A 57,671-nucleotide genomic window follows, 5' to 3' on the forward strand; every position below is an offset into this window, starting at 1 on the left:
GGCGGAAATACTAAAATGCCAAGCACCTTGGATAGAAACCAATCCGGAATTACCTGTAGAATACTAACAGGCAAAACAAAAAGGAAAATATCCATCCAACGATCATGGTCCCACACTTGGGCAACAATAGGGAGAGAGATATTATAGACTAGGACCAGAAAAAACATTCTCCAACCGCTGGTCGCAGGGATCGGAAGTAATAGAACTATGATACATAGTATTGTGAAGGAGATATGAAAGAATATAGAATGCTTTTCTGTCGTTTTCATCGATGGATTTCTATCTTTATAGGTAGTCCAGGCAATCTTTTTTCCTCCTTTTCCCGCTTGATTTATTTCCCTATAACAAAAGGATTTCAGGAAAAATCTATAAGAGATAGGTATTATAAGAATCACATGTCCCAATCCTCCAAAATTTCGGCGATCCGCGCCCGCGAAATCATGGATTCCAGAGGCAATCCTACGGTTGAAGTAGATGTAAAACTGGAAGATGGCTCTTTCGGTAGAGCTGCAGTCCCTTCTGGAGCATCCACAGGAGAATACGAAGCAGTAGAACTTAGAGACGGAGACAAATCCCGTTATTTAGGCAAAGGTGTTCTGAAAGCTGTCGAGAATGTAAACGTAAAGATTAAAGACGTTCTAATCGGTGAAGATGCTTTAGACCAGAACCGAATTGATTCCCTGATGTTGGACAAGGACGGAACCAAAAACAAATCCAAATTAGGTGCAAACGCGATCCTTGGAACTTCCCTTGCAGTAGCAAAAGCGGCAGCTTCTCATACTAGACTTCCACTATACAGATATATTGGTGGAAACTTCGCAAAGGAACTTCCAGTTCCTATGATGAATATTATCAACGGCGGAGCTCACGCAGACAATAACGTAGACTTCCAAGAATTTATGATCCTACCTGTGGGAGTAAATAGCTTCCGCGAAGCTTTAAGAGTTGGGGCAGAAGTTTTCCATAGTCTCAAGTCGGTTCTTAAATCCAAAAAACTGAATACCGCAGTTGGAGATGAGGGTGGATTCGCACCTGACCTAGCAAGCAACCTGGAAGGATTAGAAGTTATTCTCCAAGCCATCGAAAAAGCGGGCTATAAGCCTGAAAAAGACGTATTATTGGGTCTGGACGCTGCTTCTTCCGAGTTTTTTGACAAAACCAAGAAGAAGTACGTTCTGGGCGGAGAAGGAAATAAAGAGTTCTCCAGCGCAGAATTAGTGGAATACTATTCAAATCTAGTCTCAAAGTATCCGATCATTACTATTGAAGACGGTCTGGATGAGAACGACTGGGAAGGTTGGAAACTTCTAAGCGAGAAATTGGGTAAGAAGATCCAACTCGTAGGTGATGATTTATTCGTTACCAATATAGAAAAACTTTCTCAGGGAATTTCCCAAAAGGTGGGCAATTCCATCCTGATCAAAGTGAACCAAATCGGAAGTTTATCCGAAACATTGGCGTCCATCGATATGGCTAAAAAAGCCAAATATACGAATGTGATTAGCCATAGATCTGGAGAAACCGAGGACGTAACTATTTCGCATATCGCAGTAGGTACGAACGCGGGCCAGATCAAAACTGGTTCCCTTTCCAGGACCGATAGGATCGCTAAATATAACGAACTTTTGAGAATCGAAGAAGAATTAGGTTCTTCTGCGGTTTACAAAGGGAGAAATACATTCTATAATCTTTAAACTTCTTATGGGTATGAATCTGGCGAACAAACTGTTTTTACTTCTGCTTTTCCTTTCCGGAATGTTTTACTTCACGGTGTTGGGAGAGTCAGGTTTGGTCGTACGTTCTACCCTAGAAACCAGTCTTTCCAGCCTTAGATTGGATGTGGAAAGACTGGAGTATGAAAATAGACAATTAGAAGAAAGGCAAAAACTTCTAAGAGATGATAAGGTTGCATTAGAGAAAGAAGCTAGAAAGTATTATCTTCTCTCCGAAAACGCACAAATTATTAAATTTAGGGAGCCAGAACCAAAAGCGGAGAATCGTCCGGTCCTCGCCTCCCGTCTAATTGCTTTAAGAGCGGACCGTGATATGCCGGTCCCTCCGATCCAGTTACTTCGCTTTTTTTACGTTTCCTTTGTAGCTTTCGTATTTATTGGAGTTTTCAGGAAATTACGGAGGAAGAAACTGGAAGAACGAACCGCTGCTTAAGGGAGCCAGAATGTCTGAGACTGAAAAAATATCCGAAGTAATCGAAGAATTAGCCGGTAGCAAAATTTCCAAAAAGTTCATCGACCATAGAAAGATTTTCTTATGGGGAGCGGTTACAGATGAATCCGCAAAAGACATCGTAGGCAAACTACTCTATCTAGAAATGGCTGATCCAGGAAAAGAAATTACATTCTATATCAATAGTCCCGGAGGAGTTGTTACTTCAGGACTTACCATCTTCGACACAATGAAGATGATCTCTTCTCCAGTTCATACTGTATGTATGGGACTTGCAGCGTCTATGGGATCCGTCTTACTCGCAGCTGGAGTCAAAGGAAAAAGATCCATCTGGCCTAATGGTAAAGTTATGATCCACCAACCTAGCATCGGTGGACAGATTGTAGCTCCAGCAACCGACCTACAGATCCACGCCGAAGAAATCCTAAAGACTAGAGCAAGATTGAACCAAATTCTTGCAGAAGCTTGCGGTCAACCTGTTGAAAAGCTGGAAGAAGATACAGACCGAGACTATTATATGGATGCAGAAGAAGCGATCAAATACGGGATCGTAGACACTCTCGCTACCAAAATCGAATTCCCTAAACTAAATTAAGGTTTTATAATTTTGTCTGGTCCCTCTTCCTTAGAAGAAACCGTTCGCTCCTTTCTGGAAACAATTCCGGAAGGAGCTCCTTCTTCCGAAAAAGAAATGCCTTCCCTTTTTCTGGAATTCTCTGAGCTATTATTTGAGAATCCGGAACATACTTCTGAGAAAATTTTAATCTCTGATCTTGGTGGTTTCGAATTAGATGAGTTTTTGAATTTCTATTTGGAAGATATGTTTCCCGATGATTCAAAGATCAGGGAGAAGGGAAAAGTATTTCTTAAAAAGTTCAGAAAGTTCTTAGATAAAAAATCAATTTTAAAAAAAGAACAAGAAGAAGAGTGGAAAGAGTTTTTTAAAGAAAACGAAATCCGTTGATTTATGGAAGCCTCTCATTTTCGACCTAAAAGATTCGTCTCGGGCAAACACGCTCAGACTATTTATAGCACTCTTTTCCCTCCTGAAAATCCACTTAGGACTTCTTATTACTGCGAAGACATTCTTTTAACTGTAAGCGGAGAATCAGGAGATAAACTTTGGTTAGAACATAATCCTCCAGTTTCTTCCTATCGAAAGAGTGCAATACCTTCAAATGGAACTTACATTTTAATGATCCATGGAATGGAAGGTGATTCAGAAAGTTCTTATTTAGTGTCTCTTGCAACCTCTGCTTTAGAAAGAGGATACGGCATCATCCGTATGAATCTACGAAATTGCGGAAGAGGAAGAGGTTTCGCAAAAAAATCGTATTACGCGGGACAATCGGAAGATGTTCAGGATGTTCTAGATTATATCCACGAGTATCTGAGTAAAAAGATCTTTGTGTCTGGATTTTCTCTCTCTGCAAATCTAGTTTTGAAATTTTTTGGAGAATCCAGAAATCATAAGTCTATCGCATTCTCCTCAGTTTCCCCTCCGCTGGACCTTGCAAAAAATTGTGATTTTATAGATTCACTTTCTGGAAGATTTTATAGAAGTCATTTTATTAGCAGTTTTAAAAAGAAGATCAAAGAAGGAATTATAGAACTAACTCCCCTTCAGTTGGAAAACTTAAAAAAGGTCAGAACGTTCTTCGACTTCGACGATATGATCACCGCTCCTTCTTTTGGATATCCTAGCGCGATGGAATATTACAAAAAGAACTCATGTATCAATTATATACAATCCATCACTCATCCAGGGATCTTAATCCATGCAGAAGATGATCCAGTAGTTCCTTTATTCGAATGGAATTCTATCGACTGGTCTAAACTTCCGAATTTAAAAACCATTCTGACAAAACAAGGTGGCCATGTGGGATTTGTAACTGATTCCAATCCTGACCTTCCAGATGGCCGTTGGCTTACTAAAATTCTGCTGGATTATTTCGATTCCAAATTATAATCTGCTGCCTGAAACCAGCTTAAACAAGTGAATTCCAAACAGATCTCTTCCAAACCCAAAAAACCTCTTCCCGCCTCCTTCTTCATAGTGGTTTCCTATGAAAATGAAGAGGCCTATTATCGTTTAAAAGAAAAAGCAGAAGATACATTTTCTCAGGCATTATACGAATCAAAACCTCTTCCCAAATGGACCCATCAATTTGAGAATTTTTTAGATTCTCCTATCGGGAGATTTACTCGTATTCTTTCTTTGAAGCGCAGGATATCCAGAGAAGAGCTTCCCAGCCTACAGAAAGAATGTACCAAATTCCAGACAACTCTCAGGAAATCGGATGAATCTATCCGTATCCTCCCAGGCTATCTCACTCCTTACAATTTAGTTTTAGCTTCCTTGGAAGAAGATCTCCATAGAATATACATGTTCCATGGTGTCTTTGCAGAGATTATTTATACTTACCAGGGACAAAAATGGATCCCTCAAAACTCTTCTTCTGATTTTTTTAAACACCCTGAAGTTCTATATTTTTTTACTAATTTACGAGAATCTTATGTTAGCTCTTTGGAAAAACGTTAAACTAATATCTTTATCTCTGATTGTATTCGCGGCCTGCGAACCTTCTGTTCTTTCCGTAAGCAATGTGGAACTTTGTGACTATTTCACAAGAGATGGAGTTTGCAGAGAACCTTCTCCTTTGAATAAAAAATATTCAGTCGATATTCCAAATGTCAAAAAGCCAAATACCTGGGAAGAATTAGGAAATTATCTCTATTTTCATGCTCGTGAAACTCCAGGATTCGTTCTTCGAATGAATCGCAAAATGAGTCCCGAAGAAAGAAAACAGATCCAAGAGACTTACTTTGCAATGTATGAATTTGCTGGTGTAAAGGGTAAAATGGAAGGTTTTGAGATTGGAGAAGATTGGATCGGTTCTTTTAATTATCTAGGTTCTATGGTCAAAGAAAAACAGAAAAAGGAAAACCGTTTAGGTCAATATCCTTACGAGACGTCCATCTTTCCTACTGATATGGAATTTACCTGGTCTGCAAAAGGGATAAAAGGTAGTACGAAGACAAGAATTGACTTTGTATATCACGTTCTTCCTGCAGAAAAAGCTCCTTGAACTTTTCCGTAAAAAGAGAATCCGATTTTCCTAATATGTTTCGAAGATCTGGGCTGGATTCAAGAAGATCTGGCCTATACTTAAATCCAAAGTAAAATACGCGAAAAATCCTAATACAATAGCCGACACTACCGGGATAAGTAGATTATCATCTACAATCCCATTCCAATAAGTTCCACTATAAAGTTCAGTTACTGCAGCTGCGATCACAGCAGGCAGCACTAAAATTATATTCTGCAAAAACTCTCCGGAAGAAAATTGGTAGATTCCAAGTTCTCTTGAACCCGATTGAATTACATAAATAAACCATAAACCTACAATTGTAGAAGATAGAATGAAAGCTAAAATTCCTTCTTTGGATTTTCCATTAGAAAATCTATTCTTCCCGAAATGAGTTCCAACCCAAGCGGCCATCGGATCTCCGATCACTAAAAATAATAAAGAAAGAATCGCAATATCAGGAGGAAAGAAGAAGACAACTAACGTGATAGAAAGAAAATACGGGAAGGTTCCGTTGATCCTGGACTTCTCCTCTTCTTTTAATAAAGGACCAGCGAACTTTACAAATACTGTTTGAACGATTGGAATATGGAACCTTGCCCATTCTAATAAAACCAAAAGTCCAAGGCATAGAACGAGTAAGATTGTTAGAATGGCACGGGTAGCATACACTAACAAAAATTGTCCGTGAAATACATCGAAATAATAGAAGGCAGGAATGATCAGTCCAAGCATATGCCAGGCTTTTCTAAAATAATTAAAAGAAGTTTTTTCAGATTTCATTTTCTATTTCCGAGAGTCCGTCTTAGATCCAAGAATATCAACGTTTAGAAGCCATTTTTAAGGCGGCCTCTTCGTCGTTTGCGATTAGGAAAAATCCACTCAAACCCGCCATTTTAAAAACATTGATCACTGCTTTAGAGATATTTACAAGGACGAGTTTATTTTTGCTGGCAAAACTGGATTGGCTTACTTCCTTTAAGGCCTGGACCCCTGTGGAGGATACCAAATGTACGTCTTCCATATCCATGATGACCGGTCCCTGGCGAACTGCCAAGGAAAGCACATCCTTAAATTTTTTCTCCGTAAAGGAGTTGATAGAACCCTGCAATTTCAGAACTTGAACGCTGTCTATCTTTTCCGTTGAGATGATAATCTCGTTCAGGATCATAACGGTTCGATTCGTCAAGATACCGTAATTTCATAATAGATACAAATGGTTTTTCTATTCTTCACCTCAGCTTATCTGTTTTTCAAAACCTATGGATTTCCATTCTCCGGTTCCTTGGTACTTTGTCTTACCATCGCATTTTCCCAGTTCCATTCTTCTAAAACGCTTAGGCCAAATCTCAGTTTTTTACTATTCCCAGCCTCTCTATGTGCACTTTCTTTTTGGGACGGAACGTCTGCAGAATTCATTTTGGATCTGGTGTCTTTAAGTCTTGCTGGATTGATTTCTTCAGGTGGTTTTTCTTTTTTAGGAAGTCGTTCTCCAGCCTTTAGGGAGACTTTAGGAGTCCTTATATTGGCCGGTTCCTGTATCCTTTCTTTTTCGAGAAGGGAACTTTCACCTTTTTTAATCCCGGCACTTTCCTTATTTCTAATTTTATCTATTCCGAAACGGATTCGTATTATTATTTTAGGACTTTGTGTTTTACTTTCAGGAATCTGGATTTTGTATGAGCCGGCTCATCCTGGCTTAGAACCTTCCCTATTCAAATCAGTATTGTTATTTTCTGGAATGATTTGGGTCATCTGGCAAGGAAAGAAGGACCTTCTTAGTAACGTCTTATTTTCCGCCTTCTTCCTTCTTATATGCCTATCCAAGCCGGGAGAAGAGTTGATGATCCTCACCTGCGGACTCTTTTTTTCCTACTTGCAAGAAGCGGCCTGGGGCCTAGACTCAGGAACTGAAGTTTAAAGTTCCAGGTCTTATTCCATGAAAATTAAAGTGGCACATCTTTTACGCAAAACGGAAGAAATAGATCGAGACCTGACCGAACTAGGCAAGATCAAGGATAGAATTGCAGCAGACCGAGATTATTCCGAATCTTTAAAAGTATCTATTGGAGCTGAGATGGATAAGCTCTCTTCTCAAAAACAAGAGATGCTTTCAATGAAGACAAAGGAAACTCCATCTGATTGGAATTCTTCCGGCAATCCTTCAGGCGCGAGGGCAGCCGAAGGACTTTACCAAGACAACGAAAAACGCCTAACTCGCGAAATATCCGTTGAAATCCAAGGTAAGAAGCAGCAACCTGCCCGAAAGACCATCCATAAATACTAGTCTTTTCGGAATTCGAAAAGAACGGGTTATATAAAACAACATGAACAAAAAAATAATCGTACTCTCCTTCCTGGCGGCATTACTCTTTCAGTGTAATTCAGATTCGGAAGCATTAGCCTCTTTCAAAGGTGGCACAGTAACCAGAAAAGAACTCAGGAACTTCTACCAATTAAATACAGGCGGACGCAAGCCAGAGCCGAATCATCCTACCAAAGAAGAACAAACTCAACTTCTCGAAACCTTAGGTCTTTTCAAATTGATCTCTTTGTACAATACAGAAAAGAAAATTGTATCTGAAGATGAATTAGCTGTTTTTCTAAAATATTCTAAACCTCAAATGGCTGCTTCTTTCCTGCAAAGAAATTTGGCAGAAAAGTTAGAACAAGTTGGTAAGTTAAAATTCGCTTTCGTTCGAGCAATTGCAGTTTTTTCTTTCGATCCTAAAGACGAAGCTGTTACTAGACAGAGAGCTCAAAATATTTTCGACGGGATCCAAAAACTTTCCGACAAAAAAGAAATCATTCAATATGTAGTGGATCATACCGACCAACCTGCATACAAAGCAGTGGGTGGATTATTAGAACCGCAATGTTTGAATTGTGGAAACGATCCGAACTTAGCTTTTTACCAAGAAGCTGCTGAGAATCAAGGAAAATGGATCTTAAAAGAGATCGACGACCAACTTCCTCCAGGAGCAGATCCTAAAACTCCAAGAAAGAAAAAATTCCTGATCTTAAGAGTAGAAAGAGTAGAAACAATCTACGCATCAAGAGTTGGAAAATTTTTCTCCAAAGAATTTGGAAAACTAAAAAATCTCGCTAAAAAATATCTTGAGACTCCAGATCTCCCTGACCAGATCAAAGCAGATATCAAACGCAATTATCTAGATCTGAAAGTAGATGAAATCGCTCCTCGTTACGAAGACTTTATGAAAAAAAGATTCTTGTTCAGCGCAGTTAGCGAGCAGGAAGAGCAATTAGTGAAAAATGCCGGTTTCGAAAAGGCAAATATCACTCAGGAAAACTTGAACACGTTCAATCATGATTCCGTTCTATTGACTAATACTAAAACAGGCGAAACTGTTAAGTTCAAAGATGTTTTGAGCGAGTTGGAACAATTAGCAAAACAAAGCGGCCTTGATTCTTCTAAACTAGACGATAAGGCGAATGTGCTCCAATTTTTCAGACAACAATATGTTTGGTATAAAATAGCTGATCATTCTACCGAATTGAAAGAAGCTTTAGAATCTAAAGATTTCCAAGATATGTTCAATGTAATGAAATTATACATTGTTCAACCTTTGGTATTCAAAAGAGAACTTCCAAATGATGTAACAGTTTCGGAAGCAGAAATGAGAGAGCAATATGAGGCTGCCAAAATGTTCTCTTATTCTAAGTCAAATCCGAACAATCCTCAAGACAGAATCCCTATGCCTTATGGGGAAGTTAGAGAAAGAATTAAAGAAGATTTAATCAGAGCTAAGAAACAAAACTTTGTTAGAGATCTTACTCAAAAGCTTAAAACAGATTATCAATTTATTCTGGATTCAAGCAGATTGAAAGAAGGTAAGATCTAATCGGTTATTCTAAGTTATATATAACTTAGATATCCCCGTTCAGTAGTCCGAAAAGGTTATAGACCTTTATACTTCGGACTACTGACCGTGTTCTATAATCTTCAATAAGTCTAACGGCCTTTTTTTATAGATTAAGACTTCAAATGCTTGATTCTTATTCTTATCTCTCTTACTATTAGCCCACTTTGGAAAAAATTTCTATACTTAGATGCCTCTTGGGCACTATGGAAATTTATTCTTGAGGCAAAGTAAGGTCGTTTTAAAACGGTTAAAAAGGGGAAAAGAATGAACAACCACATCTATATGCTCCGTAAAAAACGGGGAATCAAGCAATATGATATGGCAAGGGCTTTGGGTGTATCCCCTAGCTACCTTTCCAAAATTGAAACCGGAAGCCAAGCGCCTACTGAAAAATTCAGACAAGCTTGCGCTAAATATTTGAAAACGACATTAGATAAGCTATTTAACGAAAGTCCGGTCGAAGAGGTTTATCCTGAATTCAGCCAAGGACTTACCAATAAACTCTGGGCAAAGCGCAGAGAATTGGGAATCAAACAATATGATATGGCTAAAAAATTAAAGGTCTCTACTCCTTTCCTTTCTAAAGTGGAGTTAGGATTATTAGAGCCGCCTGAAGATTTCAAGAGCATGGCTTCTAAAGTTTTAAAAATGAAAAAAGAGGAATTATTTCTACATAAAGTAGAATTCTAAATCGAACACGGGAGGTTATACTCCCGTAAAGCAATACTGCACATTCTTTTCCCTTATTCAATGTGCTGTACTTAGTGAAACCCCAGGTTTGTAAAACCCGGGGTTTTTTATTTTCTTAGTTATTTTACGGACACCGTACCGCCAGAATAATCTAGAACGATACTTTGCCCTTCTTTGAATTCACCCTTCAGTATGAAGTTACTGAGAGCGTTCCCAATTTCTCTTTGGACGAGTCTTTTCAAAGGCCTTGCTCCGTATTCAGGATCAAAACCTGCCTGCACTATATATTTTTTCAATGCAGGTGTGAAGCTAACTTTAAGCCCATTCTCTGCTGCTTTCTTAGCCATGATCTGCAATTGAAGTTCGGCAATCTTAGCGATCATCGCTTCATCCACAGATTTGAATAAAATCACTTCATCCAATCGGTTTAAGAACTCAGGTTTGAAATGTTTTTTCAACCTTTGCTCCACCATTCTCTCTTTTTCCTCTTCCGAATACTCGCTGGAACCTAATACATCCGAGCCTAGATTGGAAGTGAGAATGATGACTGTATTCTTAAAGTCAACACTCCTCCCCTTGGAATCTGTGAGCCTACCCTCATCCAAGATCTGCAAGAAGATATTAAATACTTCCGGATGAGCTTTCTCGACTTCATCGAATAGGAGAACCGAATAAGGTCTTCGCCTTACCGCTTCTGTCAATTGTCCACCTTCATCATGTCCAATATATCCAGGAGGAGCACCGATTAGTCTGGATACTGAATGAGCTTCCATATATTCACTCATATCGATGCGAAGCATTGCATTCACATCATCGAATAAGAATTCGGATAATGCTTTAGCAGTCTCGGTTTTACCTACACCCGTAGGTCCCAAGAATAAGAATGTACCAATCGGACGATGCGGATCCGCAATCCCTGCCCTGGATCTTCGGATCGCTTCGGATAATAATTCCAAAGCATGGTCCTGACCGATTACCTTGATCTTAAGTGAATCCTCCATTTTGAGAAGTTTTGCCTTCTCACCTTGGAGCATTTTAGACACAGGGATTCCAGTCCAACGGGAGACTATGTTTGCAATATCTTCCTCATCTACTTCTTCTTTTAGAAGTCTTCCTGAGCCTGAGATTTTTTTAAGTTCCGCGTTTGCCTTTTCCATTTCTTTGGAAAGTTCTATTAGTTTTCCATAACGTATTTCCGCGACTCTATTGATCTCTCCCCTTCTTTCTGCTTCTGCTTCCAGGACCTTGTATTTATCTGTTTCTTCTTTGATTTCCTTAATTTTGGAAATTTTTGATTTTTCCAGATCCCAGCGTGCTTTCAGATTTCTGAAAAGCTCTTCTTGTTCAGAAAGTTCTTTTGCAATATTCTCCACCCTCTGTTTAGAAGCAGGATCGGTTTCCCTTTTTAAAGCCTCTTTTTCGATCTTCAAAGATTGGATTTTTTTACTTAGCTTGTCCAATTCTTCCGGCATAGAATCCATTTCTATCCTCATTTTGGAACTTGCCTCGTCTATTAGATCCACTGCCTTATCAGGAAGGAAACGATCAGCTATATAACGATTCGATAAACTAGCCGCGGCCACGATCGCGGAATCTAATATTTTAATTCCGTGATGTAATTCGTATCTATCTTTTAAGCCACGAAGAATTGTAACCGTTTCTTCTACACTTGGTTCTTTTACATGGACTGGTTGAAACCTTCTCTCTAATGCAGCATCTTTTTCGATGTATTTTTGGTATTCCTTTAAGGTTGTAGCACCTATACAACGAAGTTCTCCCCTGGCAAGCATAGGTTTTAACATATTAGAAGCGTCCATTGCTCCTTCTTGCGCACCTGCACCCACGAGAGTATGGATCTCATCTATGAATAGTATTATATTTCCATCGCTATGTTTTACTTCATCCAGAGTGGCTTTGAGTCTTTCTTCGAATTCTCCCCGATACTTTGCACCGGCGATCATTGCTCCTAGATCCAAGGCATAGATAGTCTTTGTCTTAATTCCTTCTGGAACTTCTCCTTGGATGATCTTACCTGCGAGTCCTTCTACAATGGCAGTTTTACCTACACCCGGTTCTCCAATTAAGACTGGATTATTCTTAGTCCTGCGAGAAAGTACTTGGATGGTCCTTCTGATCTCCTCATCCCTTCCAATGACAGGATCCAACTTTCCTAGCTTGGCCAACTCGTTTAAGTTTTTTGCATATTTTTTTAAGGCATCTGCCTTGTTTTCTGGAGTATCATCCATGATAGGTTGTCCTTTTCTAAGTTCTAATACTGCTTTTAATAATTTAGGATAATCTAGTCCTAATTGAATAAAGTCCTGGCGAAGTGAAGAAGTACCATTCTTCAAAAATGCCAAGAGAACATGGTCTGTAGAAAGATATTCATCTTTCAATTCCGCCCGTATCTTGTCAGAAGACTGCAAGAGTGAAACCGAGGCTCTGGAAAATCCTTTATCCTGCTGGCCTTCTACCCTTGGAAGTTTTGTGATCGATTCGTCCGTCTTGCGTAAGAACGCAGGCAAATTCAAACCCAGCTTCGAAAACAAAGGAGGGGCAAAGCCATCTCCTTGGCTCAAGATCTGAGCAATGATATGTTCTTCTTGTATTTCAGGGTTCTTATCATAAGAGCTTTGTGCGCCTGAAAGAGCCTCATTCAATTTTAATGTGATCTTATCTAGTTTCATTTTTATCCGAATCCATTCTGTATTCGAGTTGGTACTTAGACTGGACCAGCAGTCAAATTTATAAATTTTTCTGCCAGAAAGTCAGAGATGATTTTTGTCCTATTATGTCCCGTTTTTTTCCATTTCTAAATCCGAATTCGTTTTGACAAGGGGGACACTTTTACTGGGATTATAGCCATTCCCCTTTCGGACAGGTATTAAGTCCGAAATCCCTAAAAGCCGGAACAACCCTAGATGACTAAAGAACCGCCCAAGGAAAGTTGGAAATCCCGTACTGGACTCATATTAACCGTTGCCTCAGGAGCGATCGGACTTGGAAATTTCCTCCGATTTCCGGGACAGGCAGTGCAGAATGGAGGAGGAGCATTCCTTCTCCCCTATATCATCAGCTTCATCCTCGTTGGAATTCCAGTCTGTATCACCGAATGGGTGATGGGAAGAATGGGGGGTGAACAAGGCCATAGTTTTCCGAATCTATTCCGTGCCTACCTTTCCGGTGTTCCTCTTAGACTGCTTGGAGCGATAGGTGTTACAATTCCTTTATTGATATATGTCTATTACGTTTTTGTGGAAGCATGGTGTCTCGCTTATGCTTTCGATTTCATAACAGGTGGTATCAGTTTAAATTCAGGGAACGGAGACCTAAATTCTCTTATACAAAATTCTTCTAACCATTTCCATACATTGGTAGGCGCAAATGAAAATGGAAGTGCGGTCCAAGGTAAAATTTTTTACGCCACACTCGCCTGTTTTCTAATGAACTTTATTTTAGTTTATAGAGGGATTGCAAAAGGTCTGGAAGTATTCGCAAAGATTGCAGTTCCTTCTATGCTAATTTGTTCAGTGATAGTTCTTGTTCGAGTATTAACCTTAGATAATATAGAGTTAGGACTTGCTCAGATGTGGAATCCGAACTGGGCAGCACTAGGAGAAGCAAAAGTTTGGATCTCTGCGGCGGGCCAAATCTTCTTTACATTGTCTGCAGGTTTCGGGATTGCTCTGGTATTCTCTAGTTACTTAAAAAAGGAAAATGATGTAATCTTATCTTCCGTTTCCGCAGCTTCTTTAAATGAATTTGTGGAAGTTGCATTCGGCGGGATGATCACTATTCCAGTTGCCTTTTTGTTCTTAGGAGTGTCCGCTACTTCTTTCGGGACTTTCGGAATGGGATTTATCGCGTTACCTTCCGTCTTTGCCTTGATGCCCGGAGGCTCATTCTTTGGAGCAATCTGGTATTTTGTTCTATTCTTAGCCGCACTTACCTCTTCTGTAACAATGCTCCAACCAGTGATCGTATTTTTGGAAGAAGCGTTTCATCTCAGACGACGAACTTCCAGTTTTATACTTTTCCTTTTTACATTCGGACTTTCTTTTCCAATCTTATATTTTAACAAAAACTTTAATGCATTAGACCAAGCGGACTTTTGGGTAGGAACAGTTCTTATCTATATCTTGGCAACATTGCAAATCGTAATTTTTGGTTGGGTAATTGGAGCTAAAAAAGGTTTGGAAGAAGGTCATAAGGGCGCACATGCTCAGCTTCCTAAGTTTTTCTGGTGGGTGATCCAATATATTACGCCAGCATTTTTGCTGATCGTATTTGGAATGTTCCTATACCAAAACCTTGGATCTTATATCAATAAGATGGACGTAGACTGGATGATAGCTAATGCTTCTGCAGGAACGGATCCGCAAGAAGCAAAATTCCAAGCATTGATCTCTCGTTACGTATTTCTTGCAATTATCGCAGTATTCGGACTAGTCTATCTACTTGTGCACCTCAGTTTGAAAGGTAAGGAAGAATCTCAGGATAAATCCACAAACAAAGTGCTACCAATCTTTCTGGGAAGTTTTATACTGATCCTGGCGTTCTTTATGAATATCTTCCCATACAAAGAAACTAATTCCATCAAGAAGGCATTCGGCTCAGTATCTCCTGACTTAACTTTGGATGGAGCGCTAATCATGTGGGTTTCTTTAGGTTTAGTGACCCTTCTATCCTTATATTGTGTGATCAAACTTTTCCGAACCAGGGAAGCGTGATTGACTTGAGTAGAGTAGAAGAACAATTCAAAAAACTTTCCAAACTCTGGCCTGATTTCGAATCCAGATCGGGTCAGATCCAAATGGCGAATAGTGTAGAACAAGCATTTGCAAGTTCTGAACATTTAATCGTGGAAGCTGGAACTGGTGTTGGAAAATCCTTAGCCTATCTTATCCCTGCGGCGATCAGTGCTTTGGAAGATGAGGAAATCGTTGTCATCTCTACTGAAACAAAGGCGCTGCAGGACCAGCTTATCCGAAAAGATATCCCTTTAGTCTCTCAGATCTTAGGCCAAGAAGTGAAGGCCGAAATTGCAATGGGAGCTTCTAATTACGTTTGCAAAAGAAAATTAGGAAATGTTTTAACCCAAGGGACCTTTGGCCCAGAGATGATGGAACATTTGAATTCTTTTAAGGATTGGGTTTCCAATTCGGAATCAGGAAGAAGGCAAGAATACGATGGCTATGCTTCTCCAGATTTTTGGTCCAAAGTTACAAGAGAAGCAGATTCTTGTTTAGGAAGAAGTTGTCCTAACTTTTCCCATTCTTTTTATTTTTTAGAAAGAGCGAAATGGCAAAAGTCCAATCTTCTGATTGTAAATCATTCCCTACTCGCTGCACATATAGCATCCGATTTTAATATTCTTCCAGACTTCAAAAAGATCGTAGTGGATGAGGCCCATAATTTCCCTGAAGTTTTAGGAAATGCATTTAGAATTGAGTTATCATCTTTAGAGATCCAAAAACTTTTACAAGGCGTTTGGAATTCCCAGAAAAAATCTGGTTTGGGAGCAAGGCTCAATTCTCCTAAGATCAATGATCTTACAAATCTTGCGGGTGAAAAACTATTCCTTTGTTTCAATAAGGTAGTTGGAGAACTTCCTCTCAATTTCTATGGTTCTCAAAGAATTCGAAGACCATTAAAAATGGACGGAGGAGAATTAGAAGCAGCATTAGATTCTTTGCAAGAAGCGCTTCTGATAGAACTAAAAAAATATTCTAAAGATAGTGATGAGTTAGAAGAAAAAGAGATCGCACTCGAGATCGAAATGTCTTCCGGACGTATCGGACAAATCGCAGAAGGTTTACATCTTTTCCGTACAATGGATGAGGGAGAAAGGGTGTATTGGGCAGATCCGCCTAATACGAAAACGAAGGAGATGTTCCCAAAACTTCTGACCCAACCCTTAAAGTCTGAAATAATTCTCAGAGAAGTTTTAGAGCCCAGAACCGAAAGTATGGTATTTACTTCCGCTACACTTTCTACCAATAAGGGTGACCTGAATTATTTTGCGGACCGGATCGGAAGATTACCTTCTCGCTCTAAGATTGTAGCTTCTCCTTTTCCTTATGAGAAGAATGCACTTTTATTTTTGCCTAAGGATATAAAAGACGCAACAGAATCTGCAGAAAGAAATGCTGCGGATCTTTCCCGTTATATTTTAAAACTCATTGAGCTCACAAAAGGTGGAGCATTTGTTCTATTTACTTCAAACAAATCGTTAAATGAAATTATAGAAACAATCCGGCCTCTTACTGATCTACCCGTGATTTCACAATTGGAAATGGGACCGGAAGCAGCAAAGAATCGCTTCTTAGCAGAAAAGAACGCAGTTCTTTTTGGTGTATCATCTTTCTGGCAAGGTGTTGATATTAGAGGTGATAAACTCAGGTCAGTGATATTGACTAAACTTCCGTTCCAACCACCGAACGATCCGGTTTTAGAAGCAAGAAGTGAGAAATTAAAGGAGAAAGGTGGAAATCCTTTCAAAGATCTACAACTTCCCTATGCAACTACAGTTCTAAAACAAGGTTTTGGAAGATTAATCCGTTCAGAAAGAGATACCGGGATTGTAAGTTTATTGGATTCTCGAATTTGGACCAAGTCGTATGGTACAGATTTGATCAATTCTCTTCCTCCCGCAAAACGGGTCACCGAATGGAACCAACTAAAATTAGAATATTCTAAACTTCCCAATTATTCTTCCGGAGAAGCAGTATGAAACTTAAAAGCCTGGCATTCTTTTTGATCTCTGGAATTTCACTTTTTGCCTGGGAGTCCAAAGATAAAACAGAAACAATCGTAAACTGGAGAACCGGAGAGATCAGCAAAACTGTAGAAGTAAAGCTCCCTAAGATTACATTTCATCCGGATGATCCGGATTATAATAAAATCGGAACTGCCAAAAATATCACAGAAGCTAGGAACATCGCAAAAGAGACCGCAAAAGAGGAAATTAAGAAATACTTATATAGAAGTATGGAAAATTTGAAATTGGATTCCAACCTTCTTCTTCGCGAAAAAATAGCGCAGGATGAATCCTTTCGAGAAATTTTTCAAGAGATCTATGAAAAGGAACCCATCGAGATCCATAATCAGTTCAAAGGGAATCATCTAATCGCTACCGGTACTATTTCTTTAAAAGGAAAAAAGGGAATTTTATCTCATATCACTCTACCCTATTCTTCTGAAAATTTTCCAGAAGCTCATCCAATCCATAATCCAGCGGATTCTTATACAGGGCTTATAGTAGATGCAAGACATTTAGAAGTTGTGCCTGCTTTATTTTCAGAGATCAGGGATGAAGATGGTGTTGGGATCTATTCTCCACTATTCGTTAAAAAAAGTTCGATAGTGAATTACGGATATATTAGGTATTTTTCGAAAGTGCAGGACGCAATGAAGGAAGATATCGCCGGCTATAAACCACTTTTGACTACTGCGTTAGGCGTCTCAGGTAAGTTGGGAGCTGATCTTGTGATCTCCAACGAAGATGCGGAGAAAATCTTGGCCTCCCCTAAATCCAGGGAGGCTCTTTTGAAAGGTAGAGTTATCGTGATTCTAGGGAAACCAGAGAAGTAAAAACTTCTTCCGCTTTCTTATAAGACTCTGAGAATAAATATGCATATCCCAGGTCTAAAAGTTCCGTTCTAGAAAGTTCTTTTTTTCTAGCTTCGTATTTAGGAATATTTTTGATCCTATCAGAATACTCTGTTACCTTATCTTCATAAGAAGGGATCTCGCCTGCACCTGGAAGTTTTTCCAGGATATTACAAGCTTCTTCAAATCTTCCGATATGAACAAAACATAATCCTAATGAAGCCAGAACATCTCTGTCTTCTTTTAGGCTTTCAGAATTTTCTTTGAATACTTTAAGAGCTTCTTCGAATCTTCTTAAATGATAAAGGGAGAAGAATTCCAGTTTTGAAAAATAGCCGTCGGTCCAATAAGCCTTATATCTTTGGATTAGATCCGCACATGCTTTATGAGCCCCTACTTCTCCACAAGCTTTGATCCCTGTGGTTAAAATGGAATATGATACTGGGCTGGAAGATGCCTTGAAGTATTCGTGAAATAATACTGCGGCCTCTTTCGAGTTTCCTTTTGCTCTATGAAGATACGCACCAAGCAAAGGGGTAAGTACCGTTTTTCCTTCTAAAGGAAAATTATTGGCAGTATTCGTTTCCGTTTCGAATTCGCAAACAGCTCTTAAATGATTTAAGAACACGTTTTTCGGATTCTTCTCCGCTAGTTTGGATACTTCCTCGTATGCTCCCGTTTCAAAGAGTTCCCAAGCGGACTCTTCTAAGGAAAGCTGTGTGGAAAGGGCGGAACTTTTAGCCATACGATACCTCTATTTTTGGTATCGGTTGCTCTGGCTTTTTTTCTAGACTTTTTTTCTCACGCAGAGGCACAGAGACGCTGAGAGTTTTTAAATAGTACTAAAGGAATAAAAGTCCTTTCTTTGCGCCTTCGCGGCTCTGCGTGAGATCGTTTTAAGGATACAATCTTTCCATCATACGAGGATAAGGTATACATTCTCGAACATGTTGCAGTCCGCAGATCCAGGCAATCAGCCTTTCTGTTCCAAGGCCAAAACCCGAATGCGGAACAGAGCCGTATTTTCTAAGCTCTAAATACCATTCATAGGATTCTACAGGCAGGTTTTCTTCTTCTAGCCTTTTAGTGATATTTTCGTAACTTTCTTCTCTTTCTGAACCACCGATGATCTCCCCCACTCCGTCTGGAGCAATCAGATCCGCGTTAAGCACTGTTCTTGGATCCTCGGGATTGACCTTCATATAGAAAGCTTTTGCTTCTCTCGGATATTTTTGGATAAAAACAGGTCCGCCGAATTTTTGGCAAAGCATCTGTTCTCTTTCCGAATTGATATCATCTCCCCAGGTTATATCTTCCCCTTGGGATTGGAGGTATTCCAAAGCTTCTTTATAATCTATAAGCGCAAACGGTTTGGAGATATAATCCATTAGAGGTGTCGGATCTCTTTCTAAAACTTTTAGTTCAGGCAGACAGGAAGAAACAGTTTCTTTGATCACTGTTTTTACAAAATCTTCCTGTAATTTTAGATTTTCTGCATGTGATAAAAATGCGGTTTCTGCTTCTACCATCCAAAATTCGGTGAGGTGTCTTCTGGTTTTACTCTTCTCTGCTCTGAAGGTCGGACCGTAACAATACACTTTATTATGAGCAAATATCGCAGTTTCCAAATACAACTGTCCTGTTTGGGCAAGGTAGGCATTTCCAAGGTCGAAGTATTCTGTAGAGAATAATGTTCCCGCAGATTCCCCGATGGAACCTGTTAGAATGGGAGTATCGATCAGAGTAAATTGATTATTATGGAAATATTTTCGGATCTGGTAAGAAAGTTCACTTCTTACCTTTATAATTGCAAGCTGCTTACTGGAACGTAACCATAAATGTCTTTGGGAAAGTAAAAAGTCTATTCCGTGTTCTTTCGGAGTGATCGGATAATTTTCGGATTCTCCTACCTTCTTGAGAGAAGAAAGCACAAGTTCAAATCCTATCGGAGACTTTTCATTCTCTACTAATTTTCCAGTAACCTCTACAGAAGTTTCCTGTTTTAGGTGTTTGATCTCTGAGAATAGGTCTTCGCCCAAAATTTCCTTTTCAGCGAGCACCTGTAGGATCTTTCCTGAATTTCTCAGACTTAAAAATTGTCTGGCGTTAGATCCTCTCAAACCGTGGACCCAGCCTTGGATACGTACGGTCTGGTTTACATATTCCGGCAAACGATTTAGATCAATGGTGGAAACTTCGGACATGATCCTATTTTAAGCATTCTACCCGACTGAAAAGGATTATTTTCGGATGACATTGGGACCGGAAGCTAAATCCTGAACCCATGACTGCGATTTTACTCGATGGCAAAAAACTTTCCCAAAAGATAAAAGATTCGATCGCCGAAGAGATCAAAACTCTCACGGCATCCGGAAAAAAGCCCCCGAAACTCGCGACTATCCTGGTCGGAAGTGATCCAGCTTCTGCAACATACGTAAATATGAAAGTCAAGTCCTGCCATGCAGTGGGAATGATCTCAGAAAAAATCGAACTTCCTGAAACTACTACAACCCAGGAATTACTTGCAGTCATTGATAAGTTAAACGCGGATCCTGATACTCACGGAATTCTTCTGCAACATCCTACCCCTCCTCAGATAGATGAAAGAGCTGCTTTCGATCGGATCGATTTGAAGAAGGATGTGGACGGAGTTACTACATTATCGTTCGGAAAATTATCCATGGGAGTGGAAACCTATCTTCCTTGCACTCCTTACGGTATGGTGCTCCTTCTAAAAGAATACGGGATTGATCCTGCGGGAAAAAGAGCCGTAGTAGTAGGACGTTCTCCTATTTTGGGAAAACCTATGGCAATGCTTCTTACAGAAATGAACGCGACAGTTACCCTATGTCATTCCAGAACCCAAAATCTGCCTGAAATCGTTGCCCAAGCAGATATAATTGTGGGTGCTGTCGGAAAACCTGAATTTATAAAAGCGGATTGGATCAAACCGGGCGCAGTATTATTAGATGCCGGTTATAACGCTGGAAATGTAGGAGATATTGAAATTTCCAAGGCATGGGAAAAATCCTCTCATTATACTCCTGTTCCAGGAGGTGTAGGACCTATGACAATTTCAGTCCTTCTTCTTCAGACATTGTATTCCGCAAAAGATCACTTTACACCCCCGTTGAAATGAAAACGATGTATCTCTGATGGCTATCAGTTTCGACGAGTGCTTCCAGACTTATCCTCCCTTCTCACCTCCCGCGGATTTGGACGATTTTTGGGCGGAGTCGATCCGAGAACTCAAAGGTTTTCCGGTTAAAAACCAGACCAAGGCCCTGCTCAAAGGGACCATTCTAAAAGAAACCATCTACGATATTTCTTTCCAATCTTACGGAAATGCTACTCTAACAGGCAGCTTGGTGATCCCAAGAAAAAGAGGGGATCTTCCGGTTCTTGTATATTTCCACGATTACGCAAAGGACAGACCTCAAATCATTAAAGGCCTGACAGAAGCTGGAGTAGCACAACTCATCCTAGACCTTAGAGGTCATGGCACTCAGCTTATCCGTCCAGTTTTGAAAGAAGGAGAAATTCCTGATCCAGATTGGACCCCAGGATATTACAGAAAAGGATTGGAAGCCAAAGAATCCTTCTTCTTAAAAGCAAATTACTTGGACGTGATCCGCACGATCGAATTTTTAAGACTCACAGACGGAATTGATGGAGATAAGATCATCCTGGCCGGAAAAGGTATCGGAGCCTCCATGGCATTATTCGGTGCTGCAAATTCTCCAAGGGTCAAAGCTCTTATATTAGAAACTCCTAATTTTTGCTATGTAGATGATACCCAATTAAAATTAGGAACAAGCTGGTCCAAAGAAGTTTCGGAGCAGATTGCAAATGCAAAATCTAAGAAGGCTCAGGTAAAAAAGAATCTTTCTTATTTTGATAGTTTGAATTTTTCTAAGAAGATTAAGATACCAACTCTAGTTTCAGTCGGGATGGAAGATAAAGTTTCTCATCCTAAGTCTGTGTTCGCATTATTTAATCATTTAGTCTGCGATAAAAGGATGCAGGTATATCCTACAGAAGGTAACGAAGCAGGTATCGCAGGGGACAAACAAAATTTGGCCAATCTGGAATTCTCGAAAGAGATCCTGTTCCCTGAATGAAAGAAATTCGCTTTCATAATTCTCTTAGCGGGAACAAAGAAGTATTTCATCCGGAGTTTCCGGACAGAGTCAGAGTTTATTCCTGCGGACCTACAGTTTATAATTTCGCTCACTTAGGCAATCTGCGTGCTTTCTTATTCGTGGATCTTCTCAGAAGAGTTTTAGTCGCTTTCGGTTATAAACCGGATATGACAATGAATATTACGGATATTGATGATAAAATCATTCGCGAATCATTGGCCCAAGGCAAAGGGATCAGAGAATTTACTGAACCCTGGGTGAAAGCATTTCAAGAAGATTTAGAATCTCTGAATATTCAAAAATTAGAACATTATCCTAGAGCTACTGATTCTATTCCGTCTATGGTAGAGATCATAAAACATCTCCAAAGCCAAGGACTCGTCTACGAAAAAGACGGAAGTTTATATTATTCTATAGCAAAATTTAAAAATTACGGAAAACTTTCCAAAATAGATTTAAGCGGAATGAAAACAGGCACCCGCTACGATACCGACGAATACGACAAAGACGATGTAAGAGACTTTGTCCTTTGGAAATTCCCGAAACAGGACAACGAACCTTCTTGGGAAACGGAAATAGGTTCCGGAAGACCAGGCTGGCATTTAGAATGCTCCGCAATGGTGCGTGACGTGTATGGCTCAGGAGTTGATATACATACGGGAGGAGTGGATCTTACCTTCCCCCACCACGAAAATGAGATTGCTCAGAGTGAAGGCGCCTATCCTGGAGAATCCTTCGTAAAATATTGGCTACATTCCGAACATCTTCTCGTAAATGGAGAAAAAATGGCCAAGTCCAAGGGGAACTTTTTTACCCTAAGAGATTTGGTGCAAGAAGGCGCCGAACCCAAAAATATCCGATTCCTTCTACTCTCCGCACATTATAGAAGCAAATTAAACTTTACGAAAGAACGTCTGGAAGAAGCAGCCGGGTCCGTTTCTAAGATCCAAAATTGTATCGATCGTTTATTGGAAGAATTATCCAAGTCTGGAAAAACATTTCAATCTCAAGGTAATGTAGAATTTAAAACATGGGATGAATTTTTAGAAAGCCTTGCGGATGATCTGAATATTTCTAAATTTTTAGCATCCGTTTTTGAATTAGTAAAAGATTCGAATCAATATTTGGATCAAAATTCTCCGAATGAAACTGAGATCTTAAAAAGATTGGAATTATTTTATAAAATAGATTCTATCTTAGGAGTTTTAAGTTTCGAAAGAAAGGTCGAAGTTTTAGACTCTGAGATCGACGAGCTCGTAAGACAAAGACAAGAAGCACGTAAAAACAAAAACTTTGCGGAATCTGACAGACTCCGAGACAAATTGAACGAGTTAGGAATTATAATCGAAGACACCAAAGAAGGTCTTCGCTGGAAAAGAAAATGAGTCGCCAGGAGTATATCTACGGAAGAAGAAATATCCGAGAAATTCTGGAAAGACATCTCGAAAAAGGTTCCGAACTTTCTTTCCAAGAAATTTGGCTGACATCAGGGGCGAAAAAAGAATTAGAAGAAATCCTTTCCGAATTAGGAAACAAACTTCTGATTAAAGAAGCTTCTCCCAGTAAATTAGACAAAATGGCTCCGGGTGTAAATCATCAGGGCGTGCTTGCACTTAGAATACAACTCCATTCCGGAGATAAAAAATCATTCGATTCTCATTTGGACAATTGTAAGGGCCCAATCCTGGTCTTGGATCGTATACAAGACCCAGGCAATTTAGGAAATATTCTTAGAACGGCAGAATGTTTCGGAGTAGAAACAGTTCTCATCCCGGATAGGGATTCTTCAGGTATCACTCCTGCGGTTGAAAAAGTAGCCTCAGGTGCACTCGCCTATCTGAATGTTTTTAAAGTCGGCAACCTGGCGCAAATATTAGAAAAATTGCAAAAACGAAATTTCTGGGTAGTATCTACTTCCGACAAGGGAACAGAAGATTGGTCTAGCATTCCCGCTTGGGAAGAACTAGTGATCCTAATGGGAAACGAGGGAGAAGGTCTAAAAAGGATCTTAATGGAAAAATCTGATTTTACAGTTCGTATTCCACTTCACGGCCATATCTCTTCCTTAAATGTGACAGTCGCCACAGGAATTGTACTGGATCGTTTGAAAAACCGACCAAAGTAAATCTTACTCAAACATTTATTTCCTTTCTGTTACGATCGAAAGAAACGCCCCTTATCAAATTCTAGCTTGCGATTTTTTAGGAATAGTCCCAGACTTTATAGTATGAAAAGATTTTTATCTTTCCAAACTCTGTTTTTATTTTTTACACTTCTAACTTTCGGAAACTGCGAATATCTACAAGATAGACTAACTCCTTCCGAAGACAAATCATTAGCGGACCAAATTAAGGACTATATTATCTCAGCCTATTTTGCAGAACAAAACCATGCTTTGTATAAATTTTCCACCGTGATCCCTAATCTTCAGCCCCAAAATCTTTCTCCTTTATATTTCCAAAGTCCATACTTCCAGAGAAATAATTCTAAGGCTAAGATTGTTCTTATTCATGGGTGGGATTTTGCAGAAAGACAAACAGATCTACCGACCGATTTTAATCAAAAGGTAACAAACCTGCTCGGGACTTGGAACCAGGGACTCTCGTTTATTACAGACAATGCCACACCACCAAGCAGTTATACAGGAAGCGTATATGATGAATTTGAAATATACGTTTTCACTTACCGGACTTCCGACCATATTGAAATAAACGGAAGAAGATTTATAGATTCCTTAAATGCTGCATTCAACTCATCTGACAAGGTAGTTATAGTTGCCCACTCCATGGGGGGTTTAGTTTCTAGAGCTGCAATCCAACACCCAAACAATACTCAGAATGTTATAGATCATATAGTAAGTTTAGGAACTCCTTATTACGGATCTCCCTACTCTTCCCCACAGTATACCGGAGACTTAACTGCGATAGGAGCGATTATCAAATTTATGACAGATACTCCTGGGGGACAAGGACTTGCCTATACAAACGGGATCAGTCCAGGAGTTACGGGTATTCTTCCTACGATTGTGGACGGAACTAACCAAGCATTTAACTACACCTTGGAAAAGATGATCGCAAATACCTCAGAGGATCTGATCACTACCGTTTACGGTGGGGATATGGGTGCTGGGGATTGTGGGGCTGCTGATCATGCTGCCACCTACCAAGCAGCTTGCACGGTGATCACGAACGGAAATCCTATATTCCCAAGTTCAGACGGAATTGTTCCATTAGACTCAGCACTTTTGAATAATAGATTGGCAGGCGGGAATACACATACTGTTAACGCTATGGATCATTCCCAAATGTCATTTAGAAATGAAGGCGGAACCGGAGGAGGACTCACTAAAGTAAAAACACATTTTGATAATGTGTTCAATGAAGTCTTTACTATAGTTAGCGGACTGTAGATTTCGAATTCTGGTATGGACCGGCTATTATAGTCTGACCTTAATACCCATTTCCTTCATATTTTCTTTCGTTTCTCGGATAGTAAATTCACCAAAATGAAAAATAGATGCAGCAAGTACCGCATCTGCCTTTCCTCTTAGGATTGCTTCTACCATATGTTCAGGGTTCCCTGCACCACCGCTTGCAATAATAGGAATTTCTAAATTAGAAGAAAATAATTTTAAAAGTTGGATATCGAAACCTTTTTTAGTTCCGTCACGATCCATAGAAGTAAGTAGGATTTCTCCTGCACCTCTTTCCTGAGCTTCTTTTCCCCAGTCTAACGCATCTCTTCCAGTTTCAGTTCTTCCACCGTGGAGGAATACTTCGTATCTTTCTCGGTCTGGATGAAATTTTACATCTACTGCGCAGACAATACATTGTGAACCGTAAATTTCCGAGGAGGCGCGAAGGAGGTCCGGATTTTGAAAAGCAGCAGTATTTATGGAAACCTTATCCGCTCCCTTTTCCAAAACGGCTTTCACATCATCTAATGTGCGGATCCCACCACCGACAGTAAAAGGGATAAATATCCTTTCCGCAACAGCTTCCACCAAATGGATTAATATATCTCTTTTATCGCTGGATGCTGTGATATCCAAGAAGCATAACTCGTCCGCGAGATTTTTTTCATAAACAACCGCGGACTCTACAGGATCACCCGCATCCACAAGGTTTACGAAATTCACTCCTTTGACTACCCTGCCGTCTTTGATATCTAGGCAGGGAATAATTCTCGCGGTGAGCTCACTCATTTGATAGCTTCAGGCAACTGAACCTTAGAAGCCCATTCAGAGATCATTTTAGCAAAACCGAATATTTTATCTTCGTGTAAAGCAGGAGCTGTGATCTGCAGACCAATCGGAAGACCATTGGAATCTATCCCGATCGGAACAGACATTGCAGGAACTCCAGCCAAGTTTACCGAAGTAGTTAAAATATCTGCCTTATACATTTGGATAGGATCGGAAGTTTTTTCTCCCACCTTGAACGCGGTTGTTGGAGAAGTAGGCTGAAGGATTAGATCTACCTTAGAAAAATAGCCTTCGTATTCTTTTTTTATCAGAACTCGAGCCTTCTGTGCTCTTCCGTAATATGCATCATAATATCCGGCAGATAATGAGAATGTTCCGAGCAGAATCCTTCTCTGGACTTCTTTTCCGAAACCTTCACTTCTGCTTGTTACATATAGATCTTCCAGTTTGCCACTTGGATCTTTTCTTTGTCCGAAACGAATACCATCAAACCTAGAAAGATTCGAAGAACATTCCGCTGTAGCAATGATATAATAGATAGGGATAGAATTAGATAGAAGTGAAAAATCCAGGTCTACAAGTTGAGCACCTTTAGATTCTAACTCTGCCAAAAGAGATTCATATGCTTTTGCAATATCAGGCTCAATCTCGGAAGTGATCTTCATCTTTCCAATTTTCAACCCTTTCCAAGGGAGTTCTTTTACCTTAGAAGGATCGAATGCAGGAATATTTTTAGAAGTAGCATCCCGCTGATCTTTTCCTGAGATCACTGAATAAACATCTATGATACCGTCGATGTCCTTGGACAAAGGACCAATCTGATCCAAACTAGATGCATAAGCTACAAGCCCATATCTGGAAACAGTTCCATAAGTAGGTTTTAAACCATAAATCCCACAAAGAGAAGCAGGCTGTCTAACGGATCCTCCAGTATCGGAACCTAATGCAACTGGCACAAAAGAAGCAGCCACTGCGGCGGCGGATCCACCTGAGGACCCTCCAGGAATTCTTGCAGTATCAAATGGATTTTTTGTAACTTGGTAAGCAGAGTTCTCTGTAGAAGAACCCATTGCAAACTCATCCATATTCGCTCTTGGAATAAGTACAAAACCTTTTGCTAAAAGTTTTTCGATGGCGGTTGCGTGAAATGGAGATCGATAGTTTTCTAAAATTTTAGAAGCACAAGAAGTGATCGTATTCTCTATACAGATATTGTCTTTTACTCCGATCGGAATACCATCGAATTCAGAAAGAGGTTTTCCTGATTTTCTTCTTTCAGTACTTTCTGCAGCTGCCTTTAAGAAACTTTCTTTTTCCCAGGCAAGAAAAGCTTTAATTTTAGAATCTTCCGCTTCTATACGAGAAATCAGAGATTTAATCAGATCGGTAGGAGTAAATTCTCCAGAATTTAAACCTTTTTTAATATCTGAATATTTTAATTTCCAAAGTTCTTTCATGTTTCGATCACCTTTGGAACTACGAAATATCCATTTTGGAAACTAGGTGCAAAAGATTCGATTTGTGAACGGCTTAAACCTTCTTTTGCCTTATCTACACGAAGTGAATTTGCTTCGTTCGGATATAAGTCCTCGTCGGATACAGAACTCACATTTAATTCAGTGATAGTATCCACATAATTCAGTACCTTATTAAAATCCGTAAGGAAATTTTGAATATCCTTAGGATCTATTTTGAGCCTAGATAACTCTGCGATTTTTTGAAGGGATTCTTCGTTTAGGTTCACGGCCTTCGTTCTCCTTTTTTCCCTTAATAGGCGTTCTTATCCATTACACCTTTTAAAGGTGTAAGTAGGATGATTTTAATATCCAACCAAAGAGACCAGTTTTCTATATAGTAGATGTCCGCATCTATCCTATCATCGATAGAAGTGTCTCCTCTCAGACCCTTGACTTGAGCAAGACCGGTAATCCCAGCCTTGACCGCATGCCTTCTCATATAATGTCTATGATCCGTTTTGAATTTTTCGACAAAATGGGGTCTTTCGGGCCTTGGGCCCACCACGGACATATCTCCTAAAAGCACATTAAAAAACTGAGGTATTTCGTCAAGGGAGGTCTTACGCAAGATTTTACCAATCCCAGTTACCCTTGGATCATTTTGAACAGTCCAGGTAGTTTCAGACTGGGACTTGGTTTGGACAACCATACTTCTAAACTTAAGCATCTTAAAACTTTTATTATCCAGACCCACTCTTTCCTGATGATAGAATACAGGTCCTCTGGAAGTTAACTTGATCAGTAGAGCAATGATCAAAAATACGGGTGAAAAAAGAATAATGAAGAAAAGAGAAAATAGAATATCAAAACTTCGTTTGATTGCTCGATTATAACCAAGACGCACAGGAATGTTTCGGATAGAAATTACCGGAAGGCCATCCATCTCATCGACTCTTCCTTTTGCCTTGATGAACTCTTGGAAACCAGGGATTACTTTTAAATCGATACCTTCTGTATCACATGCATCCAAAACGGTTTCTAAACAGTCCCCTTCTGCATTATTTAAAGCATAAACAACAAGATCAGGTTTAATCTCTGATAAAACTTTTTCTATTTTGTCAGTCTTTCCTAGGAGCACCATGTCCTTACGAATGGCTTTGGAACTTCCTGAACTTACATAACCTATTATCTGATAACCGTAGATCTGGTGTCTTTGAACTGAATCAGCAAAACGAGCAGCGGTCTCTCTTGTTCCGATAACAAGCACCCTACGTAAATTATATCCCTTACTTCTAAGATATCTCAAAAATTGGCGGGCAAGAAGATGAAGAAGCCCTATAGAAAATATATTTGTCCCTGCAAAAACTAAAATAAATGAACGAGAAAATCTTTCGCTTCCGAAATCACCTCGGAAGAAGAATAACATAGATAATACGAAGAGTAAATTTAAGAATACTCCTCCAAAAATCGCAAGGAACTCATCTAAGAAAGATAATCCTCTTCTTGGATGATATAGATCTATAAATAAGAAAACGATTACTTGTGAAACAGAAAGAACAGAACCTAATATAAAATAACTTTCGAGATCAATATATGATCTATCTACTCCGGTTGGATCTCCTACATAAAACCGAAGAAGAAATGCGAATACACAACTTCCCAATGAGAAGGTCAGGTCCAAGAAGACGAATAATAATTTAAAAGTTTGGCTTCTTTCTTTTAGCATACTATTCTGACTCAACTCCTTCTGTATAACCTGTCTTAAGAGGACGTTTTCTAAATCTAAATAGACGGATTCTAGATAGCTGGGAAGAATCTTCCTGACCCAAACTGAAATCCGTTAAAGATATGGAGAAGAAAATGGACTGGTCGTAAAAGGTAACCTGACTCGCTCCAGTAGTTCCCCCCGGCACGGACCTAAGATCACTACTTAGACCTAATCTGAAATTCATAGTATGCAGATTATATTTTAAAACTGCCATTGCGCGGTTTACGTTCATAGCTGTTGTTTGTCTTGCCTGGGTCCCATTGATCCCGGAACCATTGATAATATCCTGACCAATATTCGTATGGTTCATATTCATCGAAGTAAAAGGTGAAGTTGGATCCGTATTCAAAATATATCTTTGGTAATAATAATTGTCCGTTTGGTTGGTATATCTCCAAGGTTCAGTAACCCTTGAATCTATTTCCGCCTCAAACCCAAACTCTCTCGTAATATCAATACTTGCCTTAGCATAGATCCGATAATTATCCATCATGGAAGCATAATATATATGATACCAAGTTCCACCCACTTCCAACTCACGGATATATCTTAAAAACGGAAGTCTAAATCCGCCCATCTTATAAGAGAGGGTGAAGTTATTAGACAAAGGACGATGCAGAGGTGTATGATACACAAAATCGTTATTAAAGAATATACCTGTATAAAAACTTCTTTTCCTCTCCAGAAGAGTTCTTTTTCTTTTGCTGAACCCATCCAGGAAATCTATATAACCTGCGAAACGGAATACTGTATAATACCATCTCTCCTGGCTTGTAGGCTGAGGCTGGTATTCATCCGAAAATGTTCTAAGATCTCGAATGGTCTTAAGGGAAATTTCAAAATTCTCGAGAGCATAACTTTCCAAAGAAAGTTCCAGCTCATGCTGACGATTTTTCATTAGAATTGGATCCTGTAATTCAGGCTTCTCCGCTTCTAACTTACGATATGTAGTATTAAAAAATAGGACCGGAGCACCAATTCTTAAGTTGGTGTTTGTTCTAAAATATTGGTAACTATCCCTTGATAAACTTCTTTCTAAAGAAGTAAAGTTCGTTGAAACAGTGTCAGCATTTCCCGCAGGTAATTGAGCTGATTGTTTTTTAGCACCATAATATACGCTTGGAGCCAAGGACACATAACTTCCAAAATTCATAGAAGTCCTAAATCCAGTCTCACCCTGTAAGAAGTTTTGAGTCCTTAGAAGATTATCCTTATAGTCTCCATTCGGATTATCATAACTTCCATCGGAGGTAGGTATTTTCAATTTTTCTTGGGTAGGAACTCCGTAAAATCTCATCAATGTATTCGTTAAATACACGTCCCAATAAACTGGAGTTTCAAAATAAGGAAGCCTAGTAATCTCAGAACTATTCTTGATCGTAACGGATGGAAGAACATCCACTGTAGGAAAATAGCCAGACTTAGTGAGAGGAGAAAGGTTATAGAAGAGCATATTCCTCTTCATGTTGATATTAACGGAAAGATCTCCCCTATTCTCTGTATAATCTAATTTCCATTCTAAATTATTACGAACGTATCCATAACGAACATCTCTGAACGTATATAATGATTGTAAACTGTTACTTGGCTGGTATCTATTCCCGTATTCGTATTCGAATAAACGATTTGTAAAGTTCTCATATTGAACCGATAGGTTTCGGGTAACGTCCTTTTCCGTATTATTCATCTTGGAATTTAGGAATATTCTACCCTTCCACCAAGGATCTCTATCTTCTCCAATATTAGGGATATTGGTCCCCCAATAATTCCCCTTATCAACTTGATTAGTAACAGCACTTGTTCCTAAACCGTAATTAGCGAATCTATCCTCAAAACCAGAAGTAATCTGGTAGGCCTTATGATTTGCAAAACCTATATCTATCAAATAGTTTAGATTATTACTTTGCCTCCACATTTCCAACTGGAAGGCTTGTCCTGTCTTTTCGTAGAAGTCTGCTCTGGCCTTATAACCCATTGGTGTCCAGGCAAAAGTCGGGATAGTAGACCACTGCAATGAGTTTTGGACGAATAAACCTTGTGTATTATTCTTACCAGCTTGTGTGGTCCAACCGTTCCCCAAGTTATTATTATAGAAGAATGGAAGCCAAAATACTGTTGTACCTCCTACCTGGAATCGAACGTTAGTTCCGACAACCGTCCTATCTTGGTAAAGAACAACCTTATCCACTTTGAAAGAATAGTGAGGCTTCTCTGCATTACATGTTGTGAAGTATCCTATCTCCAACATATATCGCTTATCATCTAATTTTTTGATTTTTTCTCCGAAGAAGTAAGCAGGTGCAATCGCACCCTTGGTATTATAAACAACACCCTTATCTAATCGATAATCATAGATAAATTTATCACCAGTGATTTTAGCTCGACCATCTTCAAATTTGATCCCGCCCTCAGCATATACTTCTTGGCGATCTGAATCCACAGAGATAGTTTCTGCTTCCAGAGTTCCTGATCTAAGTTTGATACGAACTCTACCTCTTAAAACTAAAACACCACCCTTAGTCTGGTCCACTCTCATGAGTTCACCTTCTGCGGCGTTCTCGATTACCATCGGAAGATCCTTTTTAGATGTTCCGGCTAACGCGGCGAGGTCAGGCTTATTATCTTCCTTCTCGCCCAAAGCAGCTTTTAATCTTTTACGTCTGGTATAGATGGAACCTTCTCTGGAAAGACCTAAGTTTTCCAGCTGTTCATCCACTTCTCTTTCGCTAAGTAGTTCAACGGATTTATTTAAAAGACGGTTTCTGGTCTTAACAACTGACCTTTGGGTATCGTCTTCGGAGTTCGAATCAGCCCCAGAACCCCTAGGGCCTAGGTCGACCGGCTGCCCCCATAGTAAGGTGGGCAAAAAAAGTAAAAATAGACAATTTCGGATCCAGGGGCGCATTCCGATCTAAGCCACACTATTGTGTCGGGTCAGCCCTGCATCACTAATTTGTAGAGGGAAAGCACGGAGATCCCAAGAAGTATCCGATACCAGCCAAACCCTGTAAATGAATGGGTTTGAAGGTATTTTAGGAACCATTTGATCACGAAAAAACAAAGTAGAAAAGAAAGAACAAAACCTAAACTTAAGATCGGCAGATTCTCCAAATTTAGCACCGCTCTATGTTTGAACAATTTATAAGCCCCTGCCAAGAATAAAACAGGCACCGCAACGAAGAATGAGAACTCAGCTGAACTTCTGGTATCCTTTCCTAAAAATCTAGCTGTCACAATCGTAGCCCCCGATCTGGAAACTCCCGGAATCAGGGCCAAACATTGGAAGATTCCGATTAGGATTGCGTCCTTTGTTCCGATAGGCTGACTTGTTTTGATCTTCTCTCTCTTCTGGAACCAGTACTCCGAAGCTAAGATCAGAATTCCTCCAACAAGCCAAGCTCCTCCCAAAATCGCTAAGATATCCTCTCTTGATTTGATTTTATCTAAAAATCCTCTGAATAAAAATCCAGCGAACATAATAGGCAGAAATCCGATCGTTACTCTGATTAAGAAAAGGAATCCTTCCTTGTTCTCTTCTTTGCGAAGAAGGTAACGTACTGCTGATCTTCCCTGTTCTGAGAACTTCTTTCGATACAAAACAAGCACAGACAGGATCGCTCCACTCTGAATGAATATATCGAATAAGTCGTCAAAATCCGCTCCCTCCGTAAAAGGATAGAAGGAAGAGAATAAGAAAAGGTGTCCTGTGGAGGACACCGGTAAGAATTCCGTAATCGCTTCAATTACGCTACGGAAGATTGCGTTTAGATATGAATTCAAATCGTTGAAAAATTTCTTTTTTTACTTAGTAGCTTCTGGCTCCGGTGTAGGAGCAGTTGCCTCAGGAGCTTTGGTCTCCTCAGCTTTAGGAGCTTCTTCTTTACTTAATTCAGGGAAGCTAAATTCTTTATCTAGATATTTTTCAAGATCGAACTTATCGTTATGTTTGATAGCGACAGTTTCTTTAATTCTATCCAGAACAGATTTATAAACTTCTTCTGATTTTCTGCCTTTGATCTGAGCTCGTGCCGCATCATAACACTGCTCTAGAGTTAAAGACTCAGCTTGTTTGTATTTAGTGCGAAGCTCTTGGCAACCTTGGTTTAACTCTTGCTCAGTGATCTTAATTCTAGATTCGATCTGTTCAGCGACATACATTCCGTAGATCAACTGCATCTCTTGGAACTTTAAGATTTCTTTAATATCAGTTCTTTTGCTGAAACCACTTTTGTCAGCAGCAGCTTTAACGACCATCATCTCATGATAACGATCAAAAAACTTTCTTTTTCTAAATTCGTTTCTGAGTTGTAAGAAACTTTGAGGAACTTTGCTTTCTTCTTCTGTTAAAAATTTAATGACGTTCTTTTTTTCGATGTTTTGAGTGCGGCTCAAAGTATCCAGAGCTGTATCAAAAGCGCTTTCAAAACCGGCAGTAGTTAACTTATTGCCGTCGATAGACTCGATGACCGGAGTCCCATCTCCGCAATATGCAAAAGAGAAAAAAGATAAGAGTAAAGTGAGGGAAATATATAGCCGTTTCATCTGTGTTGGAATTCCTACGCAAAAAATAGGAGAACCGGGCCTGGCGTCCATTACTTTTTGTCGGGTAACATTTCCGTTAAGAAGTACACAAGTTTCACAAGTTTGTCTTTTTGGTTAGCTTTCCCGGGAACATATAAAAGAACATTTGGTTCTCTTGGATTCATGGTAAGACCCATCCGAGCCGAAATCAAGTTTACGATTTTGTCATAACTACCTAAGAAATGTGTTCCTAATTTTAAGCGGATTTCCTCCCCTAACTCAGATACAGATTCAAATCCTAATACAGATGCTAAGGTCCTTATCTTTTCTAACATTAAGAAAGTTTTTGCCTCTTCAGGAGGTTCACCGAAACGGTCCGTCATTTCCTGAGTGACTTCTTCTATTTCGTCCAAATCTCTTGCGCCTTCGAATCGTTTGTAAAATTCTATTTTCTGTCTTGTGTCAGGAATATAAGATTCAGGAATGAAGAAGTTAGAATCCAAATTGATTGCGGTCCTTACTTCAATTTTGACTTCTTCACCTTTGATCCTTGCAATTGCTTCTTCTAACATCTGAACATACAGATCGAAGCCAACTTCCATGATATCGCCTGATTGTTCTTTACCTAAAAGATTTCCTGCGCCTCGGATTTCCAAGTCGCGCATTGCAACCTTGAATCCGGAACCTAGTTCCTGGTATTCGTAGATAGTATTCAGACGTTTTTCTGCATCTTCAGTCACGACCCTGTCTTTAGGAAGAAGAAGATATGCAAATGCTTTACGGTCACTTCTTCCAACCCTGCCTCGGATCTGATACAACTGAGAAAGTCCGAATAGATCCGCTCTTTTTACGATCAGAGTATTCACATTTGGGATATCTATCCCGGACTCAATGATGGTAGTTGTGACCAAAATATCAAATTTACGTGCGTAAAAATCTACAAGAGTTTCTTCGATCTCGTCTTCCGTCATCTGTCCGTGAAGAACTCCGATGGCAGCCTCCGGTACGATTTCGTTTAATCTTTTAGTCTCTTGTTCAATGGATTCAACTCTATTATAAAGATAGAACACTTGTCCTTCTCTAGCAAGTTCAGTGCGAATTGCATCTCTTAGGACTTCTTCGTCCTCTTCAATCACATATGTTTCCACACTTTGTCTATTCTTAGGAGGAGTTGCGATAATAGAAAGTTCTCTGATCCCGGTCAAAGCCATATGAAGAGTCCGAGGGATCGGAGTCGCAGTCAAAGTTAGAACATCCACTAGGTTTTTGATCTTCTTAATGGACTCCTTATGGTTCACTCCGAATCTTTGTTCCTCATCTATAATTAGAAGTCCTAGGTTTTTAGGTTGTACTGAATTTGCTAAAACCGCATGGGTTCCTATGAGCATATCCACTTTTCCAGAAGCGAAACGTTTCAGAACATCACGAGTTTCCGCCGCAGTTCTAAGACGAGAAACTAACTCCACAGTAATAGGATAGTTCTCAAATCTCTTCTTCATATTATTATAATGTTGTAAGGCAAGAATTGTAGTAGGAGCAAGCATTAGGATTTGCTTACCAGCCATTGCTACCTTGAAAGCAGCACGGATCGCAACCTCTGTTTTTCCGTAACCGACATCTCCGCAGATCAAACGGTCCATTGGTTTTATCGATTCAAGATCCTTCTTAACGGCTTCGATCGCTTCTATCTGATCTGGAGTTTCCTCATATTCAAATTCTGCCTCAAATTCTTCCTGATATATTGTATCAGGAGGGAAAGCATACCCTTGTAGTTTGATCCTATTGGAATACATATGGACCAGATCTTCCGCAAGACCCTCGACAGCCTTTTGGACTCTGTCCTTCGTTTTTTTCCAAGTGCTTTTGCCAAGGCTATCTAATCTTGGTCTTTCTGTTCCACCTACAAACCTTTGGACTAAGGAAATTTGATCCAAAGGAACAAATAACGTATCTCCGCCATAATATTCTAATTTTAGAAAGTCCCTTTCCTTTCCGCCAGCGTTGACTCTTTCTATTTTAAGAAATTTTCCAACTCCGTGATTTACGTGAACTACAAAGTCCCCTTCTTTCAAGTCTAGAAAACTTTGGATGGCTTTGCTATTTTGTTTTTTGAATCTAGTTTTACGTTTATATTCTCTTCCGAATACATCGTTTTCGGATAAGAACAGAAGTTTCTCTTCTTCCCATAAGAATCCGTTCCGTATTTCGGAAACTGCTAAATACACTTCTTCCTTAGATTTATTAGGAAGAAGAATGGGCTCAGGCTCAGAAGTTTCTTGGTTTAATAAACGAATTCCTTCCGACTCAAAAAGTCCCAAAAGTCTTTGTGTCTGCGCTTCAAAAGAAGAAGTGAGAATGATCTTCCATCCACCTTCCGCTTTCAATTCTTTCAGTTTTTCACGAACTTCTCTGATTTTTCCCTTAAAAGATGGAGCTTGGTGCAAAGGACAAACCAGATCTTCCGCTTTGCTTGGCGGAAGTTGTGTAAATTTGATACCATTAAGATTTTCTAAAATTTCGGATTCTTCTTTATCTCTCAACAGGAAAGAAGGAGGTGCACATAAGATCTCTTTGTTTCTTTTTTCATAAAGAGCGTCATATTCTCTCAATAGATGAGAATATCTTTCTTTAGCTCCATTTGGATCGGGAAAAACCAAACCCGGCTTCGATTTAAAAAAAGATAATATTCCTTTATTCTCCCGGACCATTGGGATCAATTCTTCGTAATAGGTCCCGCCTGCATCATCCGGAATTTCTGGCAAATGAAGGGATTTATCTGCGTTTGTGATTAGATTTCTGTATGCTTGCTTTTGGGAATCGGTCAGAATGAATTCATCTGCAGGAAGAAGAAAAGCTTCTTCCAAATTTTCTAACGATCTTTGGGTTTCAGGATCGAATGTACGAATGGACTCTACTTCATCGCCGAAAAAATCGATCCGAATAGGATCAGCGGAGAAGGAGGAAAATACATCTAAGATTCCACCCTTCAAGCTAAACTCACCGAAAGCCTGACACATATCTACTCTATGATAGCCAAGTCGGACAAGCTCTCTCATCAAATTTTCTGGTTGGATCTCTTGGCCTAATTTAACAGACAAAGATCTTTCCATAAGCGCGGACGCTTCCGGAAGAGTTTTCAAAAAACCGGAAACAGAAGTGAATACTAAAACTTTTTCTCCGGATAAGATTCGAGCGAGTGCTTGTATCCGTTCTCTTTTCATTTCCTGAGGATAACGCATATACTCATAAGGTAAAACTTCCTGACCAGGAAGATAACAAACAAGTTCGGGCTCTAAATAACTTAAGGATTCTCTATATAAAAACTCAGATTCTGTATTTGTAGGAGAGATTACAATTTTCGAATTTTTCTGAGCCTGAAAGATAACGGAAGATAGAAGTGAATGAACTGAATTGGGGACGGAAGAAATTTTTGTATTCTCTTTTACAGAAGAGAATAAATCTTCCAAAGATTTTTTCCAATCGGATTGAGTGGAAACAGACTTAGCCATAGTAAATTAAGATACCTTTATGGTTAGATTATCGATCAATCTTACCTGCCCCAAAAAGGCAGCAACAGCGAGTAGGATTTCTCCTTTCAGTATAGGAATTTCCTCTAATGTGTTCGCATCCAAAATTTCCAGATAATCCGTTTGTATTTTCGAAGAAGAATCCAAAACATCTTTCATCACAGTTAGAATTTCTGCAGGATCTTTTTCACCTTGTCGAATCAGGCTTTCTCCCAGCCTCAGAGCTCGGATTAATAATAATGCTTCTTCTTTTTCTGGTCCAGTCAAACGAGCATTCCTAGAACTAAGCGCCAACCCTTCTGGGGAGCGAACTGTTTCAACTCCTATAACCTCCATTGGAAAACCAAGCGCTCGAACAAAATCCTTTACGACCAAATATTGTTGGTAATCCTTCTTACCAAAATAAGAACGATCCGCTGGAATTGTATGGAATAAACGAGAAAGAACGAGAAGGACACCTTCAAAATGACCTGGCCTAGTAGTTGCATCCAGATTTTTCATTAGATGAGGAATACGTAATTCTACTTTCGGAATTCCACCTGGATACATTGTATCCTTATCCGGCAAAAATACCAAGTCTACCTTAGATGATTTACAAATTTCTAAATCACCTTCCGTATTGATCGGATATTTTGCATAATCTTCTGGATCGTTAAACTGTGCGGGATTCACAAAAATAGAAACTACTGTTTTGGAATTTTCGGAAGCAGAACGAACAAATAGATTCGAATGTCCTTCATGCAAAAAGCCCATAGTGGGAGCAAAACCTACTGAAAGTTTTTCGGACTTCCAGGAGAGTATTTGATTTCTGACTTCGTTTGGATCCTTAGATACGATCATGGTTTGCCGTTTTGGGAAAGACGTACTTTTACAGAATTTCCATGTTCCTCATCCAAACCTTCGAATTCGGAGAGAACTTTTACATATGGATATAATTTTTCTAAAGAGTCCCTGGTTACTTCTTGATAGGTCACTCTTTTTAAGAATGTAAGGACCCCTAAGGAAGAAAAGATCCTGCTCCCACCTGCAGTCGGAAGAATATGATTTGTCCCGCTGATATAATCTCCCATGGCAACAGGGGAATAAGGCCCTAAGAACACTGATCCTGCATGCGTAATCTTTTTAAATAATTCCTGATAATTTTGGGTTTGGATCTCCAAATGTTCAGGAGCATAAAGATTAGAAAAATTCACACATTCTTCTAAATTAGGAAAAACTAATATCCAACTTTCATTTTCTATTGAGGCTCTTTTGATGGCTTCTCGTTTAGGTCTTTCTTTTAGAGCCTTATCAATTTCGTCCGAAACTTTTTTAGCAAATTCTAAAGAGTCAGTGCAAAGTATCGCCGCTGAATCTTCTCCATGTTCCGCTTGTGAAAGTAAATCTGCAGCAACCCAGTTCGGATTTGCGAATTTATCTGCAATTACAAGAACTTCGCTTGGACCAGCTGGGCTGTCTATTCCAATCACACCTTGTCCGCTTAATAAAACTTTTGCAGCGGTTACAAATTTATTGCCAGGCCCAATCACAAATTCGGAACGAGGAATTGTTTCAGTTCCGAAAGAGGCAGCAGCAATTCCTTGAGCGCCGCCCACTGTTACGATTGAATCTGCACCCGCGATTTTAGCTGCGGCATATAATCCGTCAGGGATACCTTCTTTTTGAGGAGGAGTTACTATCTGAATGTGTTTCACTCCTGCGATCTTAGCAGGGATTACTCCCATCAAAATAGTAGAAGGATAAAGAGCCTTTCCGCCAGGAGCATATACAGTAACTGATTCTATTGGAGTATAACGTATTCCTAATGTATTGCCGGAGACTTTTACATCCAGATCTTTAGGCATCTGAGCCTTGTGGAATATTTCAATATTCTCTTTTGCTTTTTCTAATGCGGCAACAAGCTCTGGGTCTGCTTTTCCCTTCCATTCAGAGACCGGATAAACCAATTTTTCAGGTTTGAGGCCGTCAAATTTTTGAGTGAGTTCATAAACAGCTTTATCCCCACCTTCTTTCACTTGGTCCAAAATCGGACGTACCAGGGCCAAAGTGTCATTTAGATCCTGCTTTGCTCTCTGGAGAATGGGTTCAAAGGAAAAATCCTTGCCTATTTCCCTGATACGAATGCTCATACGGACATTTTTTTTCTTTGCCCGGACTTAGCATCCCGAAAATCCTGGGAACTCTTTGAACGCCTATGAAAGTTTTCTGCCTGAACTGCAATGGAATCCGATCCGCCTCTAGTAAGGGTCTCACAGACCTGATCTCCTCCGAAAAACCCGATTTTGTATGTTTCCAAGAAACAAAAGCTCAGCCGGACCAGCTTGACTCCGAACTTTGGGAAGCTCTTGGATATAAAGCATTCTTCCATTCTGCCGTTAAAAAAGGTTATTCTGGAGTCTCTCTTTGGAGCAAACAGGAACCTAAAAAAGTAACCTATGGTTTGGGCCTAGACGAATTCGATAAAGAAGGAAGAAGTGTCCTAGCCGAATTTGATTCATACGCGATCTGGACTGTCTACTTTCCTTCCGGGACTACAGGTGACGTGAGACAAGCCGCCAAGATGAGATTCTTGGAAGAATTCCTAAAAATTTCAGCAAAGTTAAAAAAGAAACATTCCAATATCATCCTCTGTGGGGATGTGAATATCGCTCATACTGAAAAGGATATTCATGATCCAAAAGGAAATGCTAAAAATAGCGGCTTCCTTCCGGAAGAAAGAGCTTGGGTGACTCAATTTCTTTCCACAGGTTGGGTGGACAGTTTTAGAGAACTATATCCTGATAAACAGGAATATACCTGGTGGACTTTTAGAGCCGGAGCGAGAGGAAATAATAAAGGTTGGAGGATCGATTACTTTTTTGTAACGCCTGAGCTTAAAACCAAACTCAAAAAACTCACAGTGAAAAAGGACCCTATCCTATCAGATCATGCCGCGATGATCTTAGAATTAGATCTTCCTAAAAAGTAGAATTACCTCTTAGGAAGTGTAAGATCAATCTTTGGAAGATTCTTTTTTAGGAATTCCGAAAGTTCAGACTCGAATACTAAAACGGTATCGGTAATCCTTTCAGAGGATTTGGATTTCACCACTTTCTTATCCAAAAGTTTTCCAGAGAATAATAATGGTTCCTTCCAAAAAGGGACACGTATTTCTATCACAGCATTGCTTCCCTCCGGATCCGGATGAAAACGATCCAAGGTAAAGCTAAGAGCTGTACCTTGGATTCCTTCCCAAGTCGCTTGGAAATCTCCGGAAGAAGAATGCACCTGCACTGGAACCTTTACGGTCTCAAAAAACCTGTTTTTGAATTCCTGTACTATTTTATCCAATATAGCCATATCTATCTCTATCTATCGTTTATTAACAAATGAGACTTAGTGCAATGCAAACAAATTTCCAATTTTAGGAAAAAAATACGGGAGAATCGTACCATTATCTAAAAAAATGAAGAAATAAGACCTTGGTATTACTTAGACCCAAGGTTTAATCTTTGAAGACTATGCTTTTATTTCTTCCGTCTTCTTTGGCTTTATAGAGAGCTTTGTCTGCTTCTTCCAAAAACTTTTTGCTCTCTTTGTCTTTTCCAGACATCCGAGTACTGATCCCTATACTCACAGAAACGAATTCAGAAGTTTGAGAAGCATCATGAGGGATTTTCAGTTCTTGGACACGTTTTCTGATATTTTCAGCAACTATCATCGCCTTATCTGAATCAGTCTCAGGAAGGATAACTGCAAATTCTTCTCCACCATAACGAGCTGGGAAATCCCCCGCTCTTCTTGCAGTATTTTTCAGAACATTAGCAACCTGACGGATACATTCATCACCAGCTTGGTGGCCATACGTATCATTATACTTTTTGAAAAAATCTATATCTAATAAAAGTAAGGAGATCGGTTTTTCAGAGCGGCATGCTCTCTTCCATTCTACTTCTAAGATCTCATCAAAAAATCTTCTGTTCCAAATTCCAGAAAGGCCATCTGTTCTGGAAACTCTAAGCAAAGTTTGGTAAGCTTCTGAAAGTTTATCTGTGATCTCTTCAAGGTCTCTTTCTCTTTGTTTTCTTTGGAGCATCTCATGACGAAGCCTCAAAGTAGATCGAACCCTCGCTCTTAGCTCATGGGCATCAAAAGGTTTTGTAACGTAATCAATTGCACCTAATTCAAATGCGGATTCCAAGGTTTGGGTATCATGGATTGCAGTGATTATAATAACTGGTAAGTCTGAAAATTCTTCCTTCGAACTTAATGTGCGAAGAATATCCAGACCATTCATTCCACCTGGAAGAAGAATGTCTAAAAGTAGAAGTGAGATATCTTTTTTGTTTTCCGGATTTCCTTGTAAGCCTAACCATTCCAAGGCAGTCTCTGGAGATTGGGTGGAAATCACATCACCATATCCTGCTTTCTTAAGGATCCTTTCTACGAGCAGGCAGTTTTCCGGAGCATCGTCCAGAATAAGAATTTTGTCCAATTCGCCAATCGCTGCGGATGATTCGCTTTTTTCTTTCGTTGGTCCGAACATTTTAACTGGTTCAATTCATCCGACGAGTCTTTTGCATTAGAGCTACTTCGCGGGAAGAATTTTCCAAACCTATTCTAAAAGTTCCGAAAAGAAAGCGGTTTTTTTTGCGGTTTTCAACCTATTTTCAGGCGACGAAAAGCGGATTCTGGAATAATTTAGAGCACCGAGGGAGGTTCCTCTTGGAACAGAAAATATCTAGAAAACAAATCCTAGGCCTGGGTGCGACTACCATGGCCCTACTTGCAAGTTCTTCCGTTTTAGGACATGACCACGAAGATAAGAAAGCTTCTAAAAAGAAAAAGGCCGACAAAATTTCCGTGCCAGGTTCCGCGATTGAAGCCTCCTCTGCTTGTATTTTAAAAGGCAGGGTCTGTATCAATATGTGTGTGGACATGTTGGCAGAAGGTCATAAGGAAATGGCGGATTGCCTTAGATCTGTAGAAGAAACTGTGGCGTTATGCGATGCATTCGTCGTATTGTCTTCATTAGGTTCAGCTTCCACTAAAAAATTAGCATCCATTTGTTTGGAGTCTTGTGAAAGATGTGCTGCTCAATGTGATAAACACGCAGACCATCACGAAGAATGTAAGGCTTGTGGCGAAGCTTGCAAAGCTTGTATTTCCGAATTCAAAAAAATACTGGCTGCTTAAAACGCGAACTCTATTTGGAATCGGGTTCCTGGGGCTGAAGTATTGATGTCCAATTTTGCCTTTAACTGTTTGGATAAGATCCGTATCAGTTGTAAACCTAAGGTTTCTTTGACCTCGATCTGAGAATAATCCGGGATCCCCTTTCCATCGTCTCCAACTTCCAAGTAAAATCTCCCATTTCCGGATTTTGCTTTTATATAGAACTGTCCCTTCTTCTTTTCTGAATAAGCATACTTGATAGAATTTGTAGCAATCTCATTAATCATCATACCGATAGGAAGTGCCTTCTCGACTGCTAAACTTAAATTTCCTACATCGACAACCCTTCCGATCTCAGGTCCAATCCCGTACACATTCCAAAGATTATCGAGTAACTTATCCACATAAGAACCTAAACCGATCTCTGCTAGATTTTTAGAATTATAGAGTTCATTATGAACTAGAGACATGGAATAGATCCTGCTTTCTGTATCCCTAAGTTCTCGAGTAACTTCCTTATTCTTTGCATAATTTGCCTGCAAATTCAAAAGACTGGCCATGATCTGGAGATTATTTTTCACCCTATGATGGATCTCTTGCAAAAGTGCCTCTTTATCTCTCAATGATTGTATGAGATTGTCTTCGGACTGTTTCCATTTGGTCATATCCACTAATATCGCAAGAACTACTTCCTTTCCTTCTAATTGGAATCTATAGGAAGTGATCTCCATTAAGAGAGGAGTGCCTTCTTTAGATCTATGAACATGTGTTTCCGGAATATTTTTACCATTATTAATTGCAAGGTACTGCGTTCGTTCTGTAGTAGAGGCCCCTATAAATAACTCGGAAAATTTCATATGAAGAAGTTCTTCTCTATCGTACCCGTAAATTCGTTCCGTTTCTTGGTTCAAATCCAAAACACTTTCACATTCATAATTATACAAAACGATCGGATGAGGATTATGCTCGAAGATCAGCCTGTATTTTTTTTCATTCTCTTTGATTAGGAATGCCTGCTCTTCCAGCTTGGACAACATATCCTGCCTTTCGATCGCATACAAAATAGATCTAAAAAGAAGATGAGAATCGAATTTTCCCTTGATCAGATAATCCTGACCTCCGGACTGCAATGCTTCCATAGCGACAGTTTCGTCTTGAGTCCCGGAACAGATCACTATTGGTATTTTAGGATACGATTTTTTAATAGCCTCGAAGCCATCTAGACCAAAACTATCAGGCAAGGTCAAATCGAGAAGAATACAATCTATTTCTTCTCCCTCATCTTTCAATACTTCCAAAGCATCGGCGACTGTTGGAGAATGTTTCAAACGAACCCCAGAAGGATCCGCTTCTTTCAAAAATATTTCGAACAAACGAGAATCATCCTCGTTATCTTCCACTATTAAAATTTGTTTCATCCGGACGGACACTACTCTGGCATTCATTTTGGAGGTAACCTCGAAGTTTTGAACCAATAGATTCGTAATGTATCCATCGCTTCCAAAAAATTGTCGTATTCCACCGGTTTCTGTATGTATGAGTTCGCGTGTAAGTTAAAAGTGGCAATAATGTCCCTATCTGAGCCAGAAGTAGTCAATACTACTACTGGAATACTTTTGTATACAGGATCTGATTTAAGTTCTTCTAATACTTCTAATCCATTTTTTTTAGGAAGGTTCAAATCTAATAGTATCAGATCGGGACGTCTTGCTCCTACGAATTCCCCTTCTCCTTTCACAAAATCGATCGCTTCTTCTCCGTCTTTTGCCACAAAAAGTCTTTTTTCGGATTTGAGATCGTTCAAGGCTTCGATAGTAAGTCGAACATCAGCAGGATTATCCTCCACAAGAAGAATATCAAAATATTGTTTAGAAGGAATGCTCATAATTAAACCTCAGGCAGGGAGAAAAAGAACTCAGATCCTTTTCCTAAAGAAGACTGGACCCAAATTTTTCCCCCATGATTTTCCACTATCTTTTTGCAAATGGACAACCCAATCCCCGTTCCGGGATACTCAGATCTAACATGCAATTTTTGGAATATGATAAAAATACGATCGAAGTATTTAGGATCCATACCGATACCGTTGTCGGATACGGAAAAAATATTAGCTCCCGGAATATGTTTTACCTTGATATGAATTTCAGGGTTTCTAACGGGGGAACGGAATTTGATACCATTGGAGATTAGATTGCTAAATAAACGTCTGATCTGGTCTTGGTCTGCATATACTTCAGGAAAAGGACCCTCAAAGACCAGCTTTGCCTTAGTTTCGTCTATCACTGAAGATAAGTCTCTTCTTAACTCATCCAGGATTAGATTGGGATCTCCCTTGGATTTTTTTACTGAATCAGAACCAACCCTAGAATAACTTAAAAGGCTTTCTATCAGTCCCTGCTGCCTTTTTGCGGCTTCCACAGAAACATGAATAAATTCTCTCATCTCAGGCTTTATTTCATCAGAAAACTTTCTCTCCAATAGTTGAAGATAACTCGCGATCGTCCTAAGTGGCTCCTGCAAATCGTGAGATGCAATATATGCAAATTGTTCCAGTTCCTTATTCGTTTTTGCAAGACCGAGAAGAGCTTCTTCCAAAGATTTTCTGGATTCTATTTTTTCAGAAATGTCCCGATTCACCATAATAAGACCGGGAACCAGATAACCTTCTGCATTAATTTTTTTAAAATTACTTTCTATGAAGATCTTTCTGCCTGACCCAAGCGTGTGTATAAGTTCTCGTTTGGAGGCTCCTAAGTTATCCCAATCCTCCATTGCAGATTTATAATTTTCTTCGGAGATCCAATCTTCCTTAAAAAGAGAAGTATAATGTTTTCCTAAACATTCAACTTCTCCTACTTCGTACATTTTTGCAGCATAATCATTGTAATAGGTGATCTTCATATCCCCATCTAAGGCAATGATAGCGTCGTTAACTTGGGATATAACTTCTAAATTAAAACGGTTCTCTCTGGTCAGCTTAACTCGTTCAGTTACATCCATCGCGGAAACAAGAACAGCTTCCGTCTCCTGGAATTGTATGAGAGAAGAAACTATATCCAGATATACGATACTTTCGTCTTTTCGCAGATGTTTCATTTCTTGGAAAAAATTCGGACCACTTTTAAGTCCTTTAATCTTTTCCTTCATGGACTCTCTTTCCTCCGGAAGTCTGAGTTCTTCTGCGCTTTTTTCTAAAAATTCTTTTTCCGAATATCCGTATGTTTGGATTGCAGTTTGGTTTACTGCCAATATTTTGAGAGAAGATCTTTCAAAGACGAACATGATTTGAGGATTATTTTGGAATAAATTCCGATACTTTTCCTCATTTTTGCGTATCCTATTTTCATACTCTTTACGATCCGAAATATCATAAACAATTCCTAATATTTCTTGGACTCGACCATTCTTCCCTATCCTTGGATACATTCTCGTTTCCAAAAGAAGATCATTTTGATTTGTATGATATATACTTTCTTCTCCCTGAAGAGACTTAGAGAACGCTTCCATTACTTCAGGCCGATTTCCGGCTCTTTCAAAAATGGTTTTCCCCACCACTTCCTTAGGATTGATCTTTAATCTTTCTAAACCTTTCCCATCGGCGAGTATAATCTTTCCCTCCGGCGAGATAGAAAACACAACAACCGGCAAAGCTCCAATGAGAGTTTCAAAATCTACAGTACGTTTTTCTAATATATATTCAGTAGTTTTACGATCAGTAATATCCAGAGAAACTCCCACAAGTCCCCTGATATTTCCATCTTCTCCAATTGCAGGAGAAATCCTAACGGCAAAATACCTTCCTAAAAAAACGATCTCCGCGCTAATTTCCTTTCCGGAGAGTACTAGTTTTAAGGCTTCCGTTTGTTCCAGACGACGGATGGTCCCATCCTCTTCTATTAGTTCAGCATTCCATTCATGATCTACAAAGTTAGTCCCTGTAAATGCACTGGAATCCAGGCCAAGCATGTCTAACGCTTTACCCGAAGCAAAATTAATAAGCCCAGTTTCGTCTGCAGAAAATAGTACGATGGGAGAATTGGAGAGAATATAATCTAGTAAGGACTTGGGATTTCCCGGTTTAGAATCTGAAAATAAAGGAGAAGGAGAACCCATAAATAGATCCGCCCGGAATCTATATTCCGGGCAGGGGTCTCTAATTATGGCGAAATATGGATATTTTCAAGCATATTTCGACTTTTTATGGAGTTTGTGGAATTTATATCCCACAAGGGATGCGTTAGATGATCTCTATCGTTTCAATCACTACCGGTTGAAGAGGACGATCTCCGGGAGCTGTAGGAGTTTCGGAAATACTTTGAACTATGTCTTCTCCCTCGCTCACATGACCAAAAACTGCATGGCGATTATCCAGATACAAATTGTCTCTCACATTGATGAAAAATTGAGATCCGCCAGTATTAGGTCCAGCGTTTGCCATAGAGATAGTAAATTTCTTATTTTTAAGTTCTGGATGGAACTCATCTTGGATCTTATACCCTGGTCCACCAGTCCCGGTACCTTGAGGGCAACCGCCTTGTATCATAAAATTTGCAATAATTCTGTGAAAGACTAGGCCATTATAAAAGCCTTTTTGAGCCAATTGGATGAAATTCCCGGCAGTGATCGGGGCCTTCTCATCTTCCAATAAAACGGAAAAGGTTCCTCGGTTGGTGGTAAACTTAGCAGTTGCCATAAATATCCTCAAAACCAGATTCTAACGGGTGTCTGTGCAATCAACTAATTAGGTATATCCTTAGTGGGAGAGAACTCATTCTACTTGTTTTCAATATAGAATGCAGTTGTTCCGATAATTTAACGGAGGATTTCCGGAATCTACTTTCCGCTAAACGGATCGATTTTTTAGCTTTCTAAAAGAGAATTTTTATTCCGGAACTTCCTTAGGAACGAAATGCCATCATCTACAAAATACATTCCCTTCGGACCAAATGGTGCGGTCGCCTTCTGGGCAAAAGCGAAGGATAAAATCCAAAACCAGGACGAATTAAGAGCCTGGGCAGATCTAGGCATAAAAACTGTAGTCTGTGTATTCTCTGAAAAAGGTTCTTCTTTAGTAACTGACTTGGAAGAAGGTTTACATGCAGGAGAATGGAAACTATTCGCATTAGAAATTCCTCCTGGACCGGAAACAAACGAGTCAGTGTTCCACTCTGCTTGGAAATTAATCTCTGCAGCAGCAAAATCTAATATATTATTTTTAATCCCTGAAGAATTGGAAGAAAGATGGGAAGTAATACTTTCCAAAATGGTAATATCTTCCTACCCTCATATCGCCACAGGTGAGTTAGGTGCTTGGTTTCCGAGTTTGCAAGGAGATGCAGAAACTACTTTCTTAGGAGAATTTAAAACTTATGCTTCTCGCAAAAAAGCTCCTAAAGAAATTCCTGATTCCACAAGAGGAGAATTTTCTCTCTTTCTAAAAGAACTTCCTTTAGCGGTTTCTGGAATTGAACTAGGACTATTTAAGAACGGGCATAAAGATCCTAATGGTAAGAAGAAGGTCCCGAAATTCCAAGAGGCAGAGAGTTTCCGCACCTTGGAAAGTAAGCCGGTAATTTCCTTTGATACAGTATTCTCTGGAGAAAAGCAGGAATCTGAGACTTCCGCAGCCGTTCCAGAATTACCAAAGGCAAAAGAAACATCAGAAAAGAAGAATATTCCGAAAAAGGAATCCACACCTAACCCTTCCGCTGACATGGGGGACTTAGCAACCACTGCAAAATTCCCTCTTCAATTAAAATTGATGGCGGTGATCTCTCTTCTACTTACCATTACAGTTTCTACAGTTATTTTATACGCATCCAGCGAATTCAAAAAGAACTACGAAGTAAGAGTGTTAGAAACTAACTTCTCTTTGGTGAATATTTTAGGGATCAAAGTAAAATCAGATCTGAAAGATATTCGTGATAAAGGCAAAACTCTTACTGAAAAACTTTTAGATCCAAAAGGCCCCGGTGCGTATGCGGATCTATTCTTCCGAAATGAACCTGATTTTCTTTTAGCGGGAATTTATTCTGCAGAAGGAGACAAACTTAAAAAAAGAACGGTTCTATATAATGATTCTTACTTAGAAGGAATTTCTTCCAATAGAGAAGAATTGGATGCTGCCGTTTCTCAAAAGGAATCGTCCTTTTTAAAAACAATCCAATCAGGCGGTAGAATAGATAACCTAACTCCTAATTTTAAAGAGCCTACGTTCTCCATTTCCGTATATGATACTCAGAGTAAATCTATTCTACTCTATATCATTCGTGCGGAAAGACTTCTATCTGTATTCCAAAAACAAGATATTAACGTTCCATTCTTGATCAATGGAGATGGAGATTTGATTGCACATCATGATCTCCAACTTCTTGCATCTCAAACAAATTGGGCAGATCTTCCTATTTTTGAAACGATGCTTTCTTCCGTAAGAGAGGATAGCCAACAAACTATATATGAAGATTCTACTAAGACAAGATATTATGGTTCTTATCAAAAATTAGGTTTTGGTGGATCAGGAGTAATCGTCTCCGTCCCGGAAGAAAAAGTTTTTGAGATGGTATACAGGATCCAGACAAAAAACCTCCTGATTATGGCGATCGCACTTTGTATCGCACTCATCATTGTATTCTTTTTAGCAAGAACCATTACAATTCCAGTTTTAAAACTTCTGACTGCAACAGTTGAGATCGCGAAAGGCAACTTTAGGATCGGGATCAAGTCCAGCACAAAGGACGAGATTGGCGTTTTAACTGATTATTTCGTAAGTATGGGAAAAGGTCTGGAAGAAAGAGAGAAGGTAAAGGACGCTCTCGGCCGTTTCGTAAACAAAGAGATCGCCGAAATGGTCTTAAACAAGGAGCTGACTCTGGGTGGAGAAAGAAAGATGTGTGCCATCTTCTTCTCAGATATTCGTTCCTTCACAGCTATATCAGAAAAATTACAACCTGAAGAAGTAGTAGAATTCTTAAACGAATACATGACAGAGATGGTTCGCTGTGTGAACGATACCCACGGGATCGTGGATAAGTTTATCGGTGATGCGATCATGGCAACTTGGGGTGCAGTTCGTACTTCTGAGCAAGACGCAGAAAACGCAGTGAACGGTGCGCTCCTAATGAGAGCGGCACTTATTAAGTTCAACGAAGGAAGAGGTGGAGATAAAAAACCGATCATTCGTATCGGTTGCGGTCTTAACTTTGGACCAGTGATTGCGGGCCAGATCGGTTCCGAAGAAAGATTAGAATATACCGTAATTGGTGACGCAGTGAACCTCGCCTCTCGTGTGGAAGCCTTAAACAAACCTTTTGGAACAGACATTTTAATCACACAAGATCTTCTGCATCACGTAAAAGATATCTTTGCGGTCGAAAAAATGCAATCTATCAAGGTGAAGGGAAAAGAAGAACCCCAAACCATTTACGCGGTCTTAGGAAGAAAAGACGATATGGATCGCCCGAGAGATCTGAATGATCTGAGAAGAAGGCTCGGAATTGAATACGAATCCAAGAAAAAAACAAAAACAGGAGATGAGGAAGAGGAATTAAAGTATGAAATACTTGAATGACGGCCGTGTCATCGTTACTGCTTTAGTTCTATTACTGTTCTTTTTTTCGGGACTATTATATCTTTATGCAAATGCTGGTTCTAAAACAGGAACCAATAAAGTTGTAGGCCAACTTAAAACAAAACAACTTAAAATATTAAGAAAACTTGATTCTGAAGTTATCTGGGAAGAGCTGGATGAGTCAGATCCAATCAGATACAGAGATACAATTCGTACAGAAGAAGGTTCAGAAGCAGTATTACTTTTCACTGATGGAGAAAATTCTGCCGAGATCAGAATGGACGAAAGAAGTATGATCCTTGTCGAAGATACTGACAAGATCAGCTTTGTGTCCGGTTCCCTCTCCGCTACTGGCGGCGGTTCTGGCAACCTGCAGATCAGTTCGGGAGACACTAAAATTTCTCTCGGAAATTCAGATCTGAAAATTTCCAAAGACGAAAACAAAGGTTTAAATCTGGAAGTAAAACAAGGAGAAGCCAAGGTCGTTTCCTCTTCCGGTGAGAACACTGTAGGCAAAAACCAATCTGCGGATCTAAAAGATGGAAAAGTAGAAGTACATACGTTAAATCTGGAAACTGTTTCTCCTCCGGATAAGACTTTTTTTCCATTGGCCGGAGAAACTCTTCCCGTTAGATTCGAATGGAAAAATTCTCCAAGCGTAAAAACTTTCCGATTGGAAGTTGCAAAAGATTCTGGTTTTAGAACAGGTTTAAAAAAATTGAACGCAGGTGGCACAAACGCTTCCATCTCTTTAACTAATGGTTCTTATTATTGGAGGCTCGCAGGTAAAAATCCTCAATCAGGAAAAGACGAATTTAGTTCTTCTAAAAACTTTAAATTAATTTCTTGGAATAAACCAAAACTAGTCTCCCCTACTAATAAAGAAGTATTCTCATATACTGAAACCGCTCCTCCTGTCCGCTTTCAATGGAATACGTTTGATTCTCAGACAAAATATAAACTGGAAGTTTCCTCGGATGCGAATTTTAAACAAATCGTATACACTGGGGATTCCTCTGCGGGTTTCTTAAAATGGGAGCCTAAGGCCGAAGGCCAATTTTTTGCTCGGGTAAAAATGAATTCCGACAAACAAGGGTTTACTGAGCAAAGTTCTGATGCGATTTCTTTTGTATTGCGCAAATCTGAACAAGCAGAACCTCCGAAACTTCTAAAGCCTTTACAGGGAGAGGAGATAGGAATTCGTATCTTTAAGGTTGGTTCCTTCTTCAGCTGGAGTTCCAACAAGGAATTCAAATCTTATTCCATAGATATAGCCGCTGATTCCGATTTCAAAAATATCCTTTTCTCCAAATCGACTAACTCCAATTTTATGAAGCCTGATCTGGACTGGAAAGAGGGTGTATACTTCTGGAGAATTAAAGCAAGTTCCAATTCCGAAGAGGTAATTTCTTCTTCTGTTGGTAAGTTTACTTTAAAACCCCTTGGTTCAATTCGATTATCCTTTCCTAAAGATGGATCAGAGCTAGGTCACCCAGTGGACGGCAAATTACAATTCAGATGGGACAGACCCGATCCAACCGGAACTTATAAATTAGAAGTTTCTAAAGATCCTAATTTCGCTTCTAAAATATTCGAAACCTCTGTTCGCTCCGGACAAAACTCAGTCCCACTTTCAGGACCTGGGGATTATTATTGGAAAGTTACTCTTCTTTCTCCGGAGGGAGAAGTTTTGACGAGCAGCCCTTCTTCTGGATTTAAAACTTCGGACTCTGCTCCATTTGTCTCTCCTGTATATCCAAGGGATAGGGATAAGATAGATTTGGATGAGAAAGCAAGTTTGTCATTTTATTGGGAAATTGAGGGCAAATCCGAGGCATACATCTTGGAGCTTTTAGAGGCAGACCAAAAAACCCTAAAAACAGTATTTAAAAAGGAAATTAAGGGAGAATCTTACGACTATCGAGAGTTGTATAGATTAAGGGAAGGAAAGTACCAGTGGAGACTGAGCGCAAAATACAGGGACAGCTCTGGACAAGTTCGCACTACCCTTCCTTTAACCAGGGATTTCGAAGTAATCATGTCCGCAACATTCAAGGCACCGGAGATTCTGACTCCTAAGGAATTTTATGTTGAGTAGAAGATTCCAAAAATCTAATACGATTGCGGCTCTTTTAGTAGGATTCCTATTATTCTCTCTTCCAATTTTAGGGAAGGAAGAAGGTGTCAAACTGGAATGGAAACCTATTCCTGACGCAGGTGGTTACCAAGTAGAGATTAAAGATTCTCGAGGAAAGGTCACCAGAGAAAAAACAAACGCTTCCCAGATCCAAATCGAATTACCTCCTGGTGCTTATGAACACAGGATCGGTGTATTGAATAAATATGGAAGAGTTTCCGTCTTCTCCGCTTGGATCCCTTTCGAAGTTATTCTTTCCCAAAAGCCTGAAGTCATCGCAGCTGAAAAAAGTAAGTTCTTAAGCAAGGACATGCCTGAAACATTCGAGATCAAGGGTAAACATTTTACAGAAGCAACAAAAGTTATATTAAAAGATTCTAAAGGAAACGAGATCCCTGTTAAATCCATAGATATCAAAAATTCAGAAACTATGGTAGTAACTATAGATAAGAAGAAGGCTCCGGAAGGTGCAGTTTCTTTACGTTTAGAAAATCCTCGTAATAAGTCTACAGAAAAGGAAAATTATTTCTTAGTAGCTGAAACAGAAGATGAATTAGCTGCTTTAGACTCCAAAACTTCTTCGGGATCGTCTGGGTCTTCTATCTTTGATTTAGGAGCTGCCGCAAGATCAGCGGTTCTTCCAGGTTGGGGACAGTACTACCAAAAAAAATCTACTTTTAGAACTGCAATCTTTCCTAGTTTAGTTTTACTAGCCGGTGGCTACGCTGCGGCAAAGGGAAGTTCTTATTTAAGTGCAACTCATGAATTGGATGGAGCAAGACAGAGTAATATTTTATATAACTCTGCATTCCTACAATCCGGGAACCCTGCACTATTTAACCTTGCTCTATATAATTATACTCAGATATCTCCTAAATATTCTAATGCCGTTGGTGAATACAACCAATTGGGAGTAGCTTTAGGAGTATTAGGATTCTTTTATCTAATCAATGTAATCGATGCAGGATTTTTTCCAGGCCCTAAACAAGTAAAGGTAGAAGGAACCGATACCCCAGTGACAGTTTCCCCCATCCTCAGAAATGCAAGGGAATCGGATCGGGCTGCCACCTATGCTTCCGGAAATTCTTATCTTCTCCAACAAAGAATGGAATTAGGAGTGGAATTCGCATGGTAACTCTTAAGAATTTTCTACCAAAACTATATTCTATTTTATTGATCGTATTTACTTTGAGCACGATGGGCTGTTATTCACGTCCCAAAAAATCTGGCATTTTAGATTTTATGAATATATCTAATTTTGTTTCCTATTTAACAGGAACTGCCTTCCCTTTGAATGTGCAAGTAAATGGATTAACTAACTCTGGCGTTTTGATAGTACAATTAGGAAGCACTGGAGAACAACTTACATTTTCCGCTGCTGGATCAGATTCTTTTACTGGATATTATGATCCGAATATCATTTATACTTTAAGTATTATCGCTCAACCTGCTACTCTTCCAACCCAGACCTGTATTATTAGTAACCCAAATCTTAATCTTACTTTTGCAAGTACCACATTCGTGGTTAACTGTGCTGAGAACTGGTATAAAGCAAATGTTTTTGTCACAGGGATAGATAGTGCAAATACAACGAATTTAGAAGTGCTGAATAATGGAACCGATCTTAAAACAAGAACCTCCAATGGAACCATTAGTTTTGATGTGGGAGACGGACTCCCTTACGATATCACTCTCGGAGTAAAGCCTACAGTTCCTTCTACTCATACCTGCCAAGTGGTAACTTCTCCTGCGAATGGAACAATCAGTGGAGCGGATGTAAATTTACAGGTCAGTTGTTTGAGTCTAATGAAAACAAGTGTGCCCGCAGCGGGTGCATTTTTCCCTTCTACCAAAGCGATGGTTTTCACATTCTCTGGTCCTGTTTCCGGTTGTACATTGGATGCGACTGCTGGAGGTCCTCCTTATTCTGCAGGAACTGCGAGTGGGAGTCCTGGGGTTACTTATTCAGGAAACACGGCAAGGGTTGCCCCTACAACATTGCCTTGGTCTTTTGGAGCATTGACCTTCCCTTTGAGTGTTACATTTATACTGACCGGCTGTAAGGATGGAGTCGATTTTGCAAATAATGGAGCAACCATATCTCTCAATGTCAAAATGATGGACGGTGATGTTTACTTCATAAGCGATACTTCCGGTAACGACAGCAATAGCTGCATGGACCCAAGCGATTCTTGTAAAACAATCCAAACTGGAGTAAATCAGTGTAATAGTTCCAGCGTCTGTACCGTTTTTGTGGAAGGTGGAGATTATACAATTTCAGGAACAACTTCTCCTATAACATTAAATTCTTCTGGAGGAGTTCGACTTCTGGGAAGTTATGATTCTACATTTAGCACCCAGGATCTAGACGGAACTCCAACTAGAATCATCGATAATAGAACCTTCGCTCAATGTCCTGGAACCATTTTAAGTTCGAATGAATGTGCTCCGATTACGATCACTGCGTCTGGAATGGCTGGGGACACAACAAAGGCCCACGTGGTCCAAGGATTTAGTATTTTTGCCGACGAAACGAAACAGAACGCTTTCGGGATTCGAATCCTGAATGGTGATTCGAATAGTTATATATATATCTATGCAAATTATATTTCTGGGGGACAAGGCGGATTTGGCTTAGAAAACTCTTCAGGAACAAGGGGAGGAATCTACCTTCTTTCCTCTCAATCGAATAACCAAATTGATACGAATGTAATCAAGGGCGGATTCGGAGCATTAACTTCTACTGCAGTGTATAGCTATAATTCCAATGTATACCTGCTTCGAAATAGAATCAGTGGGGACAAAGCAGCAAACGATTCTCATTCAGTCTTACTTGTAAATTTTGTAGATCGATTAGTAGCGATCATAAATAATACAATGAATTTCCGCCCATATACGGATGGTTCCGTAACTTCTCAATTTTCATATGGGATACGTAATGAAGAAAGTACGGCCCTCATTAAATTCTATATAGCTGGAAATACGATCTATTCTGGTGGAGCTACTACAGGTTCAAATTTTGGAATCTATATGACTGGAGTGGCAACGAATGCCCAGATGACTAATAATATTATCAGAGCTCCGGGAAGTAATGGAATATGTGCGCAATTCTCAACAGATCCGAATCCGACTACAGCAATATTCCGCGGAAATAATCTAGACTGCAGCGCAGGAACATTAGTGCGTTCAGTTGCTACTAACTATAATATGCTTTGCTCCGGAGTATTTACCAATACTGCGTTATGTGCTTTGGCCCTACTCAGCGATAAATTCCTAAACAACGGCCTTTCTACCGTTAGATCAGATCAAAACTTTACGGACATTCCTAATTTCAGCGCCTTTCCTCCCCTCCAACCTTGGTTGTCACTAAATACAGCAACGGGTGGGCCTTGTAATATCGCTTTTGGTGGGGTAGAAACATCTGCATATCTGAATAGTTTCGATCCGCAATATAAGTTAGACGCAGTGATTACAGCTCCAGTAATGAGAACAACATCTTCTGGAGGAACTACTCCATCCGGCTCTGCAGGATATTCTATCGGAGCATTCGAGTTAGATGATCCTGGATGCTTTTAAGCAGAGAAGTGTAAGCGTCTCAAAGAAAGCAGAAAATTCTATATCTTAGCTACACAAATCAAGCTGGCTAAACCAGTATTATCTGCTACGGCTATAAATCGCTGAGATACTGTTCCATTTGTATAAGTATGAACAATCCTATCAGCAGTTCGGGTTGAAGTCCAAACAACACCAAGTCTTTTTAAGGATTCTTTCGTTCCAAAAGGAGTTAAAGAAAATGGATTTGCTGAAATATATAAAGTATCTAACTGAATTGCATCCGGTAAGACCCAATCAGTATGACCAGCGAAGTTTAAATTTTGACAAAATGTAACTGCTTCTGATTGAGTCATGTCTCTGTCTGCAGCTACCACCCCACCCGCATTACAATTCGAAGTAACATAATCGTAGAGAAGAATGCTGCCAGCTGGCTTGTAAGCAGTGCAAAGGGTCCATAAAAAATTGTTCTGAGTATCAGTTACAGTTCCGTCATCATTATCTACTAAGGAAGCTGCTCCGCAATTATTACCACCAGCAGCATTTATAAAATCAGTAACACTTGCAGGAGGATTATTGGTTGCAGTAGTATACGGAATCGGATTTGCAACAGTCTGACCACAATGAGAAGAACTTCCTGATCCCCCTCCTGCCAGTAACAGTAATAAGCCGCTTAGATCTTGACTGGGCGCACCACCACAATTGGCGAAAGAAAGATAGAAGGAAAGAAATAGAACTGTCAGACGTTTCATAGTAAGGAAGATGCTCATTGCGCTTTTTTAGTCAAGCATCGAGTGACACTAAGGAACAAAAATCATGGAATTAGGAATATTCGTAAGATAAAACTAATCACTTCGGATTAGTTCGTTTAACACTGTTTAATAGGAAAGAAAATTTCATTATATAGAATGGACCAACTGGGCATTGTTAGATTAGAGCGAATTCTATTCCTTTGAGGCAAGCTCTTCCCATTCAGTGACTTTCTTCTGCAACTCTTCTTGTAGATTATTCAGTCGTTCTCCCGATTTTCTGGCAAGTTCTGGGTCAGAAGATTGTAAGTTTTGGACGAGTTCCTTCTCTTCTGTTTCCAAAGAGAGTATCTCTTTCTCTAAGATCTCCAACTTACGTTTATCTTGGTAACCGAGCCCCTTCTTCTTATTTTCTGTCGGTTTTTCGGGGGCTTTGTGTGTATTCGTCTTAGTTTCTTTTTCTTCGTATTCTCTATATTCCAAATATTCGGAATAGTTTCCCGGAAATCTGTCGATCTTACCTTCACCTTTAAATACAAATAAATAATCAGTAACTCGGTCCATGAAGTATCGATCGTGAGAAACGACGAGAACCACTCCAGGAAAATCATCCAAGAATTCTTCGAGCACAGAAAGTGTGGGAATGTCCAGATCGTTTGTGGGCTCATCCAAAACCAAGAAGTTTGGATTTTTCATTAAAAGTAGAATTAGATATAATCTTTTCTTTTCTCCGCCTGATAGTCTTTCTATCTTTGTCTGTTGTAATTGAGGCGGGAACAAAAACCTTTCCAGAAATTGAGAAGCAGTCCAAGAACTTCCATCGTTCATCTTGATCGTTGGAGCGATCTCTTCCTTCACATATTCCAATACTTTTTTAGACCCGGGAAGTTCTTTTCCAAGCTGATCGAAATATCCAAAACTTGTGTTGAGCCCCGATGCTACATCCCCAGAGTCAGGTTTTTCTCTTCCAGTGATCATATTTAGAAGTGTGGTCTTTCCTGCACCATTAGGACCCACGATTCCAATTCGCTCTTTACCTTTAAATACATAGGAAAATCCTGAGATGAGTTCCATCTTAGGATAAGATTTTTTAATATTCTTTAATTCTAATATTTTACCGCCAAGCCTTCTTCCAGAAACGGAAATATCCAGGACTATATCCTTGCCTGCCTTCTTCCTTTCCATTACTTCAATAACGCGGTCCGTTCTAGCTTTTTGTTTGGTTCCCCTGGCTTTCGGTTGGCGTTTGAGCCATTCCAACTCTGTTCTAAGAAAAGATTTTCTTTTTGCTTCTTCTTTTTCTTCGATTGCCTGCATCTCTACTTTTTTTTCCAAATACAGATCGTAATTTCCGGGATAAATCCTGAAATTCCCTCTATCTATTTCCAAGATACGGTTAGCGATCTCTTCTAAAAAATATCTATCATGCGTAACA

General features: G+C 39.6%; 49 protein-coding genes (2 of these 49 only partly in view). 25 read left to right on the forward strand and 24 right to left on the reverse strand.

Annotation, left to right across the window (positions count from 1 at the left end):
• On the reverse strand, positions 1 to 395 hold the start of the coding sequence (locus B1C82_RS17870) for a DUF6989 domain-containing protein (protein WP_086449346.1). It extends 415 nt beyond the left edge of the window; the window shows 395 of its 810 coding nt (coding positions 1–395); its start codon is at positions 393 to 395; its stop codon lies beyond the left edge, outside the window.
• Between B1C82_RS17870 and eno the strand changes: the two genes are divergently transcribed.
• From eno to lcpA, 7 genes are read left to right on the forward strand one after another with little or no spacing between them, the layout of a single operon-like run.
• A complete protein-coding gene (gene eno / locus B1C82_RS17875; protein ID WP_086448946.1) occupies positions 396 to 1,694 on the forward strand; it encodes a phosphopyruvate hydratase in 1,299 nt (432 codons plus the stop codon).
• 7 nt (positions 1,695 to 1,701) lie between these two features.
• Complete coding sequence (locus tag B1C82_RS17880) at positions 1,702 to 2,166, forward strand: septum formation initiator family protein (RefSeq protein WP_199775789.1); 465 nt, start codon at positions 1,702 to 1,704, stop codon at positions 2,164 to 2,166.
• 10 nt (positions 2,167 to 2,176) lie between these two features.
• The gene (locus tag B1C82_RS17885; RefSeq protein WP_086448947.1) at positions 2,177 to 2,779 is read left to right on the forward strand and encodes a ClpP family protease; all 603 of its coding nucleotides are present in this window, start codon (positions 2,177 to 2,179) and stop codon (positions 2,777 to 2,779) included.
• Between the two features lie 12 nt (positions 2,780 to 2,791).
• Entirely contained in the window at positions 2,792 to 3,148 is a 357-nt protein-coding gene (locus tag B1C82_RS17890; protein ID WP_086448948.1) for a hypothetical protein, read from the forward strand.
• Positions 3,149 to 3,151: 3 nt separating this feature from the next.
• Positions 3,152 to 4,153 carry a YheT family hydrolase gene (locus tag B1C82_RS17895; RefSeq protein ID WP_086448949.1) on the forward strand — a complete coding sequence of 334 codons (1,002 nt, stop codon included), beginning with the start codon at positions 3,152 to 3,154 and terminating at the stop codon, positions 4,151 to 4,153.
• Positions 4,154 to 4,180: 27 nt separating this feature from the next.
• Positions 4,181 to 4,726, forward strand: a complete 546-nt coding sequence (locus B1C82_RS17900; protein WP_086448950.1) for a DUF4416 family protein — start codon at positions 4,181 to 4,183, stop codon at positions 4,724 to 4,726.
• On the forward strand, positions 4,701 to 5,273 hold the full coding sequence (lcpA, locus tag B1C82_RS17905) for a complement regulator-acquiring protein LcpA (RefSeq protein ID WP_086448951.1): 573 nt from the start codon (positions 4,701 to 4,703) through the stop codon (positions 5,271 to 5,273). Before B1C82_RS17900 ends, lcpA begins: the two co-directional genes overlap by 26 nt.
• A gap of 30 nt (positions 5,274 to 5,303) precedes the next feature.
• On the opposite strand, the gene B1C82_RS17910 is transcribed toward lcpA, so the two are convergent.
• Together B1C82_RS17910 and B1C82_RS17915 are read right to left on the reverse strand one after the other, a co-directional pair.
• Positions 5,304 to 6,056 (reverse strand): diacylglycerol/polyprenol kinase family protein, encoded by a 753-nt coding sequence (locus B1C82_RS17910; RefSeq protein ID WP_086448952.1) that lies wholly within the window; start codon positions 6,054 to 6,056, stop codon positions 5,304 to 5,306.
• Between the two features lie 37 nt (positions 6,057 to 6,093).
• Positions 6,094 to 6,444: an STAS domain-containing protein gene (locus B1C82_RS17915; protein ID WP_086448953.1), complete on the reverse strand. Its 351-nt coding sequence runs from the start codon at positions 6,442 to 6,444 to the stop codon at positions 6,094 to 6,096.
• Between the two features lie 45 nt (positions 6,445 to 6,489).
• Here B1C82_RS17915 and B1C82_RS17920 point away from each other — a divergent pair, with 45 nt between their 5' ends.
• From B1C82_RS17920 to B1C82_RS17935, 4 genes are all read left to right on the forward strand, one after another.
• Positions 6,490 to 7,194: a hypothetical protein gene (locus B1C82_RS17920; protein ID WP_086448954.1), complete on the forward strand. Its 705-nt coding sequence runs from the start codon at positions 6,490 to 6,492 to the stop codon at positions 7,192 to 7,194.
• 18 nt (positions 7,195 to 7,212) lie between these two features.
• Entirely contained in the window at positions 7,213 to 7,560 is a 348-nt protein-coding gene (locus B1C82_RS17925; protein ID WP_086448955.1) for a hypothetical protein, read from the forward strand.
• 40 nt (positions 7,561 to 7,600) lie between these two features.
• Positions 7,601 to 9,136, forward strand: coding sequence for an LIC12015 family putative lipoprotein (locus B1C82_RS17930; RefSeq protein WP_086448956.1), 1,536 nt, complete (start codon positions 7,601 to 7,603; stop codon positions 9,134 to 9,136).
• 303 nt (positions 9,137 to 9,439) lie between these two features.
• Positions 9,440 to 9,847, forward strand: a complete 408-nt coding sequence (locus B1C82_RS17935) for a helix-turn-helix domain-containing protein (RefSeq protein WP_010515694.1) — start codon at positions 9,440 to 9,442, stop codon at positions 9,845 to 9,847.
• Between the two features lie 119 nt (positions 9,848 to 9,966).
• Here B1C82_RS17935 and clpB read toward each other — a convergent pair whose 3' ends face one another.
• On the reverse strand, positions 9,967 to 12,534 hold the full coding sequence (gene clpB / locus B1C82_RS17940) for an ATP-dependent chaperone ClpB (RefSeq protein WP_086448957.1): 2,568 nt from the start codon (positions 12,532 to 12,534) through the stop codon (positions 9,967 to 9,969).
• A 234-nt stretch (positions 12,535 to 12,768) separates the two neighbouring features.
• Between clpB and B1C82_RS17945 the strand changes: the two genes are divergently transcribed.
• The 3 genes from B1C82_RS17945 to B1C82_RS17955 are packed head-to-tail and all read left to right on the forward strand — an operon-like array spanning position 12,769 to position 17,440.
• Entirely contained in the window at positions 12,769 to 14,577 is a 1,809-nt protein-coding gene (locus B1C82_RS17945) for a sodium-dependent transporter (protein ID WP_086448958.1), read from the forward strand.
• Positions 14,578 to 14,582: 5 nt separating this feature from the next.
• Positions 14,583 to 16,580: an ATP-dependent DNA helicase gene (locus B1C82_RS17950; protein WP_086449347.1), complete on the forward strand. Its 1,998-nt coding sequence runs from the start codon at positions 14,583 to 14,585 to the stop codon at positions 16,578 to 16,580.
• Positions 16,577 to 17,440, forward strand: a complete 864-nt coding sequence (locus B1C82_RS17955) for a hypothetical protein (protein WP_086448959.1) — start codon at positions 16,577 to 16,579, stop codon at positions 17,438 to 17,440. Before B1C82_RS17950 ends, B1C82_RS17955 begins: the two co-directional genes overlap by 4 nt.
• On the opposite strand, the gene B1C82_RS17960 is transcribed toward B1C82_RS17955, so the two are convergent.
• Together B1C82_RS17960 and asnS are read right to left on the reverse strand one after the other, a co-directional pair.
• Entirely contained in the window at positions 17,409 to 18,203 is a 795-nt protein-coding gene (locus B1C82_RS17960) for a tetratricopeptide repeat protein (RefSeq protein WP_086448960.1), read from the reverse strand. The genes B1C82_RS17955 and B1C82_RS17960 overlap by 32 nt on opposite strands.
• Before the next feature lie 151 nt (positions 18,204 to 18,354).
• A complete protein-coding gene (gene asnS / locus B1C82_RS17965; RefSeq protein WP_086448961.1) occupies positions 18,355 to 19,662 on the reverse strand; it encodes an asparagine--tRNA ligase in 1,308 nt (435 codons plus the stop codon).
• Between the two features lie 80 nt (positions 19,663 to 19,742).
• Here asnS and folD point away from each other — a divergent pair, with 80 nt between their 5' ends.
• From folD to B1C82_RS17990, 5 genes are all read left to right on the forward strand, one after another.
• A complete protein-coding gene (gene folD, locus B1C82_RS17970) occupies positions 19,743 to 20,597 on the forward strand; it encodes a bifunctional methylenetetrahydrofolate dehydrogenase/methenyltetrahydrofolate cyclohydrolase FolD (RefSeq protein ID WP_086448962.1) in 855 nt (284 codons plus the stop codon).
• 16 nt (positions 20,598 to 20,613) lie between these two features.
• Positions 20,614 to 21,579 carry an acetylxylan esterase gene (locus B1C82_RS17975; protein WP_086448963.1) on the forward strand — a complete coding sequence of 322 codons (966 nt, stop codon included), beginning with the start codon at positions 20,614 to 20,616 and terminating at the stop codon, positions 21,577 to 21,579.
• Positions 21,576 to 22,985, forward strand: a complete 1,410-nt coding sequence (gene cysS, locus B1C82_RS17980; protein WP_086448964.1) for a cysteine--tRNA ligase — start codon at positions 21,576 to 21,578, stop codon at positions 22,983 to 22,985. Before B1C82_RS17975 ends, cysS begins: the two co-directional genes overlap by 4 nt.
• Positions 22,982 to 23,725, forward strand: coding sequence for a 23S rRNA (guanosine(2251)-2'-O)-methyltransferase RlmB (gene rlmB / locus B1C82_RS17985; protein ID WP_086448965.1), 744 nt, complete (start codon positions 22,982 to 22,984; stop codon positions 23,723 to 23,725). The genes cysS and rlmB overlap by 4 nt, the downstream gene beginning before the upstream one ends.
• Before the next feature lie 102 nt (positions 23,726 to 23,827).
• Positions 23,828 to 25,009 (forward strand): alpha/beta hydrolase, encoded by a 1,182-nt coding sequence (locus B1C82_RS17990; protein WP_086448966.1) that lies wholly within the window; start codon positions 23,828 to 23,830, stop codon positions 25,007 to 25,009.
• Positions 25,010 to 25,036: 27 nt separating this feature from the next.
• Here the strand turns inward: B1C82_RS17990 and hisF are convergent, their stop codons facing one another.
• From hisF to hisD, 10 genes are read right to left on the reverse strand one after another with little or no spacing between them, the layout of a single operon-like run.
• Positions 25,037 to 25,804 (reverse strand): imidazole glycerol phosphate synthase subunit HisF, encoded by a 768-nt coding sequence (gene hisF, locus B1C82_RS17995; protein WP_086448967.1) that lies wholly within the window; start codon positions 25,802 to 25,804, stop codon positions 25,037 to 25,039.
• On the reverse strand, positions 25,801 to 27,261 hold the full coding sequence (gatA, locus tag B1C82_RS18000) for an Asp-tRNA(Asn)/Glu-tRNA(Gln) amidotransferase subunit GatA (protein WP_086448968.1): 1,461 nt from the start codon (positions 27,259 to 27,261) through the stop codon (positions 25,801 to 25,803). The genes hisF and gatA overlap by 4 nt, the downstream gene beginning before the upstream one ends.
• Positions 27,258 to 27,548 (reverse strand): Asp-tRNA(Asn)/Glu-tRNA(Gln) amidotransferase subunit GatC, encoded by a 291-nt coding sequence (gene gatC / locus B1C82_RS18005; RefSeq protein ID WP_086448969.1) that lies wholly within the window; start codon positions 27,546 to 27,548, stop codon positions 27,258 to 27,260. The genes gatA and gatC overlap by 4 nt, the downstream gene beginning before the upstream one ends.
• Positions 27,549 to 27,571: 23 nt before the next feature.
• Entirely contained in the window at positions 27,572 to 28,987 is a 1,416-nt protein-coding gene (locus B1C82_RS18010; protein WP_086448970.1) for an undecaprenyl-phosphate glucose phosphotransferase, read from the reverse strand.
• A gap of 1 nt (position 28,988) precedes the next feature.
• A complete protein-coding gene (locus B1C82_RS18015) occupies positions 28,989 to 31,934 on the reverse strand; it encodes an LPS-assembly protein LptD (RefSeq protein WP_086448971.1) in 2,946 nt (981 codons plus the stop codon).
• Positions 31,935 to 31,963: 29 nt separating this feature from the next.
• Complete coding sequence (locus tag B1C82_RS18020; RefSeq protein ID WP_086448972.1) at positions 31,964 to 32,809, reverse strand: undecaprenyl-diphosphate phosphatase; 846 nt, start codon at positions 32,807 to 32,809, stop codon at positions 31,964 to 31,966.
• A gap of 21 nt (positions 32,810 to 32,830) precedes the next feature.
• Positions 32,831 to 33,571: a lipoprotein LipL31 gene (locus B1C82_RS18025; protein ID WP_086449348.1), complete on the reverse strand. Its 741-nt coding sequence runs from the start codon at positions 33,569 to 33,571 to the stop codon at positions 32,831 to 32,833.
• A gap of 50 nt (positions 33,572 to 33,621) precedes the next feature.
• Positions 33,622 to 37,059 (reverse strand): transcription-repair coupling factor, encoded by a 3,438-nt coding sequence (gene mfd / locus B1C82_RS18030; RefSeq protein ID WP_086448973.1) that lies wholly within the window; start codon positions 37,057 to 37,059, stop codon positions 33,622 to 33,624.
• A gap of 6 nt (positions 37,060 to 37,065) precedes the next feature.
• Entirely contained in the window at positions 37,066 to 37,917 is an 852-nt protein-coding gene (panC, locus tag B1C82_RS20755; protein ID WP_086448974.1) for a pantoate--beta-alanine ligase, read from the reverse strand.
• On the reverse strand, positions 37,914 to 39,206 hold the full coding sequence (gene hisD, locus B1C82_RS18040) for a histidinol dehydrogenase (protein ID WP_086448975.1): 1,293 nt from the start codon (positions 39,204 to 39,206) through the stop codon (positions 37,914 to 37,916). Before hisD ends, panC begins: the two co-directional genes overlap by 4 nt.
• Positions 39,207 to 39,271: 65 nt before the next feature.
• On the opposite strand from hisD, the gene B1C82_RS18045 reads away from it, so the two are divergent.
• Positions 39,272 to 40,045 carry an exodeoxyribonuclease III gene (locus B1C82_RS18045; protein WP_086448976.1) on the forward strand — a complete coding sequence of 258 codons (774 nt, stop codon included), beginning with the start codon at positions 39,272 to 39,274 and terminating at the stop codon, positions 40,043 to 40,045.
• 2 nt (positions 40,046 to 40,047) lie between these two features.
• On the opposite strand, the gene B1C82_RS18050 is transcribed toward B1C82_RS18045, so the two are convergent.
• Together B1C82_RS18050 and B1C82_RS18055 are read right to left on the reverse strand one after the other, a co-directional pair.
• Positions 40,048 to 40,416, reverse strand: a complete 369-nt coding sequence (locus B1C82_RS18050) for a hypothetical protein (RefSeq protein ID WP_199775788.1) — start codon at positions 40,414 to 40,416, stop codon at positions 40,048 to 40,050.
• A 145-nt stretch (positions 40,417 to 40,561) separates the two neighbouring features.
• Complete coding sequence (locus B1C82_RS18055) at positions 40,562 to 41,551, reverse strand: diguanylate cyclase (protein ID WP_199775787.1); 990 nt, start codon at positions 41,549 to 41,551, stop codon at positions 40,562 to 40,564.
• 230 nt (positions 41,552 to 41,781) lie between these two features.
• On the opposite strand from B1C82_RS18055, the gene B1C82_RS18060 reads away from it, so the two are divergent.
• Entirely contained in the window at positions 41,782 to 42,252 is a 471-nt protein-coding gene (locus tag B1C82_RS18060) for a four-helix bundle copper-binding protein (RefSeq protein ID WP_086448979.1), read from the forward strand.
• Here the strand turns inward: B1C82_RS18060 and B1C82_RS18065 are convergent.
• From B1C82_RS18065 to B1C82_RS18080, 4 genes are all read right to left on the reverse strand, one after another.
• Positions 42,249 to 43,676 carry a histidine kinase dimerization/phosphoacceptor domain -containing protein gene (locus B1C82_RS18065; RefSeq protein ID WP_086448980.1) on the reverse strand — a complete coding sequence of 476 codons (1,428 nt, stop codon included), beginning with the start codon at positions 43,674 to 43,676 and terminating at the stop codon, positions 42,249 to 42,251. The two genes, B1C82_RS18060 and B1C82_RS18065, sit on opposite strands and share 4 nt — an antisense overlap.
• Positions 43,673 to 44,116, reverse strand: a complete 444-nt coding sequence (locus B1C82_RS18070) for a response regulator (RefSeq protein ID WP_086448981.1) — start codon at positions 44,114 to 44,116, stop codon at positions 43,673 to 43,675. The genes B1C82_RS18065 and B1C82_RS18070 overlap by 4 nt, the downstream gene beginning before the upstream one ends.
• Positions 44,117 to 44,118: 2 nt before the next feature.
• Positions 44,119 to 46,344 carry a PAS domain-containing sensor histidine kinase gene (locus B1C82_RS18075; RefSeq protein ID WP_086448982.1) on the reverse strand — a complete coding sequence of 742 codons (2,226 nt, stop codon included), beginning with the start codon at positions 46,342 to 46,344 and terminating at the stop codon, positions 44,119 to 44,121.
• Between the two features lie 124 nt (positions 46,345 to 46,468).
• Positions 46,469 to 46,924: a peptidylprolyl isomerase gene (locus tag B1C82_RS18080; RefSeq protein ID WP_086448983.1), complete on the reverse strand. Its 456-nt coding sequence runs from the start codon at positions 46,922 to 46,924 to the stop codon at positions 46,469 to 46,471.
• A 216-nt stretch (positions 46,925 to 47,140) separates the two neighbouring features.
• Here B1C82_RS18080 and B1C82_RS18085 point away from each other — a divergent pair, with 216 nt between their 5' ends.
• From B1C82_RS18085 to B1C82_RS18100, 4 genes are read left to right on the forward strand one after another with little or no spacing between them, the layout of a single operon-like run.
• Positions 47,141 to 49,798 (forward strand): adenylate/guanylate cyclase domain-containing protein, encoded by a 2,658-nt coding sequence (locus tag B1C82_RS18085; protein WP_086448984.1) that lies wholly within the window; start codon positions 47,141 to 47,143, stop codon positions 49,796 to 49,798.
• A complete protein-coding gene (locus B1C82_RS18090; RefSeq protein WP_086448985.1) occupies positions 49,782 to 51,896 on the forward strand; it encodes a FecR family protein in 2,115 nt (704 codons plus the stop codon). The genes B1C82_RS18085 and B1C82_RS18090 overlap by 17 nt, the downstream gene beginning before the upstream one ends.
• Positions 51,886 to 53,070, forward strand: coding sequence for an LIC11435 family protein (locus tag B1C82_RS18095; protein ID WP_086448986.1), 1,185 nt, complete (start codon positions 51,886 to 51,888; stop codon positions 53,068 to 53,070). Before B1C82_RS18090 ends, B1C82_RS18095 begins: the two co-directional genes overlap by 11 nt.
• The gene (locus tag B1C82_RS18100; protein WP_086448987.1) at positions 53,064 to 55,511 is read left to right on the forward strand and encodes a right-handed parallel beta-helix repeat-containing protein; all 2,448 of its coding nucleotides are present in this window, start codon (positions 53,064 to 53,066) and stop codon (positions 55,509 to 55,511) included. Before B1C82_RS18095 ends, B1C82_RS18100 begins: the two co-directional genes overlap by 7 nt.
• A gap of 38 nt (positions 55,512 to 55,549) precedes the next feature.
• Here the strand turns inward: B1C82_RS18100 and B1C82_RS18105 are convergent, their stop codons facing one another.
• Together B1C82_RS18105 and B1C82_RS18110 are read right to left on the reverse strand one after the other, a co-directional pair.
• Positions 55,550 to 56,257 (reverse strand): Lcl domain-containing protein, encoded by a 708-nt coding sequence (locus B1C82_RS18105; protein ID WP_234008376.1) that lies wholly within the window; start codon positions 56,255 to 56,257, stop codon positions 55,550 to 55,552.
• Positions 56,258 to 56,431: 174 nt separating this feature from the next.
• A protein-coding gene (locus B1C82_RS18110) for an ABC-F family ATP-binding cassette domain-containing protein (protein WP_086448988.1) crosses the window boundary here: on the reverse strand, positions 56,432 to 57,671 show its 3' portion. Its footprint extends 623 nt past the window's final position; 1,240 of the gene's 1,863 nt are visible here — the last part of the coding sequence; its start codon lies beyond the right edge, outside the window — the gene reads right to left on this strand; it ends in the stop codon at positions 56,432 to 56,434.

This window comes from Leptospira venezuelensis, from assembly GCF_002150035.1.
In the GTDB taxonomy this organism is placed as follows: domain Bacteria; phylum Spirochaetota; class Leptospiria; order Leptospirales; family Leptospiraceae; genus Leptospira_B; species Leptospira_B venezuelensis.

Coding starts and splice junctions, on each gene's coding strand:
- B1C82_RS17885 (WP_086448947.1), top strand. CDS start 2,177: ATGTCTGAGACTGAAAAAATATCCGAAGTAATCGAAGAATTAGCCGGT.
- asnS (WP_086448961.1), bottom strand. CDS start 19,662: ATGTCCGAAGTTTCCACCATTGATCTAAATCGTTTGCCGGAATATGTA.
- eno (WP_086448946.1), top strand. CDS start 396: ATGTCCCAATCCTCCAAAATTTCGGCGATCCGCGCCCGCGAAATCATG.
- lcpA (WP_086448951.1), top strand. CDS start 4,701: ATGTTAGCTCTTTGGAAAAACGTTAAACTAATATCTTTATCTCTGATT.
- B1C82_RS18015 (WP_086448971.1), bottom strand. CDS start 31,934: ATGCGCCCCTGGATCCGAAATTGTCTATTTTTACTTTTTTTGCCCACC.
- B1C82_RS17935 (WP_010515694.1), top strand. CDS start 9,440: ATGCTCCGTAAAAAACGGGGAATCAAGCAATATGATATGGCAAGGGCT.
- B1C82_RS18025 (WP_086449348.1), bottom strand. CDS start 33,571: ATGAAACGGCTATATATTTCCCTCACTTTACTCTTATCTTTTTTCTCT.
- B1C82_RS18080 (WP_086448983.1), bottom strand. CDS start 46,924: ATGGCAACTGCTAAGTTTACCACCAACCGAGGAACCTTTTCCGTTTTA.
- B1C82_RS17955 (WP_086448959.1), top strand. CDS start 16,577: ATGAAACTTAAAAGCCTGGCATTCTTTTTGATCTCTGGAATTTCACTT.
- B1C82_RS18070 (WP_086448981.1), bottom strand. CDS start 44,116: ATGAGCATTCCTTCTAAACAATATTTTGATATTCTTCTTGTGGAGGAT.
- B1C82_RS17960 (WP_086448960.1), bottom strand. CDS start 18,203: ATGGCTAAAAGTTCCGCCCTTTCCACACAGCTTTCCTTAGAAGAGTCC.
- B1C82_RS18100 (WP_086448987.1), top strand. CDS start 53,064: ATGGTAACTCTTAAGAATTTTCTACCAAAACTATATTCTATTTTATTG.
- B1C82_RS18050 (WP_199775788.1), bottom strand. CDS start 40,416: ATGGCTATATTGGATAAAATAGTACAGGAATTCAAAAACAGGTTTTTT.
- B1C82_RS17945 (WP_086448958.1), top strand. CDS start 12,769: ATGACTAAAGAACCGCCCAAGGAAAGTTGGAAATCCCGTACTGGACTC.
- clpB (WP_086448957.1), bottom strand. CDS start 12,534: ATGAAACTAGATAAGATCACATTAAAATTGAATGAGGCTCTTTCAGGC.
- panC (WP_086448974.1), bottom strand. CDS start 37,917: ATGATCGTATCTAAGGATCCAAACGAAGTCAGAAATCAAATACTCTCC.
- B1C82_RS18045 (WP_086448976.1), top strand. CDS start 39,272: ATGAAAGTTTTCTGCCTGAACTGCAATGGAATCCGATCCGCCTCTAGT.
- B1C82_RS18090 (WP_086448985.1), top strand. CDS start 49,782: ATGAAATACTTGAATGACGGCCGTGTCATCGTTACTGCTTTAGTTCTA.
- B1C82_RS17925 (WP_086448955.1), top strand. CDS start 7,213: ATGAAAATTAAAGTGGCACATCTTTTACGCAAAACGGAAGAAATAGAT.
- folD (WP_086448962.1), top strand. CDS start 19,743: ATGACTGCGATTTTACTCGATGGCAAAAAACTTTCCCAAAAGATAAAA.
- B1C82_RS17880 (WP_199775789.1), top strand. CDS start 1,702: ATGGGTATGAATCTGGCGAACAAACTGTTTTTACTTCTGCTTTTCCTT.
- rlmB (WP_086448965.1), top strand. CDS start 22,982: ATGAGTCGCCAGGAGTATATCTACGGAAGAAGAAATATCCGAGAAATT.
- B1C82_RS18075 (WP_086448982.1), bottom strand. CDS start 46,344: ATGGGTTCTCCTTCTCCTTTATTTTCAGATTCTAAACCGGGAAATCCC.
- B1C82_RS17910 (WP_086448952.1), bottom strand. CDS start 6,056: ATGAAATCTGAAAAAACTTCTTTTAATTATTTTAGAAAAGCCTGGCAT.
- B1C82_RS17895 (WP_086448949.1), top strand. CDS start 3,152: ATGGAAGCCTCTCATTTTCGACCTAAAAGATTCGTCTCGGGCAAACAC.
- B1C82_RS17920 (WP_086448954.1), top strand. CDS start 6,490: ATGGTTTTTCTATTCTTCACCTCAGCTTATCTGTTTTTCAAAACCTAT.
- B1C82_RS18095 (WP_086448986.1), top strand. CDS start 51,886: ATGTTGAGTAGAAGATTCCAAAAATCTAATACGATTGCGGCTCTTTTA.
- B1C82_RS18085 (WP_086448984.1), top strand. CDS start 47,141: ATGCCATCATCTACAAAATACATTCCCTTCGGACCAAATGGTGCGGTC.
- hisD (WP_086448975.1), bottom strand. CDS start 39,206: ATGAGCATTCGTATCAGGGAAATAGGCAAGGATTTTTCCTTTGAACCC.
- cysS (WP_086448964.1), top strand. CDS start 21,576: ATGAAAGAAATTCGCTTTCATAATTCTCTTAGCGGGAACAAAGAAGTA.
- mfd (WP_086448973.1), bottom strand. CDS start 37,059: ATGGCTAAGTCTGTTTCCACTCAATCCGATTGGAAAAAATCTTTGGAA.
- B1C82_RS18010 (WP_086448970.1), bottom strand. CDS start 28,987: ATGCTAAAAGAAAGAAGCCAAACTTTTAAATTATTATTCGTCTTCTTG.
- B1C82_RS18065 (WP_086448980.1), bottom strand. CDS start 43,676: ATGAATGCCAGAGTAGTGTCCGTCCGGATGAAACAAATTTTAATAGTG.
- B1C82_RS17915 (WP_086448953.1), bottom strand. CDS start 6,444: ATGATCCTGAACGAGATTATCATCTCAACGGAAAAGATAGACAGCGTT.
- B1C82_RS18105 (WP_234008376.1), bottom strand. CDS start 56,257: ATGAGCATCTTCCTTACTATGAAACGTCTGACAGTTCTATTTCTTTCC.
- B1C82_RS17975 (WP_086448963.1), top strand. CDS start 20,614: ATGGCTATCAGTTTCGACGAGTGCTTCCAGACTTATCCTCCCTTCTCA.
- B1C82_RS17990 (WP_086448966.1), top strand. CDS start 23,828: ATGAAAAGATTTTTATCTTTCCAAACTCTGTTTTTATTTTTTACACTT.
- hisF (WP_086448967.1), bottom strand. CDS start 25,804: ATGAGTGAGCTCACCGCGAGAATTATTCCCTGCCTAGATATCAAAGAC.
- gatA (WP_086448968.1), bottom strand. CDS start 27,261: ATGAAAGAACTTTGGAAATTAAAATATTCAGATATTAAAAAAGGTTTA.
- B1C82_RS17930 (WP_086448956.1), top strand. CDS start 7,601: ATGAACAAAAAAATAATCGTACTCTCCTTCCTGGCGGCATTACTCTTT.